At 42.7% G+C, this 57,671-nt stretch carries 62 protein-coding genes and 2 pseudogenes (2 of these 64 running past the window's edge); 8 read left to right on the top strand and 56 right to left on the bottom strand.

The annotated features are described in order from the left end of the window. A protein-coding gene (locus AU377_RS02265; protein WP_067403460.1) for a pyruvate, water dikinase regulatory protein crosses the window boundary here: on the bottom strand, nt 1-55 show its start. 764 nt of this gene lie to the left of the window's left edge; only the first 55 of its 819 coding nucleotides appear in the window; its start codon is at nt 53-55; the stop codon falls past the left edge of the window. A 10-nt stretch (nt 56-65) separates the two neighbouring features. Continuing rightward, nucleotides 66-704: a helix-turn-helix transcriptional regulator gene (locus tag AU377_RS02260; protein WP_172794007.1), complete on the bottom strand. Its 639-nt coding sequence runs from the start codon at nt 702-704 to the stop codon at nt 66-68. Nucleotides 705-1,028: 324 nt separating this feature from the next. Here AU377_RS02260 and AU377_RS02255 point away from each other — a divergent pair, with 324 nt between their 5' ends. After that, entirely contained in the window at nt 1,029-2,405 is a 1,377-nt protein-coding gene (locus AU377_RS02255) for a glycine--tRNA ligase (protein ID WP_067403932.1), read from the top strand. A gap of 108 nt (nt 2,406-2,513) precedes the next feature. On the opposite strand, the gene recO is transcribed toward AU377_RS02255, so the two are convergent. The 22 genes from recO to hemW form a co-directional block, all read right to left on the bottom strand. Further along, complete coding sequence (gene recO / locus AU377_RS02250; protein ID WP_067403455.1) at nt 2,514-3,293, bottom strand: DNA repair protein RecO; 780 nt, start codon at nt 3,291-3,293, stop codon at nt 2,514-2,516. A gap of 18 nt (nt 3,294-3,311) precedes the next feature. After that, a complete protein-coding gene (gene era, locus AU377_RS02245) occupies nt 3,312-4,226 on the bottom strand; it encodes a GTPase Era (RefSeq protein ID WP_067403452.1) in 915 nt (304 codons plus the stop codon). Then, nucleotides 4,210-4,620, bottom strand: a complete 411-nt coding sequence (locus AU377_RS02240; RefSeq protein WP_067403450.1) for a cytidine deaminase — start codon at nt 4,618-4,620, stop codon at nt 4,210-4,212. Before AU377_RS02240 ends, era begins: the two co-directional genes overlap by 17 nt. 11 nt (nt 4,621-4,631) lie before the next feature. Then, complete coding sequence (locus AU377_RS02235; RefSeq protein ID WP_067403447.1) at nt 4,632-4,979, bottom strand: diacylglycerol kinase family protein; 348 nt, start codon at nt 4,977-4,979, stop codon at nt 4,632-4,634. A 6-nt stretch (nt 4,980-4,985) separates the two neighbouring features. Next, nucleotides 4,986-5,456 (bottom strand): rRNA maturation RNase YbeY, encoded by a 471-nt coding sequence (gene ybeY, locus AU377_RS02230; RefSeq protein ID WP_067403443.1) that lies wholly within the window; start codon nt 5,454-5,456, stop codon nt 4,986-4,988. A gap of 19 nt (nt 5,457-5,475) precedes the next feature. Further along, complete coding sequence (locus AU377_RS02225; RefSeq protein WP_067403440.1) at nt 5,476-7,620, bottom strand: HD family phosphohydrolase; 2,145 nt, start codon at nt 7,618-7,620, stop codon at nt 5,476-5,478. 85 nt (nt 7,621-7,705) lie between these two features. Beyond that, the gene (locus AU377_RS02220; RefSeq protein ID WP_067403437.1) at nt 7,706-8,662 is read right to left on the bottom strand and encodes a PhoH family protein; all 957 of its coding nucleotides are present in this window, start codon (nt 8,660-8,662) and stop codon (nt 7,706-7,708) included. After that, nucleotides 8,655-9,770 (bottom strand): sporulation protein YqfD, encoded by a 1,116-nt coding sequence (locus tag AU377_RS02215; protein ID WP_172794006.1) that lies wholly within the window; start codon nt 9,768-9,770, stop codon nt 8,655-8,657. Before AU377_RS02215 ends, AU377_RS02220 begins: the two co-directional genes overlap by 8 nt. Next, on the bottom strand, nt 9,763-10,020 hold the full coding sequence (locus AU377_RS02210; RefSeq protein WP_067403431.1) for a hypothetical protein: 258 nt from the start codon (nt 10,018-10,020) through the stop codon (nt 9,763-9,765). Before AU377_RS02210 ends, AU377_RS02215 begins: the two co-directional genes overlap by 8 nt. Before the next feature lie 51 nt (nt 10,021-10,071). Next, nucleotides 10,072-10,542, bottom strand: coding sequence for a hypothetical protein (locus AU377_RS02205; protein WP_067403429.1), 471 nt, complete (start codon nt 10,540-10,542; stop codon nt 10,072-10,074). A gap of 29 nt (nt 10,543-10,571) precedes the next feature. Continuing rightward, the gene (gene floA / locus AU377_RS02200) at nt 10,572-11,585 is read right to left on the bottom strand and encodes a flotillin-like protein FloA (protein ID WP_067403426.1); all 1,014 of its coding nucleotides are present in this window, start codon (nt 11,583-11,585) and stop codon (nt 10,572-10,574) included. Then, nucleotides 11,585-12,925, bottom strand: coding sequence for a nodulation protein NfeD (locus AU377_RS02195; RefSeq protein WP_067403425.1), 1,341 nt, complete (start codon nt 12,923-12,925; stop codon nt 11,585-11,587). Before AU377_RS02195 ends, floA begins: the two co-directional genes overlap by 1 nt. A gap of 357 nt (nt 12,926-13,282) precedes the next feature. Next, complete coding sequence (gene rpsU / locus AU377_RS02190) at nt 13,283-13,456, bottom strand: 30S ribosomal protein S21 (RefSeq protein ID WP_009496905.1); 174 nt, start codon at nt 13,454-13,456, stop codon at nt 13,283-13,285. A 133-nt stretch (nt 13,457-13,589) separates the two neighbouring features. Further along, nucleotides 13,590-14,261 carry a deoxyribose-phosphate aldolase gene (deoC, locus tag AU377_RS02185; RefSeq protein WP_067403422.1) on the bottom strand — a complete coding sequence of 224 codons (672 nt, stop codon included), beginning with the start codon at nt 14,259-14,261 and terminating at the stop codon, nt 13,590-13,592. A gap of 127 nt (nt 14,262-14,388) precedes the next feature. Then, nucleotides 14,389-15,729 carry a tRNA (N(6)-L-threonylcarbamoyladenosine(37)-C(2))-methylthiotransferase MtaB gene (gene mtaB, locus AU377_RS02180; RefSeq protein WP_067403419.1) on the bottom strand — a complete coding sequence of 447 codons (1,341 nt, stop codon included), beginning with the start codon at nt 15,727-15,729 and terminating at the stop codon, nt 14,389-14,391. Between the two features lie 16 nt (nt 15,730-15,745). Further along, nucleotides 15,746-16,489, bottom strand: a complete 744-nt coding sequence (locus AU377_RS02175; RefSeq protein ID WP_067403416.1) for a 16S rRNA (uracil(1498)-N(3))-methyltransferase — start codon at nt 16,487-16,489, stop codon at nt 15,746-15,748. A 2-nt stretch (nt 16,490-16,491) separates the two neighbouring features. Further along, on the bottom strand, nt 16,492-17,436 hold the full coding sequence (prmA, locus tag AU377_RS02170; protein WP_067403413.1) for a 50S ribosomal protein L11 methyltransferase: 945 nt from the start codon (nt 17,434-17,436) through the stop codon (nt 16,492-16,494). Nucleotides 17,437-17,450: 14 nt separating this feature from the next. Then, on the bottom strand, nt 17,451-18,581 hold the full coding sequence (gene dnaJ, locus AU377_RS02165; protein WP_067403411.1) for a molecular chaperone DnaJ: 1,131 nt from the start codon (nt 18,579-18,581) through the stop codon (nt 17,451-17,453). A 123-nt stretch (nt 18,582-18,704) separates the two neighbouring features. Next, entirely contained in the window at nt 18,705-20,531 is a 1,827-nt protein-coding gene (gene dnaK, locus AU377_RS02160; RefSeq protein WP_067403409.1) for a molecular chaperone DnaK, read from the bottom strand. A gap of 64 nt (nt 20,532-20,595) precedes the next feature. After that, on the bottom strand, nt 20,596-21,210 hold the full coding sequence (gene grpE, locus AU377_RS02155; RefSeq protein ID WP_082731876.1) for a nucleotide exchange factor GrpE: 615 nt from the start codon (nt 21,208-21,210) through the stop codon (nt 20,596-20,598). Continuing rightward, nucleotides 21,207-22,262 (bottom strand): heat-inducible transcriptional repressor HrcA, encoded by a 1,056-nt coding sequence (hrcA, locus tag AU377_RS02150; RefSeq protein WP_067403406.1) that lies wholly within the window; start codon nt 22,260-22,262, stop codon nt 21,207-21,209. Before hrcA ends, grpE begins: the two co-directional genes overlap by 4 nt. A gap of 254 nt (nt 22,263-22,516) precedes the next feature. After that, on the bottom strand, nt 22,517-23,650 hold the full coding sequence (hemW, locus tag AU377_RS02145; protein WP_067403403.1) for a radical SAM family heme chaperone HemW: 1,134 nt from the start codon (nt 23,648-23,650) through the stop codon (nt 22,517-22,519). Nucleotides 23,651-23,831: 181 nt separating this feature from the next. Here hemW and AU377_RS02140 point away from each other — a divergent pair, with 181 nt between their 5' ends. Beyond that, nucleotides 23,832-25,775, top strand: a complete 1,944-nt coding sequence (locus AU377_RS02140; protein WP_067403399.1) for a translation factor GTPase family protein — start codon at nt 23,832-23,834, stop codon at nt 25,773-25,775. Between the two features lie 40 nt (nt 25,776-25,815). Here the strand turns inward: AU377_RS02140 and AU377_RS02135 are convergent, their stop codons facing one another. The 4 genes from AU377_RS02135 to gpr all read right to left on the bottom strand — a co-directional run bounded on the left by AU377_RS02135 (nt 25,816) and on the right by gpr (nt 30,993). After that, complete coding sequence (locus AU377_RS02135) at nt 25,816-27,000, bottom strand: DHH family phosphoesterase (protein ID WP_067403926.1); 1,185 nt, start codon at nt 26,998-27,000, stop codon at nt 25,816-25,818. A gap of 113 nt (nt 27,001-27,113) precedes the next feature. Continuing rightward, nucleotides 27,114-28,937, bottom strand: coding sequence for a translation elongation factor 4 (gene lepA, locus AU377_RS02130; protein ID WP_067403396.1), 1,824 nt, complete (start codon nt 28,935-28,937; stop codon nt 27,114-27,116). A 142-nt stretch (nt 28,938-29,079) separates the two neighbouring features. Then, the gene (gene spoIIP, locus AU377_RS02125; RefSeq protein ID WP_067403393.1) at nt 29,080-29,907 is read right to left on the bottom strand and encodes a stage II sporulation protein P; all 828 of its coding nucleotides are present in this window, start codon (nt 29,905-29,907) and stop codon (nt 29,080-29,082) included. A 42-nt stretch (nt 29,908-29,949) separates the two neighbouring features. Continuing rightward, on the bottom strand, nt 29,950-30,993 hold the full coding sequence (gene gpr, locus AU377_RS02120; protein ID WP_067403391.1) for a GPR endopeptidase: 1,044 nt from the start codon (nt 30,991-30,993) through the stop codon (nt 29,950-29,952). A gap of 242 nt (nt 30,994-31,235) precedes the next feature. On the opposite strand from gpr, the gene rpsT reads away from it, so the two are divergent. After that, nucleotides 31,236-31,487, top strand: a complete 252-nt coding sequence (gene rpsT, locus AU377_RS02115) for a 30S ribosomal protein S20 (protein WP_067403388.1) — start codon at nt 31,236-31,238, stop codon at nt 31,485-31,487. A 197-nt stretch (nt 31,488-31,684) separates the two neighbouring features. Here the strand turns inward: rpsT and holA are convergent, their stop codons facing one another. Further along, the gene (holA, locus tag AU377_RS02110; RefSeq protein WP_067403385.1) at nt 31,685-32,701 is read right to left on the bottom strand and encodes a DNA polymerase III subunit delta; all 1,017 of its coding nucleotides are present in this window, start codon (nt 32,699-32,701) and stop codon (nt 31,685-31,687) included. Nucleotides 32,702-32,942: 241 nt separating this feature from the next. On the opposite strand from holA, the gene AU377_RS15185 reads away from it, so the two are divergent. Then, complete coding sequence (locus tag AU377_RS15185; protein ID WP_082731875.1) at nt 32,943-33,077, top strand: YqzM family protein; 135 nt, start codon at nt 32,943-32,945, stop codon at nt 33,075-33,077. A 58-nt stretch (nt 33,078-33,135) separates the two neighbouring features. On the opposite strand, the gene AU377_RS02105 is transcribed toward AU377_RS15185, so the two are convergent. The 11 genes from AU377_RS02105 to AU377_RS02055 all read right to left on the bottom strand — a co-directional run bounded on the left by AU377_RS02105 (nt 33,136) and on the right by AU377_RS02055 (nt 41,718). Then, complete coding sequence (locus AU377_RS02105; protein WP_082731874.1) at nt 33,136-35,223, bottom strand: DNA internalization-related competence protein ComEC/Rec2; 2,088 nt, start codon at nt 35,221-35,223, stop codon at nt 33,136-33,138. A gap of 197 nt (nt 35,224-35,420) precedes the next feature. Beyond that, the gene (locus AU377_RS02100; RefSeq protein WP_067403383.1) at nt 35,421-35,984 is read right to left on the bottom strand and encodes a ComE operon protein 2; all 564 of its coding nucleotides are present in this window, start codon (nt 35,982-35,984) and stop codon (nt 35,421-35,423) included. Between the two features lie 25 nt (nt 35,985-36,009). Further along, nucleotides 36,010-36,678, bottom strand: coding sequence for a helix-hairpin-helix domain-containing protein (locus AU377_RS02095; RefSeq protein WP_253724353.1), 669 nt, complete (start codon nt 36,676-36,678; stop codon nt 36,010-36,012). 46 nt (nt 36,679-36,724) lie between these two features. Continuing rightward, nucleotides 36,725-37,465, bottom strand: coding sequence for a class I SAM-dependent methyltransferase (locus AU377_RS02090; protein ID WP_067403380.1), 741 nt, complete (start codon nt 37,463-37,465; stop codon nt 36,725-36,727). Next, nucleotides 37,462-37,806, bottom strand: a complete 345-nt coding sequence (gene rsfS, locus AU377_RS02085) for a ribosome silencing factor (protein ID WP_067403377.1) — start codon at nt 37,804-37,806, stop codon at nt 37,462-37,464. The genes AU377_RS02090 and rsfS overlap by 4 nt, the downstream gene beginning before the upstream one ends. A 7-nt stretch (nt 37,807-37,813) precedes the next feature. Further along, a complete protein-coding gene (gene yqeK, locus AU377_RS02080) occupies nt 37,814-38,380 on the bottom strand; it encodes a bis(5'-nucleosyl)-tetraphosphatase (symmetrical) YqeK (protein WP_067403374.1) in 567 nt (188 codons plus the stop codon). Continuing rightward, nucleotides 38,349-38,939, bottom strand: a complete 591-nt coding sequence (locus tag AU377_RS02075; RefSeq protein ID WP_067403372.1) for a nicotinate-nucleotide adenylyltransferase — start codon at nt 38,937-38,939, stop codon at nt 38,349-38,351. Before AU377_RS02075 ends, yqeK begins: the two co-directional genes overlap by 32 nt. An 11-nt stretch (nt 38,940-38,950) precedes the next feature. Then, nucleotides 38,951-39,241, bottom strand: coding sequence for a ribosome assembly RNA-binding protein YhbY (gene yhbY, locus AU377_RS02070; RefSeq protein ID WP_067403369.1), 291 nt, complete (start codon nt 39,239-39,241; stop codon nt 38,951-38,953). Next, the gene (aroE, locus tag AU377_RS02065; protein WP_067403366.1) at nt 39,228-40,070 is read right to left on the bottom strand and encodes a shikimate dehydrogenase; all 843 of its coding nucleotides are present in this window, start codon (nt 40,068-40,070) and stop codon (nt 39,228-39,230) included. Before aroE ends, yhbY begins: the two co-directional genes overlap by 14 nt. Before the next feature lie 29 nt (nt 40,071-40,099). Beyond that, on the bottom strand, nt 40,100-41,200 hold the full coding sequence (gene yqeH, locus AU377_RS02060; RefSeq protein WP_067403363.1) for a ribosome biogenesis GTPase YqeH: 1,101 nt from the start codon (nt 41,198-41,200) through the stop codon (nt 40,100-40,102). A 2-nt stretch (nt 41,201-41,202) separates the two neighbouring features. Continuing rightward, the gene (locus AU377_RS02055; protein WP_067403361.1) at nt 41,203-41,718 is read right to left on the bottom strand and encodes a YqeG family HAD IIIA-type phosphatase; all 516 of its coding nucleotides are present in this window, start codon (nt 41,716-41,718) and stop codon (nt 41,203-41,205) included. 302 nt (nt 41,719-42,020) lie between these two features. On the opposite strand from AU377_RS02055, the pseudogene AU377_RS02050 reads away from it, so the two are divergent. Beyond that, nucleotides 42,021-42,359: pseudogene (locus AU377_RS02050) on the top strand (sigma factor); the annotation flags it as partial. 277 nt (nt 42,360-42,636) lie between these two features. Beyond that, entirely contained in the window at nt 42,637-44,157 is a 1,521-nt protein-coding gene (locus AU377_RS02045) for a recombinase family protein (RefSeq protein ID WP_067403358.1), read from the top strand. A gap of 887 nt (nt 44,158-45,044) precedes the next feature. Here the strand turns inward: AU377_RS02045 and AU377_RS02040 are convergent. The 6 genes from AU377_RS02040 to AU377_RS02015 all read right to left on the bottom strand — a co-directional run bounded on the left by AU377_RS02040 (nt 45,045) and on the right by AU377_RS02015 (nt 47,696). Continuing rightward, nucleotides 45,045-45,680 carry an HNH endonuclease gene (locus AU377_RS02040; RefSeq protein WP_067403355.1) on the bottom strand — a complete coding sequence of 212 codons (636 nt, stop codon included), beginning with the start codon at nt 45,678-45,680 and terminating at the stop codon, nt 45,045-45,047. A 29-nt stretch (nt 45,681-45,709) separates the two neighbouring features. Continuing rightward, nucleotides 45,710-46,033, bottom strand: a complete 324-nt coding sequence (locus tag AU377_RS02035) for a hypothetical protein (protein WP_067403352.1) — start codon at nt 46,031-46,033, stop codon at nt 45,710-45,712. An 80-nt stretch (nt 46,034-46,113) separates the two neighbouring features. Continuing rightward, nucleotides 46,114-46,401 carry a hypothetical protein gene (locus AU377_RS02030; RefSeq protein ID WP_067403349.1) on the bottom strand — a complete coding sequence of 96 codons (288 nt, stop codon included), beginning with the start codon at nt 46,399-46,401 and terminating at the stop codon, nt 46,114-46,116. A gap of 2 nt (nt 46,402-46,403) precedes the next feature. Further along, nucleotides 46,404-47,009 carry a hypothetical protein gene (locus AU377_RS02025; RefSeq protein WP_067403347.1) on the bottom strand — a complete coding sequence of 202 codons (606 nt, stop codon included), beginning with the start codon at nt 47,007-47,009 and terminating at the stop codon, nt 46,404-46,406. 17 nt (nt 47,010-47,026) lie between these two features. Then, nucleotides 47,027-47,470, bottom strand: coding sequence for a hypothetical protein (locus tag AU377_RS02020; protein WP_067403344.1), 444 nt, complete (start codon nt 47,468-47,470; stop codon nt 47,027-47,029). A 1-nt stretch (nt 47,471) separates the two neighbouring features. Further along, on the bottom strand, nt 47,472-47,696 hold the full coding sequence (locus AU377_RS02015) for a helix-turn-helix transcriptional regulator (RefSeq protein WP_067403341.1): 225 nt from the start codon (nt 47,694-47,696) through the stop codon (nt 47,472-47,474). A gap of 813 nt (nt 47,697-48,509) precedes the next feature. Between AU377_RS02015 and AU377_RS02010 the strand changes: the two genes are divergently transcribed. Beyond that, entirely contained in the window at nt 48,510-49,088 is a 579-nt protein-coding gene (locus AU377_RS02010; RefSeq protein WP_067403338.1) for a hypothetical protein, read from the top strand. Between the two features lie 74 nt (nt 49,089-49,162). Beyond that, a pseudogene (locus AU377_RS02005) lies at nt 49,163-49,528 on the top strand (sigma-70 family RNA polymerase sigma factor); the annotation flags it as partial. A gap of 314 nt (nt 49,529-49,842) precedes the next feature. Here the strand turns inward: AU377_RS02005 and mtnN are convergent. The 10 genes from mtnN to alaS all read right to left on the bottom strand — a co-directional run. Continuing rightward, nucleotides 49,843-50,535 carry a 5'-methylthioadenosine/S-adenosylhomocysteine nucleosidase gene (gene mtnN, locus AU377_RS02000; protein WP_067403335.1) on the bottom strand — a complete coding sequence of 231 codons (693 nt, stop codon included), beginning with the start codon at nt 50,533-50,535 and terminating at the stop codon, nt 49,843-49,845. Nucleotides 50,536-50,575: 40 nt separating this feature from the next. Next, entirely contained in the window at nt 50,576-51,274 is a 699-nt protein-coding gene (locus AU377_RS01995; RefSeq protein ID WP_067403333.1) for a YrrS family protein, read from the bottom strand. Between the two features lie 130 nt (nt 51,275-51,404). Further along, nucleotides 51,405-51,881 carry a transcription elongation factor GreA gene (gene greA, locus AU377_RS01990; protein ID WP_067403329.1) on the bottom strand — a complete coding sequence of 159 codons (477 nt, stop codon included), beginning with the start codon at nt 51,879-51,881 and terminating at the stop codon, nt 51,405-51,407. 103 nt (nt 51,882-51,984) lie between these two features. After that, nucleotides 51,985-52,623 carry a uridine kinase gene (gene udk / locus AU377_RS01985; RefSeq protein ID WP_067403325.1) on the bottom strand — a complete coding sequence of 213 codons (639 nt, stop codon included), beginning with the start codon at nt 52,621-52,623 and terminating at the stop codon, nt 51,985-51,987. A 62-nt stretch (nt 52,624-52,685) separates the two neighbouring features. Then, a complete protein-coding gene (locus AU377_RS01980; protein ID WP_368664416.1) occupies nt 52,686-53,324 on the bottom strand; it encodes an O-methyltransferase in 639 nt (212 codons plus the stop codon). 32 nt (nt 53,325-53,356) lie between these two features. After that, on the bottom strand, nt 53,357-54,475 hold the full coding sequence (mltG, locus tag AU377_RS01975) for an endolytic transglycosylase MltG (protein ID WP_172794005.1): 1,119 nt from the start codon (nt 54,473-54,475) through the stop codon (nt 53,357-53,359). A 74-nt stretch (nt 54,476-54,549) separates the two neighbouring features. After that, nucleotides 54,550-54,840 (bottom strand): DUF1292 domain-containing protein, encoded by a 291-nt coding sequence (locus tag AU377_RS01970; protein WP_067403314.1) that lies wholly within the window; start codon nt 54,838-54,840, stop codon nt 54,550-54,552. A 10-nt stretch (nt 54,841-54,850) separates the two neighbouring features. Next, complete coding sequence (ruvX, locus tag AU377_RS01965) at nt 54,851-55,270, bottom strand: Holliday junction resolvase RuvX (RefSeq protein WP_067403312.1); 420 nt, start codon at nt 55,268-55,270, stop codon at nt 54,851-54,853. Next, on the bottom strand, nt 55,267-55,539 hold the full coding sequence (locus tag AU377_RS01960) for an IreB family regulatory phosphoprotein (protein ID WP_067403309.1): 273 nt from the start codon (nt 55,537-55,539) through the stop codon (nt 55,267-55,269). The genes ruvX and AU377_RS01960 overlap by 4 nt, the downstream gene beginning before the upstream one ends. A gap of 331 nt (nt 55,540-55,870) precedes the next feature. After that, on the bottom strand, nt 55,871-57,671 hold the 3' portion of the coding sequence (gene alaS / locus AU377_RS01955; protein ID WP_067403306.1) for an alanine--tRNA ligase. It continues 830 nt past the right edge of the window; 1,801 of the gene's 2,631 nt are visible here — the last part of the coding sequence; its start codon lies beyond the right edge, outside the window; its stop codon occupies nt 55,871-55,873.

Below are 57,671 nucleotides of genomic sequence, written 5' to 3'. Positions count from 1 at the left end.
GATCAGCCGTTTCACCGACAGAGTCCGAAACGATAAATAATGTCAACTTCTTCATAATATCCCCCTTATAGTTCGTGGTCATCCGCTAATGATAGAAACGCTGCGGTAATATTTGTCTTTGTTATTCTTCCCACAACTTCAAGGCCTTCTCCCCGATCCTCTACAACGGGCAGGGCGTCGATTTGTTTTTCAATCATTTTCTTAGCTGCGAAAAGGAGCGTGTCTTGCTTTTCACAATAAGTAATATTGGGCATTCTCGTCATAATGACATGTACTGGTATTTTTTCAAGTTCGGTATTTCCAAGACTTGTTCGCAGTAAATCTTTACGAGACAGGACGCCGGTTAATAGGGAGGATCTGTTGACGACAAACAAAGTTCCAACGTCTTCAAGGAACATATGTGTAATGGCATCATAGACCGAACTGTCTTCCGATACAACGACAGGTATAGATTGAAAGTCCCGAACTTTCATGCCTACCATACTATCAGCAACAGACTGCGTAGGTTTTTTCCCAGAAAAAAAGTACCCAACGCGCGGTCTTGCATCCAAGTAGCCAGCCATCGTTAAAATTGCCAGGTCTGGACGGATCGTAGCACGTGCGAGTTTTAGCCGCTCTGCAATTTGTTCGCCCGTAATGGGACCGTCGATTTTAACAATCTCCAAAATTTCTGTCTGGCGCTTATTGAGTTCCATATGTATCACCGCCCTAAACGTTCAATTGTTTTGTACCCGACCATTATATACGAAATGGACATCTATTGCTAAGATTTCAGAACCATGCTACACTATTTTTGTAATTGAATAGGCGAGGATAGGTTTATAAGTAGTGTCAAACAAAGCGAACGGGGATCGTGAAAGCCCGTAACGACACGAAACGGCGGCCTGGAGCCAAGATTTTTTGAAAGAGGGTCAATCGATGGTTGATTGGCCAATTAGGGTGGAACCGCGGGTATTATGCACTCGTCCCTGGACATGATGTCCAGGGATGGGTGCTTATTTTAATTTGGAGGGATTTATATGTCAAAAATGTCAATGGAACAAGTTGTTAATTTATCAAAACAAAGAGGTTTTGTATTTCCGGGATCCGAAATTTATGGTGGTCTAGCAAATACATGGGATTACGGTCCGCTCGGCATCGAGTTAAAAAACAATCTTAAAAAAGCTTGGTGGCAAAAATTCATCCAAGAATCACCGTATAACGTAGGACTCGATGCGGCAATCTTGATGAACTCAAAAGTGTGGGAAGCATCCGGTCACGTTGGAAATTTCAACGACCCGATGATTGACTGTAAAGAATGTAAAACACGCCACCGCGCTGACAAGCTCATTGAAGATGCGCTAGATGCGAAAGGAATGGAAGTTGTCGTTGATGGAATGCCGTTTGAAAAAATGGCTGAACTGATCGAAGAACACAAAATCGTTTGTCCAACTTGCGGAAAAATGAATTATACTGAAATCCGTCAATTCAACCTAATGTTCAAAACATCTCAAGGTGTGACCGACTCATCTGCAAACGAAATTTTCATGCGTCCCGAAACAGCACAAGGTATTTTCGTTAACTTTAAAAACGTGCAACGTTCCATGCGTAAAAAATTACCATTCGGTATTGCACAAATCGGTAAAAGTTTCCGTAACGAAATTACACCAGGAAACTTCACGTTCCGTACGCGCGAATTCGAACAAATGGAACTGGAGTTTTTCTGTAAGCCAGGCGAGGACAATGAGTGGTATGAATTCTGGCGCGATTACTCCAAACAGTTCTTATTGAACCTTGGTATGACGGAAGAAAATATGCGTCTGCGTGATCATAACGAAGACGAACTTTCCCACTACTCAAAAGGGACCGTAGATATTGAATACAAATTCCCATTCGGCTGGGGCGAACTATGGGGCATTGCGAACCGTACAGACTTTGACTTGAAACGTCATATGGAACATTCGGGTGAAGATTTCAATTACCAAGATCCGGTGACGAATGAAAAATTCGTTCCATATTGTATCGAACCGTCACTTGGCGCAGATCGCGTTACACTTGCATTCCTTTGCGATGCAATTGAAGAAGAAGAGCTTGAGGACGGCGATAAGCGTACAGTGCTTCGTTTCCACCCAGCCCTTGCGCCGGTGAAAGCAGCGGTTCTTCCGCTATCGAAAAAACTTTCTGAAGGTGCTGATGAAGTATATGCGGAACTTCGCAAACATTTCATGGTACAATACGATGACTCTCAATCAATCGGCAGACGTTACCGCCGTCAAGACGAAATCGGAACGCCATTCTGTATTACGTACGATTTTGACTCCGTCGAGGACAAGCAAGTAACAGTACGCCATCGCGACACAATGGAGCAAGTGCGCATGCCGATCGCAGATGTCAAAGCTTATATTGAAAAACATTTGGAATTTTAATAAGATGATTTCGCATAAAAACTGGGGCTTTTAAGGCCTCAGTTTTTTTGATTTTATCGGATATTAATCATTGGAAATCCCGCCCAACACAAAAGAAAGAAGACAGCTCTATTCGCTGTCTTCTTTCGGTTTTCTCGGTAATAATTCTGGCGTCGTCTCTAGTTGGTCTAAAAATGATCTTGATTTCAATCGCAGACCGACTTGTTCATCATAAATGGTACGCACGAGTTTTTTCATAAATTGCTTCGTTGGTTTTTTTAACGTCAATTTACCAACCCGATTGATCGGCACCGTATAAAACGTTCGAATCAGTTTTAGTTGAGTTGGAGAGATACGAATCAAATAAGGATCGACATGAAAACACCTATGGCAAAGAAAGCCGATTTCTTGAAAGGAAAAGGCAAACTCTCCTTCCGTCGCCCCGCATGATGCACATTGATGCAGCACAGGGTGAATGCCCGCGACCGGCAACATCTTCCATTCCACAAACAATGCGATCGCTTCCGGATCGTATTCTTCATTGATCGCATGCAGTGCCTCTAGCAGCAATTGATAGACGCCCGGGTAACGTTCGTTATTCTCTGTACATCTATCAATCAATTCAATAATATAACTCGCATAAGCGGTCGCCTCAAGATCTTCTCGGATATGTCGCATCGATTGAAGCTGCTCTCCTTGCTCTAACGTTCCCATCCCCTTCCCGGTACGCAGCAAGAAGGCTCCATAAGTAAAAGGCTGGGTAATCGAAGCGAGGCGGCTGGCCGGCTTCTTCGCCCCGCGTGCCATCGCCGTTAGCTTCCCCGCTTCTTCTGTAAAAATGGTTACAATTTTATTGGATTCGCCGTACGGCATGCTTCTCAGAATGATCCCTTCCCATTTATGCAGCAAAGCGATCACCCCATCGGTTCAATATTCGTCTTCCCTAAATCCGAATTCCTTTAATTGGCCAGGCTTATTGCGCCAATCTTTTTGCACTTTTACCCATAGTTCTAAAAACACTTTAGAGCCGAGTAGCATTTCAATATCATGCCTTGCTTTCGTACCAATTTGCTTAAGCAACGCACCCTTTTTACCGATGACAATGCCTTTTTGTGAATCCCGATCGACGACAATCGTTGCCATCACATTGACCATCTCCCGTGATTCTTCCCGTTCAATTTTCTCGATTACAACCGCCACGGAATGCGGGATTTCTTCGCGAGTTAAATGCAAGACCTTTTCTCGGATTAACTCAGAAATGATAAATCGCTCCGGGTGATCGGTTACTTGGTCATCCGGATAATATTTCGGACCTTCCGGCATATAGGTCGTCAATGTCTCCATCAGCCGCTCGATATTATTGCCATTCAACGCAGAAATCGGTACAATTTCAGCAAAATCATACTCAGACGTATAAGACGTAATAATCGTCAGCAAATCATCCGGATGTACAAGGTCAATTTTATTAATAACTAAAAATACCGGTGTCTTTGTATTTTCTAGCAATTCAATGATGAAACGGTCACCGCGGCCGATTGGTTCGTCTGCATTGACCATAAACATGATGGCATCGACTTCTTTCAGCGTATTGCGCGCTGTTTTCACCATAAAATCACCGAGCTTATGCTTCGGTTTATGAATCCCTGGCGTGTCTATAAAAATCAACTGTGACGCTTCCGTCGTTACAACACCTTGCACTTTGTTGCGTGTCGTTTGCGGCTTATCACTCATAATGGCTATTTTCTGTCCGACCACATGATTTAAGAAAGTAGATTTCCCGACGTTCGGCCGTCCAATGATAGAAATAAAGCCCGATTTAAACACATTATTGTTGTTTGCCATACGCCAAGTCCTCCTTTGAAAATGCACCAGGCAACAGTGCTGCAACGGTTGTTTCCTGCAAGTCCCCTTTTAGATTCGTTAAATAAACGGGCATATCCCCATCACAAAACTCTGCGATGACTTGTCTGCATGCACCACATGGCGATATCGGGCCTGCTGTATCACCGGTGACCGCAAGTGCTTTAAATTTGTGTACCCCTTCAGATACAGCTTTAAAAAATGCTGTCCGCTCTGCACAATTCGCCATACTGTACGCCGAATTTTCAATATTGCAGCCGCCGTAAATGGTGCCATCTTCAGCTAACAGCGCAGCACCTACCTTAAAAGTAGAATAAGGCACATACGCCTTTTCTCTCGCTTTCTTTGCTTCTTCTACTAATTTTTCAATTTCCATCCATAAACACCTCAAAACCATTTTGGTATAAAAATAAAACATCCAATGACAGCACTCGCAATAGCAAAGACGAGAACAGCACCAGCCGCTAAATCTTTTGCTTGTCCTGCAAGCGGGTGCTGCTCTTGAATGACTAAATCGACAACGCGCTCTATGGCAGTGTTCACCAATTCCAATGCAATCACTCCGCCGATGAGCATAATAACAACAAGCCATTCTACCGTTGATAATCCTGTCAATAGCCCTGCGACCACAACAATGACCGCAAAAAAAAGGTGGAATTTCACATTCCTTTCAGCATGACTGCCATGAAGAAGCCCATTCCATGCGTAAAAGAAAGCTTTGAAAAAATTCCGCATAGGACGTCACCTTTCCAGTCCAAACGAACTTAAAATGTCCTGCTGTCTGCCAAACATTTCTTTCTCCTCTTCTTCTGTTAAATGATCATATCCGAGCAAATGGAGGAAGCCATGCAATGCAAGAAAGCCCATTTCTCTTTCCATGCTATGGCCATATTCCTCCGCCTGACGTTTTGCTGTGTCAATGGAAATAATAATGTCGCCAAGAACAGTTGGCATTCCTTCTTCCGAAACGATCGCAACTTCTCCTTCTGACAGCTCTTCCAATGCAAATGAAATCACATCTGTCGGCTGATTTTTGCCTCGATATTGTGCATTCACTTCTTGAATTTCCGCATCGGACATAAATGTAATAGATACTTCCGACTGACGTTGGATGCCTTCTTTTTTAGCTGCATGGTTTAATACATTTGTGATTAATGACTTGATCTCTTCGCCCACTGTTTCCCTTTCATCATCAAAATACAATTCGAGCATTTTTTTCAGCTCCTCTCATTTATTCGGGATATTCGATTCGACTATGAAACGTGCCATTTAACGTTTCACAAAAAATCTTTTCCACTTTTTTCAATTCTTTAATCGATAAGTCACATTCATCAAATTGACCATCATTCATTTTATCATGAATAATGGCTTGAACGAGCTTTGCAATTTTTTGCGGCGTAGGTTCTTTCATCGATCTGGCGGCTGCCTCTACACTATCCGCAATCGAGATGATGGCAATTTCTTTCGTTTGCGGTTTTGGTCCTTTATATCGAAAATCTTGATCATTTATATCTTTCCCTGATTCCCTTGCTTTTACATAAAAAAACTTTAACAAACTCGTTCCGTGATGCTGTCTTGCAATATCAACGATTTCACCTGGCATTTTGTACTTTTCAAGCAACCCAGCCCCATCCTCTGCGTGTGCAATGATAATATCGCGGCTTTTTTCGGGCGGTAATGAATCATGGGGATTGTTACCTCCATGCTGATTTTCGATAAAGAAAGCCGGTCGAACTGTTTTACCAACATCATGATAATAACTTCCGACCCTCGCCAGTAAACCATTTGCGCCAATCGCTTCACACGCAGCATCGGCTAAATTAGCAACCATTACACTATGGTGATACGTGCCCGGCGTTTCAGTTAGAATTTTTTTCAATAAAGGATGATTGGGATTTGATAATTCAATGAGACGCATATCTGATAACAGGCGGAAAGCCGTCTCAAAAAATGGCATGAGCCCAATCGTCAGCGCCCCAGACAAAATCCCTGATGCAATCGCAGCAACTAAGTAAAAAACCAGCTCAGAAATCTCATAGGATGACTGTGTCATTAGTAAATAAAATGCAATAAATAAACAGTTAGAAACGGCTACACCTAGACTTGTCCGTAAAATACTTGAACGTCTTCCGCTATTGCCAAGCAAGTATAAGCTGACCAATCCACTAAATAGAAGATACAAAGCAATTTCCATTTGAACGAGTGCCGCAAAACCTTCCTGGAGCATAATACCTGCTGTAGCCGCCGAAAGAATCGTGACCATAATCGCAAGCCGCTCATTCGTTAACAATTTTATGAGCATAGGCGCAAGTGCTGTCGGAAATAAAAATGCCAATAGCACATCAAAGTCTTTTTCAATTAAAGCTATTATTTTCATGAGTACAACGAGTAGAAAAAAAACGGTTAGCACGATGAGCAATGATTTTTTCTTGATGTTCTCATCGGCTCGCCACGTTGTAAAATGTAAATAAAAAATCGATCCGATGAATAAGACGAACAAAATAAGGCCGGCAATCGGCAATACGGATGATTGATGTGTCAATAACCCTGCTACTTCTAGTTGACGATATACTTCCTTGTCAATGACCTGACCTTCCCGCACAATGACTTGTCCTTGTAAAATACGCGTCGGTTCAATCGCTTCTTTTGCTTGTTCGATTCGTTTTTCAGTCAGTTCGACATGGATAAACTCCGTTTCCACGATGAGTGATCGTCCAATCGTAATCATCGTTTGTAAAAGAGAGGATGGAATGGCCGATGATAACCGAAGTTTTTGTTCGACTTCATAACGTACCGTCGACAAATCTACTGCCCGAACAGGCTTAGATAATTCTTCTGCAATTATGTCCACAAGCGCCTTTTGTATTTTTTGCAGTTCCGTTATATCAAGGGCCAATAAGCTTCCGATCGCTTCGTCGCTCAACTTTAAGTCCGGCTCTTCTTGCTCGAGCCTTGTCAGCTTGTTTCGTAATTCGGCAAGCTGTTCCTTATGTATTTTGTTCATTTGCTCATCTGAACTTGTCTGATCTTTTTCTTTTGTCGATTTTACTTCTATCTCTTTCACTTCAATGAGAAAATCAAACAATGAAGTCGCGATGGCTTGTCTATTTTTTGCGATATCTTCCGAAAACTGATAGACCGGCTCCACTTCATGCGCTGCGCGCTGCTTTTCTTGCTCACTTTTCTCTGTGTCTTCAACTGTTTTTAAAGATCGAATCGTTTTAGGCGAAATTTGAAATTCCGATAGTTCAAACGTCTCTTTTTTCACGCTCCCTAACATGAAAGTAAAGAGTAGAATTGTAGAAAGTCCAACTAAAAATACTAGTAAATAAGTAAACTTCAATTCATTCAGTGTTTGTTTGATTGTCTTGAACATAGAAGATTCTCTCCCCAGTCTCTCTTAAACATACCCCTATTTATTTTTTATCTTTCTCTCGAATTGACGAAGGAAGAAGCAGTCGTTATGACTGCTCCTTTTCATACGCATCAATAATTTTTGCTACGAGCGGGTGACGGACAACATCCCCCTGCTCTAAATATTGAAAGCCAACGTCTGTTACTTTGTGTAATACTTTCTCGGCAACCATTAAACCCGATACGGTCCCTTTAGGCAAGTCTATTTGAGTTTTATCGCCTGTAATGACCATTTTAGAACCGAAGCCTAGACGTGTTAAAAACATCTTCATCTGCGCTTGGGTCGTATTTTGAGCTTCGTCCAAAATAACGAAAGCATCATCCAGCGTTCGCCCCCTCATATAAGCAAGCGGTGCAATTTCGATAACGCCCCGTTCAATGAGTCTTTCCGTTTGCTCCGTTCCAAGTACATCATGAAGCGCATCATAAAGTGGTCTCAAATAAGGATCGACTTTTTCTTTTAAATCCCCTGGAAGAAAACCGAGGCTTTCCCCTGCCTCAACCGCCGGCCGTGTTAAAATGATTCTTTTCGCCGATCCAGTTTTCATCGCCTGGATGGCTAGTACGACAGCCAAATAAGTTTTCCCTGTCCCCGCAGGCCCAATGCAAAAGACTAAATCTCTTGCCCGAATCAGTTGGATATATTCCCGTTGACCAATTGTTTTTGCTCGAATCGCTTTTCCCTTCATATTCCGTGCGATCTCTTCATCATACAATTCAGCAAAGTATTCAATCGTCCCGTTTTTCGCCATTTCGACGGCCGTGGAGACATCCCTCGAATTAACATTAATTCCTTTACGAATCACTTTTAACAATTGTTCTACTAACGTTTTGGCGAGACGAACTGCCTCAGCATCACCGTTTAGGGAGAATGTGTCTCCTCTTGTCAGTATTGAAACATTTAAATTTTCTTCCACTAACTTCATATTTTGATCGGAAATTCCAAGTAACATGACCGCTTCGTTTGGGTCTTCAATATGCAAGAGCATCGTTTGTTCATCCATTATCTTCGTCTCCTTGGGAAATCGGTCTTTTGACTGCAATATTGTCATTCATTAGAAATAATATAGTCCCACTAACTTTATCACTTCCGAATGTCACGTGTAAAATTTTTTCATCTTTTATGATCGATTTTGACGAAGGTTCCGATAAAAGTTTATTTTTCAATAGTGGAATGATGACTGTTTTCTCCATCCCTTTTTTCAATTCCAGCGAACCGCCCACCTCCTTAATGTATCGCTCTTTTTTTACAAGCGGCCAAAAGCCATCTGTTTCACCTTCGGCATTTTCCGTACCGGCTTCCTTTTTCCAAGGCAATTGAAAGGAATAATGAATAATTTCCTCTCCTTGCTGTCGATAATCAATCAGCTTCGGTATAGAGAATGAATATTCCACCCAATAATCAGCAAAGACCGCCCCATCTGCCCCGACAATCGTCGTTTTATCCCCCTGCTTTAAGACGCCTGTCGCCAGTACATCTCCTTTTTTAACTGTTTGATGAACGTAACCGACTCTTTCACCACTTTTTAATTCAAAACGTGTAATGACTCCGCCCGTTCTCGCCACAAGATCAGAAGGTGGCCCTTTCTTTGCTATATTCTGATTGGCAGGGGGCGATAGCATCGGAATGACCGTCAGCGATGTGCCGACCCTACGAAACCTTACCCATGACAAAGTAGGATCTTCAAGCATAAGCATTTGACGAATTTCACCTTCATCCGGAAGTGTTGAAAGGAGTTTTAAAGGAACGATTGAAGATGATTGAAGCTTTGTTTCGATCCTTTCCGCAACTTCAGGACGATCTGTATCCACTTCCACTTTCCAAAGAAAAAATGAGCCTACTAAAGGAAGCAGACAAGCGATTAAAAATCTAGGAGAGGCAAAAAACCAATTTGGGCCTAAACCTTTGTCCAACAGTGAGATTGCTACTTTTAACCGATAGCGGCGCCGAAATTTCCTAACATTGCGGAGCCCGCTTCGATCCGTTCGAAAACTCGCCTTGCCATCATCGACTGCTAAAGATAAAATCTTCGTTTTGTTTGAAACGAGCGTTGTTAAAAAAGCGGAGAGATCGCCTTTCCCCCATACTTTGACTTCGTACCTTTTATTCACCATAGAAGCTTCCTTGTTGTTCATCCAATTTTAGTGAGATGGCTGTAATTTCTCTAAAAGAGAAAACAGCCACTTCCTCTGACAGCGTATCGACGGTTAAATCCTCCCCCGACGCTTCGATGATGTAGTCTCCACTCTTGATGATGGCAAAGTCGGGGCCAAGCTTCAATAGTTTGTACGAACCTGTTAAATGCAATGATGTGTAGTCGTCAATCGATAAGGTATGCCCTATTTTGAATAATTTTTTCATAAATATAAAACCCCCTATTCTCATCTTATGAGCGAGATAGGGGGTCGATGATTACCGTTTTGATTTTGGAGGGCTTAATATTTCAGAAAAAATAATTCCTTTTAATAAGTCATCTTCCGTTTTCGGTAATAAATGATTTTCAGTTGTAAATGCAGTTGGTTGTTCAATTTGTCCACCATGCGCGGAAAGGCGTCCGCGATGACTTTCTCGCTGACTTTTTTCACGCTGATTTTTCCGTTCGCCTATTTGTTCCGCTTTCACCGGTTTACGCTGTAATTTCGGCTTTTCAGGTGAAACGATCGGCGGCGTTTGACGACTCGGCGGTTCCTTCTCACGTTTCACTTCTTGCTGCATTTCCCGCATCATTTCTTTTGACATTTCTTTCAACTTTTTAAATGTATCATCGGATGACGCTGTGAACGGTTTAGGTGCTCCTTTTTGAGGAGCTTGCTCCTTCTTCCCTTTCCCTTTAAATAAGGAGGACAACAGAAGCATAATGATCAGAACAATGATTTGCTCCATTTAAGCATCTCCTTTCGGGGAAATGGCATTTACTGTTCTTTTTTTGCATTTGGATCCGCTTTGCCGCCGACTTTACTAATCGAGTCGCGCATGCTCGTATCCGCTTGGATATTTTTGTAATTCATATAGTCCATAATGCCAATGTTTCCTGTACGAAGTGCTTCTGCCATTGCGAGTGGTACTTCTGCTTCTGCACCAACAACTTTCGCACGCATTTCTTCTACTTTCGCCTTCATCTCTTGCTCGTTTGCAACAGCCATTGCCCGGCGTTCTTCAGCTTTCGCTTGCGCAATGTTTTTATCAGCTTGCGCTTGTTCCGTTTGAAGCTCTGCACCGATATTTTTACCGATGTCAACATCCGCAATATCGATCGATAAAATTTCGAATGCTGTTCCAGAGTCAAGACCTTTTGACAGAACCGTCTGCGAAATCATATCTGGATTTTCCAGCACTTTTGCGTGGTTTTCGGAAGCACCAATTGTGGAGATAATCCCTTCACCAACCCGGGCAATAACTGTTTCTTCTCCAGCTCCCCCGACAAGACGGTCAATATTGGCACGTACCGTAATACGGGCCTTCGCTTTTACTTCAATTCCATTCAGTGCAACACCCGCGATAAACGGTGTTTCGATCACTTTCGGGTTAACAGACATTTGAACAGCCTCTAATACGTCACGTCCAGCGAGGTCAATCGCAGCCGCACGTTCAAAAGCCAATTCGATATTCGCACGATGTGCAGCGATCAATGCATTGACAACGCGGTCAACATTACCGCCCGCCAAGTAGTGACTTTCTAATTGGTTAATGGCAACATTCAATCCCGCTTTATGTGCTTTAATAAGCGGATTGACAATTCTGCTCGGAATTACTCGACGTAAACGCATTCCAATTAATGTGAAAATACTGACGCGAACACCCGCAGCCATGGCTGAAATCCAAAGCGTGACTGGAACGAGTGTAAAAAATATGGACAATACAAGAATGGCAACAAACACAATTGCCACCAGTCCAATTAAACTACCTGTGCCTAATATTGCTGGCATTATTCATTCTCCCCTTTCGATTCGTGTTCTCTAACAACAATGCGAGAACCTTCAATCTTCACAATGATAACATCTTTTCCTTTATCAATATAGCTTCCTTCAGAAACAACATCGATTCGTTCCCCATCTAGCACAACTGCTCCAGATGGACGAAGCGCAGTCGCAGTTTTTGCGGTACGGCCTAATAACTCATTCCGATTCACATTCGAGACGTAGCCACTTTCCGTATCTGTCGCATCCATCAACACCATTTTATTGAGCAAATGAAGCTTTTTCCCGAAGAATTTCATAATTATCACCATCCCTATAATAGCAATGGTCACCGCGATGAGGACAGATATCGCCATATTCAACGGATTACCGCCTGCCATAATAATACTGCCTATGATTGCAAATGCACCAAGCGTACCTGCAATGCCAAACGGAAGGAAAATTTCCGCTATCACAAGACCTACCCCAAGTAAAAACAGAAGTAACGTCTCGTACCCCGCAAGACCTGCAACGAGATGACCATAAAAGAACAAAACCAACGAAACAATCCCCATCGTCCCTGGTACGCCAAAACCTGGTGAATACAGCTCCAGGACAAGGCCAAGCCCCGCAATGGACAATAAAATGGGCACAACGACAGGGTTTGTAATAAACCTTGCGATCTGCTCTGTCACCGTTTCGCTCGTTGAAATGACTTCTGCATTTTCATAGCCAGTTACCTTCAATAATTCTTCAAAAGAAGAAACCGTGCCTTCACTATATTTGACTTCTTCGGATTCCGCTTCGGCCGCAGTTAATGTCAAAAGCTTTCCTTTTTCGGCACGATATTGCGGCAAATCGTATTTCGGATCTGCCATCGCAAGCGCATACAATGGATCTCGCTTTGAATATTCCGCTGCACTTTGCATGGAAGCAAGCCATGCACTGTCGGCCTTGTCATCTGCAGCATTTCCAGATGATTCGATGACTTGAGCAGCCCCTATTTTGCCAAGTGGAGACATGTAAATTTCATCGGCATGTAAAGCGATATAGGCACCGGCTGATAAGGCATCGTTATGAATATAAGCAATGATCGGCAGTTTTGTGCGATCGAATAGATCTCCAATTTTCCAGGCCGCGTCTACAAAGCCGCCCGGTGTATTGATCTCAAGAATAATAGCGTCTGCACCTGCTTCTTCAGCTTCAGTAAAAGAACGCTGTAAGAAGGCGTATAATCCTTTCTCGACTTCATTGCTAATGGGCACTTTGTATACTTTTTTAGTTTGGGCATCTGAATGCATCAAAGGAATCGCAAGGAATGAAAGGAAGAAAACAAACAGGAGAATTGTTCTGATCATTTTTCGCATCATACTTTTCACCTCTTTCTACTATTTCAATTATATCCTTTTATACGGACTAAAAGCATGAAAGTTTCATGTTTTCAATAGAACAAGTAAAAATAGCGATTAATTGAACCAAAGATTCCCCCACAAGACGCTTCGGCGCTCGCGGATACCTCCCGCAAGAAGCCGGGCAGAAGACCACTGCCAGTCTTCTTGCTCCGGCTGCCGCTTGGAAGGCGCCTAGCGCTGGTCAGCCTAACTAGTTGCCCATGTACTTAGGCGAATTAATAAAATAGATAAGATAACAAAATAAAACCGGAAAACCCATGACGGATTTTCCGGTTTACGCTTTAAAATTCAATAGATCCCACTATGAAAGAAAGATTAGAATTTACGCTTTCTTGCAGCCTCAGACTTCTTTTTGCGTTTTACGCTAGGCTTTTCATAAAACTCACGCTTTCTTACCTCTTGTATTGTACCGCTTTTCGATACAGTACGTTTGAAGCGGCGAAGAGCATCTTCAAGCGATTCGTTTTTACGAACGACAGTTTTCGTCATATCTCTTGTCCCTCCCTCCGAGCACACTTCGAAACATGGACATTTCCATGTACTCAAAAATTATACCGTATGTTTTTCAATTGGTCAATAAAAAAACCGAATTTTTTTAGGTTAATATTGGAATAACCGAGGATTAGTAATCTGAATCCGATTCAAGTCCTTGCATAATTTGCACACCGGAACTCGCACCTATTCTAGTTGCCCCTGCGTCAATCATCATTGTCATATCCTCAAAGCTTCGAACACCGCCGGATGCTTTCACACCCATTTTAGGGCCGACAACCGTTCTCATCAACTTAACATCTTCTACTGTTGCACCGCCGGTAGAAAAACCTGTTGAAGTTTTGACGAAATCCGCACCAGCTAAAACAGAAATTTCGCATGCTTTTCTTTTTTCTTCTTGTGTTAAAAGTGCTGTTTCAATAATGACTTTTACAATCGCTTTCCCTTTTGCGGCAAGTACGACGCTTTCAATATCTTTTTGAACAAGAACATCGTCACCACTCCGCAGCGCACCAATATTGATGACCATATCGATTTCTTCCGCACCATTTTGAATCGCATTTTTCGTTTCAAAGGCTTTCACTTCTGGAGTCGATGCACCGAGCGGGAATCCGATCACTGTGCACACTTTTACTGAAGTTCCTTGCAAGGCTTTTGCGGCTGTTTCTACCCAAGCAGGATTTACACAAACAGATGCAAAGGAAAACTCTTTTGCCTCCGCACAAATCTTTAAAATCTCTTCTTTCGTTGCATCCGCTTTCAATAATGTATGATCAATATAGCTTGCATAATTCACGCTCATTTGAAACCCTCCAAGTCATTTGGTTAGTAGTTAGCAAATGAAAAAGCTGGGCCCGTCTTCATACTGAAAGCCAGGCACCTTCGTTCCTGATGGTGCCAGGCAATGCAGACGGCCCCAACTTATTCGATTAGTGATGAACTTCCTGCTTTTCCATCACGCGAACAAATTGCCCTTCGTTATAAGGGTAACCAGCTTTCACGATTTTCACTTTAACAATTTTTCCGATCATCGTTTCATCAGCCGGGAAAACAACTTTTAAGTAATTATCTGTGTAACCTTCATAAAGTCCGCTTTCAGGATCAAGCTTGTACTTATCTTCAGGAATCACTTCGAGTACTTCATTTTCAAACTCGGAAGCATATTCCTTCGCAAGTTGATCATTTAGCTCTATTAAACGATGGACACGTTCATTCTTCACTTCTTCGTCAATTTGATCTTCCATTCGAGCGGCAGGTGTGCCTGTCCGTTTTGAATAAGGGAAAACATGTAATTCCGAGAAGCGGTGATCACGAATGAAATGATAAGTTTCCATAAACTCTTCTTCTGTTTCACCAGGGAATCCGACGATTACGTCCGAAGTAATCGCAAGATGCGGCAATGCTTCGCGAAGACGGTCTAAACGCTCCGCAAAAAATTCCATCGTATATTTTCTGCGCATCCGTTTTAATACCGTATTCGAACCGGATTGGATCGGAATATGCAAATGACGAACGATGATTTTTGAATCGCGTAAAACTTCGATGACTTCATCTGTCAATTGACTTGCTTCAATAGAACTGATCCGCAAACGTTTTAGCCCTTTCACTTGCGTTTCAAGATCCCGAAGCAAGCGTGCAAGATTGTAGTCTTTTAAATCTTCTCCGTATCCGCCGGTATGAATCCCTGTTAAAACGATCTCCAAATAGCCGGCATCTACAAGCTGTTGTGCTTGTCGAATGACCTCTTCTGGATCACGGGAACGCATGAGACCCCTCGCCCACGGAATAATACAAAATGTACAGAAGTTGTTGCATCCTTCTTGGATTTTTAGCGAAGCACGCGTTCGATCGGTAAATGCTGGTACGTCCATTTCTTCATAAACGCGGTTTTTCATAATATTGCGGACAGCGTTGATCGGCGCTCGCTCAGTTCGATATTCATCGATCAATCCAAGGAGTTTATGGCGGTCTTGCGTACCGACTACAATATCGACACCCGGAATTGCCATAATTTCTGCGGGCGATGTTTGTGCATAACAGCCTGTTACACAAATCACTGCGTCAGGATTTTTACGGATTGCGCGTCGAATGACCTGGCGGCTTTTTTTATCTCCTGTATTTGTAACTGTACATGTATTTATCACATAGACATCTGCATTTTTCTCAAATTCTTCTCGATCATAGCCAGCTTCTTTAAAAAGCTGCCAAATCGCTTCTGTTTCATAATGATTGACTTTGCAGCCTAATGTTTGAAAAGCAACCTTTGACATGGGCTGCTCACCTCTTTCATTCAAATTCATAAGACAAAGCGGACAAAACATATAATGGAGCCGTTTCGGCTCGTAAAATGCGAGGCCCTAGAGCGATCGGTTGAAAGTCCGCTTCTATAAGCGCCGCGGCCTCTTGACGGGATAAACCACCTTCGGGTCCAAATAAGACACATACCGATTGTTTATGATACACGTTTTTTAGCTGTTCTGCAATCCTATGCGGCTTTCCACTTTTTGCGTCTTCTTCATCTGCAAAAAGGCGTACATCAAAGCTTTTCGATCTTTCAAGCAATTGTTTAAAAGAACACGGTGTTTCGATTATTGGAATGACCGTGCGATGACATTGCTCCGCCGCCTCTTTCGCAATTTTGCGAAGCCTCTCCACTTTTTTACTGCCTTTTTTTTCATCCCATTTGACAATGGAACGTTCTGCTTCAAAGGGCAGCAAACTTGTCATACCAAGTTCTGTTCCTTTTTGAACAATCCAATCGAGTTTATCACCTTTTGGAAGACCGCAAGCAATGGTTACTCCAATCGGCAATTCATTAGAAGGAAGCTCGTGGTCATCTTGACGCTTGACGACAACACCATCAGGAAGCATTTCAACGATCGATGCGTGAAATGCTTCTCCCCCGGATACTGTAATCACCGTATCGCCTTCTGACATACGCATGACTTTTACAATATGCTTACCATCTTCCCCAACAATGTTCGCGAGCCCTTCTTCGTCAAATGCAGTCTGTAGAAAGTAACGTTGCACCGTTACACACCCCTTTTTCGGGCAACGAGCGCAACCCAATCTTCCATCAGAACGGATTCAATAATATCAAACCCTTTTGCAATCAGGTCTTCTTTTACAAGCTCGCGCTTTTGAACGATAATGCCCGAGACGATAAATAATCCTTCATCACGCAAAACTGTAAAAGCGTCCTCAGAAAAGGACATAATGACATCGGCAAGAATATTGGCGACGATGAGATCAGCACCAGGTTTTACAGAATCTAACAAATTGCCGTGTGTGACCTTGATTCTGTCAGACACATGGTTGAGGCTGATATTTTCTTTTGCCGCAACAACTGCTACATCATCTAAATCGAGCGCATGGACATGATCTGCACCAAGCAATGCGGCGCCAATTGCAAGAACACCTGAACCAGTTCCCACGTCTATGATCGTTTGACCTGACTCAACATACTTTTCAAGTGCCTGCAAACACATGACAGTCGTTGGATGTGTTCCTGTTCCAAACGCCATGCCCGGATCTAGTTCAATAATAAGCTCATCCGATTCAACAGGCTCATATTGTTCCCATGTCGGTACAATCGTAAAACGTTCCGAAATTTTAACGGGATGATAAAATTGCTTCCAAGCCGTTGCCCAGTCTTCTTCATCTATTTCACTTGTATGAATGGTATTGTGACCCACATCCAACCCGAATTCGGTTAACCGTTCAATGGATAGGCTAATGTCTTTCATCGTTTCGATTAAGAAATTATTAACGGGTAAATAGGCTTTAATAATCACACCGTCTACCGGGAAATCTTCTTTTTGCAGCGCATAGATTTCCCCGAAACGATCCTCGTGAATACGTGTTGGCTCCATAGAATCTTCAATGATGACACCACTTGCTCCGGCCTCATGCAAAATATTTGCAACTGCTTCTGTCGCTTCATGCGTCGTATGAATGGAAATTTCGGACCACTTCACAACTGTTCATCCTTTCAATCGCCTTTAATTGTACGTTTAATCTTATCGAATAGTGAGCTTGAATACTCATCTGGCGTATTTCCGTTGATGGATGCAAATTCACGCAAGAGTTCTTTTTGTTTTTCTGTCATCTTTTTAGGTGTAATGACTTTGACAATGACATGCTGGTCGCCTATGCCATGGCCGTGAACATTTTGTACGCCTTTTCCACGCAGACGGAAATTCGTGCCAGTTTGTGTGCCCGCAGGAATTTTCAACTTCACATTGCCATGTACAGTGGGCACTTCAATTTCATCCCCTAGCGCTACTTGTGGGAATGTCAATTGTAACTCTAAGAAAATATCGTCTTCTTCCCGAATAAATTTCTCGTGTGGACGAACGCGGAAAACGATATAAAGATCTCCCGCCGGCCCGCCGTTATGTCCAGCTTCACCTTGGCCCGCCACGCGAAGACGCTGCCCATCATCGATGCCTGCCGGAATCGTAACATTGATCTTTTTATTTTTCGTTACACGGCCATTCCCATAACATGTCGGACATTTTTCCGGAATGATTTTCCCTGTTCCTTGACAGTGCGAGCATACCCGTCGATTCACCATCTGACCAAGCGGTGTGTTTTGCGTAACACTAATATGTCCCGTTCCGCTACAATGTGTACATGTTTTAGGTGAAGTGCCTTTCTTCGCTCCAGATCCATCACATGTTTCACATGTTTCTTCTTTTGGAATTTCAATTTCCTTTTCCATTCCGAAAACAGCATCCATAAAATCTAGCGGCATCGTATATTGCAAGTCATCGCCTTTTCTTGGTGCGTTCGGGTCACGCCTGCGGGTGTTGCCGCCGCCGAAAAACGTGCTGAAAATATCTTCAAATCCGAAACTTTCCGCGCCGCCGCCAAAGCCTCCAAAACCGCCAAAGCCTTGGTTCGGATCGGCATGACCGAATTGGTCGTATTGCGCTTTTTTCTGGTCGTCACTTAATACTTCATATGCTTCAGTCACTTCTTTAAATTTTTCTTCCGCCCCAGCTTCTTTATTCAAATCTGGGTGGTATTTTTTTGAAAGGGACCGGTACGCTTTTCGAATTTCCTCTTTCGTTGCTGATTTCGTTAATCCGAGCACCTCATAGTAATCTCGTTTACTCATTTATTTCCACTCTCCCGCCAAACTTTGCTGTTGCTTATTGTACCATTATGCAAGTGCAAAAGAAAAAGTCAAAGCCGGAATATCGGACTTTGACTTTTTCCGTCAATTATTACTTATGAAACATTATTTTTTATCATCGCTGACTTCTTCGAAATCCGCGTCCACAACGTCATCTTGTGATGGTTGTGCACCTTCAGCACCTTCTGCTCCCCCAGCAGCTTGCGCTTGCTCGTAAAGCTTCATAGTCAGTGCTTGAACAACTTCTTCTAATTTCTCTTTTTTCGTGCGAATGTCTTCTAAGTTATTCGCTTCGATCGCTGCTTTCAGCTCTTCTTTTGCATCTTCAACAGCTTTCACTTCGTCTCCGGAAATTTTCCCTTCAACGTCTTTCAATGTTTTTTCAGCCATGAATACGAGTTGGTCTGCTTCGTTCCTAAGATCAGCTTCTTCTTTACGCTTCTTATCTTCTTCTGCATGCGCTTCTGCATCTTTTACCATGCTTTCAATTTCTTCATCGGATAGACCTGAGCTTGACTGAATTGTGATATTTTGTTCTTTTTGTGTGCCAAGGTCTTTCGCTTTAACAGTTACAATACCATCTTTATCAATATCGAATGTCACTTCGATTTGTGGTACGCCGCGTGGTGCTGGTGGAATATCCGTCAACTGGAAGCGGCCTAATGTTTTATTATCCGCAGCCATTGGACGCTCTCCTTGAAGCACGTGAATGTCAACAGCAGGCTGATTATCTGCAGCCGTCGAGAACACTTGTGATTTGCTCGTTGGAATAGTTGTATTTCGCTCGATCAATTTCGTAAAGACTGCACCCATTGTTTCGATCCCAAGTGAAAGTGGTGTAACGTCTAATAGAACAACGTCTTTTACATCTCCGCTTAAAATGGAACCTTGAACTGCTGCACCCATTGCAACAACTTCGTCAGGGTTTACACCTTTAAACGGCTCCTTGCCTGTTTCTTTTTTAATCGCTTCTTGTACCGCTGGAATACGCGTAGAACCACCTACTAAAATAACGCGGTCGATCTCTGATGGTGAAAGTTTCGCGTCTTTCATCGCCTGGCGTGTAGGCACCATGGAACGCTCCACAAGATGCGCTGTTAGCTCGTCAAACTTCGCACGTGTTAAAGAAACTTCTAAGTGAAGTGGACCTGCTTCTCCAGCCGTGATGAATGGCAATGAAATTTGTGTAGATGTTACACCAGAAAGGTCTTTCTTCGCTTTTTCTGCTGCGTCTTTCAAACGTTGCATGGCCATTTTATCTTGTGATAAATCAATGGCATTTTCTTTACGGAACTCCTGTACAAGGTAGTCGATGATGACATCGTCAAAATCGTCTCCGCCTAATTTATTATCCCCAGCTGTTGCATGTACTTGGAATACGCCGTCGCCTAACTCAAGAATCGACACGTCAAACGTACCGCCGCCTAAGTCATAAACGAGGATTGTTTGGTCTTCCTCTGTTTTGTCTAAACCATATGCAAGTGCAGCTGCAGTTGGCTCGTTAATGATTCGCTCAACTTCTAGACCTGCGATTGTACCTGCATCTTTTGTTGCTTGACGCTGGGCATCGTTAAAATAAGCCGGCACTGTGATAACTGCCTTTGTTACTTTTTCACCAAGGTACTCTTCTGCATAGCCTTTCATATATTGAAGAATCATTGCAGAAACTTCTTGCGGTGTATATTCTGTATCTTCAACTTTCACTTTAAAATCTGTACCCATGTGGCGTTTAACAGACATAATTGTATTCGGATTTGTAATCGATTGACGTTTCGCAACTTCCCCTACTTGGCGCTCGCCATTTTTAAACGCAACGACAGATGGCGTCGTGCGGTTCCCTTCCGGATTTGGAATTACTTTTGGCTCCCCACCTTCGTAAACTGCTACAACAGAGTTCGTTGTTCCTAAGTCAATACCAATAATTTTACTCATTATCAAATTCCTCCTAAAGTTGGTGCTACTTGATCATCAATTTCGCTTAAACGTAATTGTAGATTTATTCGTTCACTTTAACCATAGATGGTCGAAGGACACGATCTTTTAATATATACCCTTTTTGCAATTCTTCAAGTACGATGCCTGAAGGCTTATCTTCTTCATTTCCAGTCATCACTGCTTGATGGAAATTCGGATCGAACTCTTGCTCCATTGCTTCGATTTCCGTAAGACCTTCTTCTTTTAATGCATCGAGCAGATTACGATATATCATATCCATCCCCGTCATAATTGATTGTGCTTCTTCCGTTTGCGTCTCTACTGCTAGCGCACGGGAAAAATTGTCAAGAACAGGAATGAGATTTGTTAGCAATGATTGTGCACGATATTTTTGGAGCGCTTCTTTATCAAGATTTGCCCTTCTTTTAAAGTTTTCAAAATCAGCAAGCAAACGATAGCGGCGATCTTCTTCTTCTTTTAACTTCTCAGTTAGCTCCGTTAATGGATCCTCAACTGGGCTTTGCTCTGCTTCAACCGCTTCAGCCAATTCAGTTTCGGTTGCTAGATTTGTATTGTCCGCTACCGCATCATCGGCGTTGGGTTCTTCTGCCAAATCCGGCGATTCAACCGGATTCGTTTCTTCCCATTTTTCTTTGTCTTCTTTCACTTCTGTCACTGTTTTTTCCTCCCTAGCGGATTGCCGCCGATCGTCATTTTTGCAAGTTCTCTTGATAAGTCCGTGCTCATCATATCAAGCAACGTAATGACCCTTCCGTAATCCATACGTTTCGGGCCGACGATGGCGATCGATCCTGTCGTATCTTCACCGGCAGAATAGGTCGCTGTGATGACGCTAAAATCTTCCATCGCGATATGCTTATTTTCGGATCCAATTCGTACATGGATGCCCATTGCACCCTCTTGGAAAAACGACATGGCTGGCATCCCGTTTTCCAGTAAATCAAACATTGTCTTCATCTTTTGAATGTCATTAAATTCAGGTTGTTTAATCATGTTCATTTTTCCGCCAAAGTACAGTCGGTCTTCGGGCTCGATAGAAATGGCCTTCTTCAATGAAGCGAAAATTTCTCCAGCATGTTGAATATGCTGTTCTAAAATCGTTTTCGCCTCTTGTACGAGCATTTTCTGAAGATTGACTAGCGGCGTTCCAACAAGACGTTCATTGAGTATATTAACCATTTTCTCAATGTCAGACGCCGTAAAACCTTCCGGTACTGTGAAAAGTCTATTTTCAACACGACCGTTGTCGGTAACAATGATCGCAACCGCATTCCGTTCATCTAAAGGAACAATCGAAAATCGTCTGACTGCATGTACTGACGTATCCGGACCTAGTAAAATTGACGTATAATTCGTCAAGTCGGATAAAATCGTTGCCGACTTCCGAATAAGCTCTTCCGTCTCCATGACTTTATCTTTAAAGACCGAACGCAAGTGTTCGCTATCTTCTACGTTCAATTTTTCCGGAATGAGCAAATGATCCACGTAAAATCGATACCCTTTTTCAGATGGTACTCTGCCGGATGACGTATGTGTTTTTTCTAGGTAGCCCATTTCTTCAAGGTCAGCCATTTCATTCCGAATGGTTGCTGGACTAAATGGCGCTTCCGGCTTCTTCGATAACTGCCTTGAACCAACAGGCTGGGCGGATTGGATGAAATCGTTAACCGTCAGTTGCAAAATGAGCAATTGTCTTTTTGTCAACATAATCATCACTCCTGTTAGCACTCTTCAATGGAGAGTGCTAATACTAATCATAATTTAACAAAGACCCTAATCAGTGTCAACGAATACACTCGACTTTCCACAATATTTGTTGAAATGACTCGAGTAAGAATCATTATCCCACTAAAAAGCTGCGGCGCTTGCGGATGCCTCCCGCAAGCAGTTAGGAAGAAGCACACTCCCCATCTACTTGCTTCGGCTACCGCTTGGGAGGCGCCTGCGCTGTATTTTGCTCATCATAGGAGAAACTGCTGAAAAACTTCATTCCCGCGGAAGATGCCGAGTCGCGTTAATTTAACAGCATCATCTGTCCGTTCAATCAATTTGCTTTCAATTAGCCGATTTAATGTCTCACCGTAAATCATGTCAAATGGCTTCTCAAATTTACGCTCGAAGGATGAAATCGAAACGCCGTTCACTTTCCGCAAGCCTAAAAATAACTCTTCTTCCATCGCTTCCTTTTCTGTGACAGCATGCGATTGAAAAACGGGTCTTTCGCCTGCCTCTGTTTTTTCTATATATTTCGCGAGCGGACCAATATTCGAATAACGAATACCATTTACATACCCATGGGCTCCTGCTCCAACACCCGCATATTCAGCATTTTGCCAATAGATTAAGTTATGAATGGATTCATAGCCTGGCACGGCAAAATTACTAATTTCATATTGTGCTCTTCCATTTTGCATCATATGTGAAATAAGCATGTCAAACATTTCTGCTTCAATATCTTCGCCGGGCAGGGGCAGTTTTCCTTTATTCATCAAATTATAGAAAACGGTTTTCGGCTCTACAATGAGCGAATACCCCGAATAATGAGGAAGCTCAAGTGCAGTTGCTTTTTCTAGCGTATCGCGCCATTGATGAATGGTTTGATCCGGCAGGCTATAAATGAGGTCAAGGCTAATATTTTCAAAGCCGATTTGACGCGCTTCTGTGACAACCCGAATAGCATCATGAGGACTATGTGTTCTGCCCAGCCTTTTCAAAAGTTCTTCGTCAAATGTTTGCACACCGATACTAAGGCGATCAATGCCGCCATTTTTTAAAACATTCAATTTACCCATTGTTAATTCATCGGGATTGGCTTCTGTTGAAAATTCCCGCAAGTTTTTAACGTCTACAAAATTATGAATGATGGCCAATAAGCGATCGAGCTGTTGTTCAGACAATGCGGTCGGTGTACCGCCGCCTAAAAAGACAGTTTCTAGTTCTTTAAATGAAAAGCCTTCCTGTTGCATTATCGTTAGTTCTTCTCCGATTGACTCGATATATGCATCAACGGGCTGATTTTTGAAAAATACTTTATTAAAATCACAGTAGTGACAAATTTGGTGACAAAACGGAATATGAATGTACATGCCTCGCATATTGGGGTTACTTCCTTCCAAATAGAAAATCTTACTACGCAAAATGGGGGCGAACTTTTCCCCATCATCCATCCTATGATACAGCATTTCGGATAGACGTACTAGAAAAACGTATCTGTAACATTCGCGAACGATTTGCTATACTGAATGGTATTAAAATGAAAGACAGGGGCAAGCGTATATGTTTAAAACAATTGGAATACTTGCACATGTCGATGCAGGAAAAACAACATTTTCGGAACAACTGCTCTATCATACAAAAAGCATTCGCAAGCGAGGTCGCGTCGATCATCAAGACGCCTTTCTCGATAGCCATTCGATCGAAAAAGAAAGAGGAATTACTGTTTTTGCAGATCAAGCCCATTTTACATATAATAACTCGACATACTATCTAATTGATACACCGGGTCACGTCGATTTTTCATCCGAAATGGAAAGAGCTATTCAAGTGATGGATTACGCCATCCTATTAATCAGTGCGGTTGATGGCGTTCAAGGGCATACAGAAACAGTTTGGCATTTATTGCGGAAGCATCGCGTACCTACTTTTATTTTCATTAATAAAGTAGATCGCGAAGGAACGGACATAAAAGGCGTGTTGCAAGATGTCCGAACAGCGCTTTCAGAAGATATTTGTGATATCACATCAAGCTTTGACGAAGGGATTATGGATGAACCACTCGTCGAATGGCTTGCAGAACGTGATGAAACATTACTAGATACGTATATGGAATCTGGTTATGACAAGGAATTATGGCTGCAAACATTCAAAAAAATGCTCAAGGAACAACAAGTTTTTGCAGTTGCTTGCGGTTCTGCATTGAAAGATGAGGGCGTATGGCCATTTTTCGAAAAGCTAGATTTCCTTACCAACACAACTTATAACAGCAGTGATCCATTTTCCGCTAAGGTATATAAAATCCGCCATGACGACAATGGAAATCGAATCGCCTTCCTCAAAGCACTTAGTGGCAAATTGCGTGTTCGCGAAGAAGTCACATACGGAGATGTGGCAGAAAAAATTACACAAATCCGACGATACAACGGTCAAAAATTCCAGCCCGTAGACCAAGTAGAAGCTGGTGAACTGTTTGCAGTCATCGGACTCTCGGCAGCTAAAATTGGAGATAGTATAGGTGTGTTAAACGAAAAATCCACCTTTGAGCTTATTCCTACTTTGACTGCAAAAGTAGTATTTGATCCATCTATTCACGTGAAAGAAGTCCTGCAATGTTTTAAGCAATTAGATGCGGAAGACCCTTCCTTGCAAATTGTTTGGAATGAACAGGCCAAAGAAATCCATGTACATATAATGGGGCTCATCCAACTTGAAGTACTAGAAAAAATTGTGCGTAAGCGTTTTTCTTTTGACGTCACTTTTGGCAAGCCAAAGATCCTGTATAAAGAAACGATTGGCGCAGCGGTTAACGGCTACGGTCATTTTGAACCGCTTCGTCATTACGCGGAAGTCCATTTGAAAATTGAGCCAACCCAACGAAACAGCGGCATTTCGTTCGAATCTATTTGTCATGCAAACGACTTGTCGATCGGTCATCAAAACGTAATACATACACATGTATTCGAACGCGATCACCATGGTTTATTAACAGGCTCTGCTCTTACAGATGTAAAAATTACATTATTGACGGGTCGTGCTCATAACGAGCATACAGCCGGTGGAGATTTCAGAGAAGCAACGTTTCGCGCATTGCGGCAAGGTTTGGAGAAGGCCGAAAGTATACTGCTAGAACCTTATTACAATTTTAAAATCAAAGCGGATTTAGATCAGATTGGTCGTGTTTTAGCGGATATCCAACAAGCTCATGGCAGTTTTGAACCGCCAGAAACAATTGGCGATCAAATCGTTGTTCAAGGAAGCGCCCCTGTAGCAACTTTCATGAACTATGGTGTTACGTTTGCTTCTTACACGCAAGGGAAAGGTGTGTTAAGCCTTCAATTTGGAGGCTACGATCACTGTCACAACGCGGATGAGGTAATTGAAGCAATTGGGTATGATAAAGACGCGGACCCGGAATATACATCCTCCTCGATTTTTTGCGCGAAAGGAAAAGGTTATTCTGTGCCATGGCATGAAGCGGAGACAAAAATGCATTGTTTGAAATAACATTCGGCAGGTACGATGTCGCACCTGCCGATTTTTCTGTCTAGTCCTCTTTCTTCTTCACCTTTCCCATCAAAAATTGCACAAACGCTTCGTCCCGTACAAGCCATGCCTCATAGTTCCTTTTCAAGAAACTTTCTCCCTCTTCAAAGGTTTTAAACCGCTCCTCTAACATAGTGTCGTTTTGTTCAATCGCCCATTCGTCCTCGTCAATCGGATACAAAAGAAAAACATCGTTCATTCGACTTTTATATAATGTGCCAAACGGAGATCGTTTCACATTGTAGTGATTTCGTTGGGCATCTTCCCGCAATGGCTCTAACTGGAATGTATTCGCAACAAATAGTTGATAAGCCTCTGGTGTTAAAGAGCAGCCGGCCGCTTTTGCATGCCCGCCCCCGCCATATGTTCCTGCGACTTGTGAGACATCAACATGATCGTGAATCGTTCGAAACCCCATCCTTCTTCCACCTATATTTAAAATAGCAATATAGTCAAGGTGAGGATATTCCCTGCCAAGCTCATTGCCCAACTCCGAATGATAAGACTCGGCGTAGACAACACCCGCAAAATATTCTTCCGCCTGAAGTTGTACCAGTTCCCGCCTTTTCCTGCGTATATAGCGTTCAATCTTATCTTCTTCCATATCAAGTAACTTCTTTTCGAATTCGTCAAAATGAAAATGATCACTCGATTGTAGACGTGAGACCATTTTCTCTTCAAATTCACCGATAGAAAGCAAGAAAAAAAGCGCATTGAGACGTTGAGCTCGATCATTGCCGTTTCTCTCCCATTCCCAAGTGTCGTACTGTCTAACAAGCTCTACAAATTCCGCAGTCGCCTCTGTCGGCTCAAGCAATTGATGAGTAGTGAGGTATTCGTAGAATAACGAAGTGGCTGATGCTAGTTTCCCTTCTTCCTCTTCCACCGTCACTTGGGCCCAATTGTACTTGTTTAAATGCAACGCTGTTTTATGATGATCTAGTAACTGCACTTTTCCGCCATCTTCGCAAAACTGCTCTAGCCTACTTTCATTCTCCTCATTAACAGATAAGTCTGTGATGAATAAAAAAATATCCTTATCATCATTTTCTAAAAACCACTCCACTTCACGATTAAGACCTAAAACAGAGTTGTAACGCACTTTTACCTCTTTACCGAAAGCAAGTTTCGCCAAAATACCGCATCCTACACCGTCCAAATCATTATGAGACAATAATTTATACATCATTTTCACCTCTACGAAAAGTGTACCCAAATTTGTGAACATTAGCGTTGCAGTTCGAATAAAAAAAGCGACCCATCCTTTTACAAGAATGAGTCGCCTTCCAGTAATTATTTTTACTCCTCGTCCATCTTCAGTACAGCCATAAACGCTTCTTGCGGTACTTCAACGGATCCAACTTGTTTCATCCGCTTTTTACCTTCTTTTTGCTTCTCTAGAAGCTTACGTTTACGAGATATGTCTCCCCCGTAACATTTGGCCAGTACGTTTTTCCCGATCGATTTGATCGTAGAACGGGCGACAATTTTTTGTCCGATGGCTGCTTGTACAGGTACTTCGAACATTTGTCTTGGAATGAGTTTTCTCAGTTTTTCTACGATTGCTTTTCCGCGCTCGTATGCGAAATCACGGTGAACGATGAAGCTTAATGCATCGACTTGTTCGTGATTTAAGAGAATGTCCATTTTGACAAGCTTCGAATGTTTGTAGCCGATGAGCTCATAATCAAACGACGCATAGCCTTTCGTGCTGGATTTTAATTGATCGAAAAAGTCGTAAACGATTTCCGCTAGAGGCAGCTCGTAAATGATGTTGACACGCGATGCGTCCAAATAATCCATTGTTAGGAAATCGCCGCGTTTTTTCTGACAAAGCTCCATCACTGCGCCGACAAAATCATTCGGGACCATAATCGAAGCTTTGACATATGGCTCTTCTACATAGTCAATCTTTTGAGGATCCGGCATCATAGATGGGTTGTCCACTTTCAGCTCGGTGCCATCCGTCATCACGACATTGTAAATAACGCTCGGTGCCGTCGTAATTAAGTCAATCTTGAATTCACGCTCGATACGCTCTTGAATAATCTCCATATGCAAGAGTCCAAGGAAACCGCAGCGATAACCAAAGCCTAGCGCCTGGGAAGTCTCAGCTTCATATTCGAGTGCTGAATCGTTGAGTTCAAGTTTTTCAAGTGCTTCGCGAAGATCATTATATTTAGACGTATCAATTGGGTATAGTCCACAGAATACCATTGGATTCATGCGGCGGTAACCAGGCAGTGGCTCATCCGAAGGGTTGTCGACAAGGGTAATTGTATCCCCTACTTGTGTATCGCCAACGTTTTTAATGGAAGCTGACAAGAAACCAACGTCTCCCACGTTCAACTCATCTCTCGGCGAAGCGCCCGGTGTAAAGACACCTGTTTCAATGACTTCAAACTCTTTACCCGTTGCCATCATGCGGATTTTATCGCCCGGTTTGACAGAACCGTCAATAATACGAATGTAGACGATAACTCCTTTATATGGGTCATAATGCGAATCGAAGATGAGTGCTTTAAGTGGTGCTGATGGATCACCTGTTGGCGCCGGTACTTTTTCAACGATTTGCTCCAAAATGTCTTCAATCCCAATGCCCGCTTTTGCAGAAGCGAGCACTGCGTCGGATGCATCGAGACCAATGACATCTTCTACTTCTTGCTTGACGCGATCTGGGTCTGCTGCTGGTAAGTCAATTTTATTAATAACAGGCAGAATTTCTAAATCGTTGTCCAAAGCTAAGTACACGTTTGCGAGCGTCTGGGCTTCAATTCCTTGTGCAGCGTCGACAACAAGGATGGCCCCTTCACATGCTGCAAGGCTTCGTGACACTTCATATGTAAAGTCTACGTGCCCCGGCGTATCAATTAAATGGAAAGTATATTCTTGTCCGTCTTTTGCCGTATAAACTAATTGCACAGCCGTTAATTTGATCGTAATGCCGCGCTCTCTTTCAAGGTCCATTGAGTCCAGCGTTTGGGAACTCATTTCTCTCGATGTTAATGTTTGTGTTTTTTCCAAAATACGATCGGCCAACGTCGATTTCCCGTGGTCTATATGAGCGATAATGGAAAAGTTTCGAATGTTTTTTTGACGTGCCAATCTCTGTTCATGATTCATTAGTTAGTTCACTCCTATTTTCACTATTTGAATTATAGCAGTGAACCCGCCTCACGTAAACTGCGGTGCTACAAAATAAGAGCCCTTCCCCTATAATTCTACAGTTTTTCAGGAAAAGGCTCTTATAATATGAATAATTCTATTAAAATGTAGACGTTCCAGGAGTAGATAATGCATTTGTTACGGCTTTCGCGATAACGGCTACTGTCCGGTTTAATTCTTCTTCTGTGTTACCGATGCCGCCAAGTTCTATCAAGACCACAGATGGATGCAGTTCTTGGTTGTATTTTCCATCCCCGTCATGTCTACTTTTTGTAATGATATTGCGTGTGATGCCAGGAACGAGTCTTTCCATTTCGTCTTTTATTTGTTGCGCTTTTGCTTTATTTTTCGCGAAGTTTGGATTCTCAGTCCCGACTACAAAGGCAACTTTTGCGTATTTTTCACCTTCGTATGTTGCCGTCGTAATTTGTGGACCTGCGGAATCCCGATGCATATCTATAATAAGGTCATAATTCACCTTTTGTAATTGCTGTTCAACATGGGGACGTATTGCCTTATAAGCACGATAATGAGGAATTCTCTTCTTTGCCATTTCCTCAGCATTGTTCACAGGCAAAATATCAGTTTCAACACCATTTATACTTAACTGGGCTTGCAGTTTCTCACCAAACTTTGTAATATTCTCCGTTTGATGGGAAACGACTATTTTTCCTTGTTTCGCTTCTGTAACCGGCTTAAATGCTTCGTGCGTATGTGTAAAGTAAAGGAGCGCTCGTTTCCCATTGAGTCCAAGTTCTTCATTCCGTTTTTCCTCTGTAATATTTGCAGCATATACCATAGAAGATGAGGACTCTTTTACCTTTTTCGACGATGTTTCCGGTTGTTCGCCAGGTAGGAGTTGGATGAAAACTGGGAATAAGAATAGGAAAAGGATCAGTGCGCTCCATATTTTCAAAGGCTTTGTCATGTAGCATCCCTCCGTCTTCAACTATATGCGGAGGGTATTGCGTCAATGACTAGATTTCATCTCGCTGATCCATTCCGTTAACGAATTGGATAACGTATCAGCATATATCGCAACCCATGCATCAATTTCTTTCGGAGAAATGAACGTTTTGAGATCTTGACCCGCGAGCGCTTCTTCAAATAACTGAATGCGATCTTCATGCGACCAAGACGTCCAATCTCCAAAAATCGGCTGTAATGTCGAACGATCGGCATTTTCATTTTCGGTATGCAGCCATGGTGTAACGGCAAGTCTTGAAGACGGACTGTCTTTTTCCGCAATTTTTGAAGCAATATAACCAAACATCTTATCAATCGCATCTGCGGCAAGAACCGGTCCGTCAACGACTGTCGGGATCCCAACAGCAATCACTGGCATGCCGAGTGTCTCTTTGGATACTTCTTTTCGATTATTGCCAACGCCCGATCCCGGGTGAATACCCGTATCGGTCAACTGAATCGTTTTGCAAAGTCTTGAACTGCTTCTTGCTGCCAGTGCATCGACTACGATAAGCACATCCGGTTGGATTTCATTCGCCACGGCTTTTACAAAGTCAGCTGTCTCCAAGCCCGTTTGAACCGTAACCCCGGGTGCATAGACATACACTTCGCTGCCATCTTCTGAATAATAGTCTGGAACGATATCACGTAATCGATCCATCGTTAAAGGGCCTACCGCGTCCGGTGTCACTTCCCGATTACCTAGTCCGATAAATAAAATCTTACTGTTTTTAGCCGTTAGCACTTCTTGCAGCATTTCTTGCAATTTGTCGATAAACACGCGCGACAAATCTTGGATCCCTTCTTGATCATAAGGTGTTAATGTCGGCACTGTTAACGTAATGTACGTTCCTTCTTTCTTGCCGATTTTTTTCTCACCTTCTGCATCTACTTGAACCGACGTGACAATGACACGTCCTAATCTAGATTCTCCAAATTTAACGCCTTCTTCTTCCTTTAATCTATTTTTTTCTTTTTCCGTTCGATGTCGAACCATTTCCTCGCTTTCATCGAGCAAATCTGTTCGATAAAAATCATACTTTGCCATCTCATCACCTCATCTACAAGTTTGGACGTTAAAAGCAAGAAATATTCTTTTCGTCACAACAGAAATTAACGGTGATCTATCGTCCGAAACATCTACAAGTTCTAATTGCATTGGCCAAAATTTCTCCCTTTATTTCTTGCATTTCGTCTTTCAATTTGCTAAACTAATGCTTGTTATAAAATTAAAAGTGAATCCATCATTGTGGAAACACTCTTTCCTACCAGAATTTGGAGGTGAATGAAATGCCAAACATTAAAGGTGCGATTAAACGCGTTAAACAAAGCGCTGCTGCAAACGAATTGAACTCTTCAACAAAAGCTGCTATGCGTACTGCAATCCGTAAAGCGGAAGTTGCAATCGAAAATAAAGACGAAAATGCATCTGCTCTTTTAAAAGATGCGATTAAAAAAATGGACACTGCTGCACGTAAAGGTCTTATCCATAAAAATACTGCATCACGTCAAAAAGCACGTCTTACTAAAAAAGCAATGTAAAGTGAAACTTCCATCAATGGGGGCCTTATCCCCATTGGTGGTTAGTTGAACCAATCGGACCTTTACGGGCAGTTGATCCCCACCCTTCTTCTTATACTGATTAAGAATATTAATGTGGGGATCTTACTGCCCGTTAAGGTGGGATAATCTAAAAAAAGGTCGTCTCGTTGTTGACATTCAACAACAGACGACCTTTTTTATTTTCGAAGCGGCTCCATAAAAAATAATTCTAACAACCGCTCTCGTTTTCCGCTCGTAGACTTCAGCTTATAATCAATTTTTGCCAATCTATCCAATATGAATAATAGCCGCTCTTCGTTCGGTAACGCGCGATTTTCCATCATGAGCTTCACCCGGTAAGGATGGACATTGAGCGTTTTCGCGATTTGCGGCTGCTGATAGCCTTTCTTTCGTAACACCCGCACTTGGAACATGAGCCGAATTTGGCTTGCGATTAATGATGTCAGCATAATCGGTTCTTCTCCATTTCGCAGCAAATCATGGTAAATCGATACCGTGTCCGGCACTCTTCCATTGACATAGGCATCCGTCAGACGAAAGACATCTGCTTCAGGCGTTCTGGGCACAAGCATTTCAATGATTGACTCTGTTATATCACCTGCACCGTTCAAAAAAGTTGCCATTTTACTGATCTCTGTCGAAAGCATTAGCAGATCATCCCCTGCCATGCGCGTAAGAAAGTCGGCAGCTTCTGCGGTTATACGTACTCCATTTGAACTTGCTTCCTGCTGAATCCAAGAAGTTAAGTCTTTCCCTTGCAACCGTACGCCTTCAATAATTGTTGCAACCTTTTTAAAGGCCTTCGTGATTCGTTTTCTCGCATCCAATTTTTCATATGGCGCAAGAAAAACAACAACAGCTGTAGGGGATGGATTTGCCAACCACGTTTCCAGTAATGTGAGATTATGCGAAACTTTTTCTTTCCCTTTCTCCTGCGCGCGTAAAAAGGAGGCGTTTCCCGCAATAATGAGCTTCTTTTCCTGTAAGAAAGGCAGTGTATCTGCTTCTTCAATGACCAGTTCGACGGGTGTCTCTTCAAGATCATACCGAATGACCGATGCATCGTCAAAATCTGGTAATGCTTTTTTTAAACGCTTAATCGTTTCATTAAAAATATGCTGTTCTGACCCTGTTACCAAATAAACCGGATCGATTTGTCCAGCAGCAATTTTTTTCCATGTCGCAGCAGTCATTGTAATCACCTCTTCTGCATTTCCCTACCTATTATAACGCACATCGCCAAAACGGTTTGAACAATTTGTGTCAGTTCCAGACAGGTTCGGACAAAAATCCGTTTCTTATGGATTTTTTGTGAATTATCATCTATACTTGAAATGATATTAGTAGATTGATTAAGAAAATTTGAAATTATAGAGGGAGGTGAACACCGCTAGCCAAATTGCCATGTTATAGGCTTTGGCAACGGTGTGAGCAATGAACGAATTTGAACATGATGTACAGTCAAAACGAAACGACCTGATTGACTCAGGCATTGGATTCATTGTTTCTTTTGTAGCCTTTTCCGCAATTTTTGTAGTTGCAACCATCATTGACATTGTTGGTCGATGACAACTCATGAAAAACGGACATGCATTTTTCTATAGAAAGATGCAGTCCGTTTTTTTCGTTAAGGCGCCATGACGGAAAGTGTAACGATATTGTCCTTCACTTTTACGGTGATCGAGCCTGATTCCGCAGTAGACATTGTTCTTAACCGATGTCGCTCGAATGTTTCTACAACATCTGGATGCGGATGACCGTATCGATTATTCCTGCCCGCCGAAAAAATGGTTAACGCAGGTTTTAGCGCTTTGATGAAAGGCTCAGAACTAGATGTTCGACTCCCATGATGCCCTGCTTTTAAAATGACGGGTCCACTATTCGAAAAATCATATTTCTGAAGAATCCGCTGTTCACCCTCCGCTTCCAAATCCCCAGCAAACAAAAATAAATACCCATTGGCTACCATTAGTAACACGAGCGAACTATTATTTCCCTGATATTCTCCCTCTTTGGGTGATAAATAAGAAAATGAGATCGATTTTTCTTGCCATGAATCCCCTTCACTTACACGATGCACCGAAATTCTTTGTACCTGTGCAAGCGCCATGACCTCTTCCATTGTTTTTTCCGCTTCGCTTCCTGGCGATACATGAAGCGCTTTCACCTTTACCGCCGCCAACACTTCATCTGCCCCCTCCATATGATCACTGTCCGCGTGACTAATGATTAGTTTGTCGATCACAGAAATCCCGCGTCCTTTTAAGTAAGGAACGACAACTTGTTTGCCAACTTCAAACGGTTTGTCGGGCGTTTTCCAGCTCGGCTCACCGAAAGAAACCGTTCCGCCTGTATCAAGGACATAAACACTTTTCCTCCGTGGCAACTCGATTACGATGCTATCTCCTTGTCCAACGTCCAAAAATGTGACGTAAAGCGATCGATCCAACAACGGCATCAATTGCAAAATAAGTGCAGGAACGAGGATTAGCGGCAATGATCGATACAACTTGACACGTTTTTCAATTAATACATAAAAGTACAATACACTAATGGAAGCGATGAACGTCCATATTCCAGGGGGTCTGCCAGGCGTCCAAACTTGATAAGGCAATGCAGCAAGCAAGTCAGTCAATGTTCCAATAATCGTGCGAAAAGGCGTATATAGAAAAAACAGCCACTCCGCAGCTCTCGGTACGACGAATGATAGGATGAGCAACAAAATATTGATCGGCAAAATAACGATCGAATAAAGCGGGACATAAAAAAGGTTCACGACAAACGATGACAAGGACAGTTCATAAAAATGATGCAATAGCACAGGGTAAAGCGTTAGTTGACTAATGGCCGTTACAAGAAATGAGACACCAAGCGAAGTTTTCGCTATTGCAAGTATGCGGGAAGAAAAAACAAGTGCAAAAGCAGCTAAATAAGAGAGTTGAAATCCAGGCTGGAAGACGACATAAGGCTCGTACACGATTAAAAGTACAGCACTGAATGCAAGCGCGTCGTCTAACCGCAATGCATATTGTCTAAAGTTCATGAGAAGGATAAGCATCGATACAGAAACGGCACGCCATACAGAAGGTGCCCCGCCAACGAGTACAGCATAAAATGGCAGCAGAATAATTAACAGCCAATCAACCGTTTCTTTTCGAATCCTCAAACGAAGCAATAGTTGTCGAACAAAAAAAGTAAGTAACCCAACATGCAAGCCGGAAATGGCAAATAAGTGTGTAATACCGAGCGTCCGATAACTTTCCGCCAGTTTCTCATCCATGCCGCTTCTGTCACCGATTAGTAACGCTTCCGCTTCCGTTTGTAAAGACGGAGGAAATGTCTGCTGAATTTGCTGTTTTACTCGCCAACGATGTGTCGTAATGCGGCTTTTTATGCTCTTGTTCGCTTGGATATGCACGAGCGAATCGGCTTCAAAAATAGCAGACGCACCGTACATTTTCATATATTTTGCCATGTCAAAAGCATAGGGGTGGGAAGGTATTTCTGGTTTTTGATAAGTTCCGCTCATTGTAAAAGTATAAGCAGAAACGATCATTTGTTGAAATTGATTTTTTTCCTTTTCATTTTGAAAAGTATAGATCGCGTAAATCGTTTCACCTGTCGAGGTGGCGGCCAGCCCTTTCATTTTGCTGCCATCAAGTTTCACATTATCGTTCCAGGTAAAGGTAAGTGTGTCTGCCCCTTCTTCTAGCATAAGGGGGATCGTTGCCGAAAAGGTTACATACGAGAAAAATGCAGCAAGTATTGCGAGGATAGGTGTGAGGAGATCCTTTCTTTGAAGAAAGATTGGCACAAGCAAAAGATTGCCAATAAGTAAATAGACCGAGCCGTATGCAGCAAATGCCGATACGGCAATCGGTATTGCGATGTATATGAATCGAATTCGCGTAATTATTTCACGAATAATTGATCCGCCCTTTCTTGGAAAGGAGCCAGTTCTTCATCTTTAGCGCCAAGCTTCTGCATCGTGGACAACATCTCCTCGAACAAAGAATACTTTTCCTCACTGGAAAAATCGATTTTCCCTTCGTTAAATGGAATTTGTTGAACGGAAACACCAGCTTGTGCAAATAACTTCATTGCGTAGACGTCATTTTTATAATCAGTTGCGTACAGAACGCGGCGAATACCTGCTTGAATGATCGCTTTCGAACATTGCAAGCAAGGAAAATGCGTAACGTACAATGTCGATCCTGCTACAGGAATTCCATATTTCGAACATTGTAAAAGGGCATTCATTTCCGCATGAATCGTTCGAACACAATGATTGTCGACGACGTAGCAGCCATGATCAATACAGTGATCCCCGCCCGAGATTGACCCGTTATAACCACCAGCAATGATGCGATGATCTCGGACGATGGTGGCACCTACTGCGAGTCTAGTGCAAGTACTGCGAACCGCCAAAAGATGGCATTGCGCCATGAAAAACTGATCCCATGTAATTCGCTCCATATGTATGCCTCCAACTAAATACTATTTACTTCACTTGAATATATTGTTCCAGCCTTTCGAACGTTTTTGCGCCGATTCCGGACACTTCCATAAGCGCCTGAGTCGTTTGAAATGCACCATGATCCGTTCGATGCTGAATAATGGCTGCAGCCTTTGAAGGTCCAATGCCCGGCAACGTCATGAGCTGTCGTTCATCAGCCGTATTAATGTTCACTTGATCATCGTTTTGCTGTTGTTGTCCGTTTCCTATAGCTGGCAGTTCAAAATTAGTTGCCTCTTCCCCTTCGACAGGGACATAAATGACAAATTCATCCACCAATTTCATCGCGTGATTAATCATGCGCGAATCAGCGTTCGGCAAATAACCGCCAGCCGCGTTAATGGCGTCGATGAGCCGATCTCCCTCCATCATGGAATAGACACCGGGATGATGTACCGCGCCTTTGACATCTACGACAATCGAAACCGGCAATGTCTCTTTTTGCTCTTCAGTATCTACAGCTTTCGTTTCTTCTATCAATTCCGGGAAAGGGGGCTGTCCGCCAATAACGACTGCTTCGTTTGTGGCTTGTTCTCGGGGAAAGAACAAAAAAGCGGAAACAACAGCGATTGCTGCGATAGGAGTGATGATTTTACGCCATCTGGATGCAAACGAGAAAAACAGTGTGTTCACCCTTTCTTCGGTGGCATCCACATGGAGTCTCTTTCACTATAGCTGAAAGATTTATAAATGAAAAGCATTATTTTCCTACTTGAAAAAATATTCTTTCACTTTCTTCGTCAGGCGCCTCATCTTCCCAATCCGCGAAAATTCGTTCGATTGAAAATCCAGCTTGTTGAAGCATTTCTACATATTCATAGACTGGAAAAGTACGTTGTTCATGTATTTCATCAAACCGGCCATACGAGCCATCCGCATTTCGAACAAAAAAAGCAAGTTCCGAGTAAACGGAATGCGGGTTTTCTCCCTCAGCCGTTTGCCAAATATACGCAATAGGACCGCTATCATAAACAAATGGGCCTTCCATAAAAACTTCATCTGTTTTATAAATGGAATGGACATCGAATAGTAACTTTCCGCCTGCTTTCAAAGCAGAATGAATGCGCTCAAACGTTTGAATGACATCTTCTTTTCGCTGTAAATAATTTAAAGAATCAATCGCAATAACAGCTGCATCAAATTCGAAAAGCCCATCGAGCTGTTGCATCGGCTGCTGTTTAAATTGTACAGTTAACGATTGTTCCAACGCTCGTTCCTTCGCCACCTTCAGCATATTTGCAGAAAGATCGATGCCCGTCACATCTGCCCCTTTTTTAGCAAGCTTTATTGACAATTGACCTGTTCCGCATCCAACATCTAAAATGCGTTTTTTCTCAATACCAGATAGAGTGATATCGATCAAATCGACGTAAACATCATACGGAATATCGGTCATTAGCTCATCATAGACAGCCGCGAAGTTTGTATAGGCTTCACTCATTTTTCATCGGCCATATTCAGCATCGGTGCATCTCCCCAGAGCTTCTCAAGATTATAGTAACCCCGCTCATCTTTGTGGAAAACATGCACAACGACATCTCCAAGATCGACAAGCACCCAACGTGCTAAATCATAACCTTCCATTCGTTTGACGTGATAACCTGCTTCAGCGGCTTGATCTGCAACTTCTTTGGCAATCGCTTGCACTTGACGCTCAGAATTTGCATGGCAAATCATAAAATGATCGGCTATGAGTGAAACACCTTCCATATTTAAAACGACAATATCTTCACCTTTTTTATCATCAACTGCGTTGTAAGCTAATTCTAGTAATGTTGGCATATGTTATTCACTGTTCCTTTCTTATGACATGTTCATTGTAGCAATGGATGGAGGATGGGAAGATTTGTACCTGTTTGGATAATAGATACTGTATGGAATGACAGATCGCTGCCCTCATTCCCGCATCTACTGATTTCCCAGCCTCTTTTCGTAAATCATCAAGACCCGGAAATTGACGTCCCGGTTCAATAAGATCCGCAACATAGATTAATTTTTCAAGCGGCGACATATGGGCCCGTCCAGTCGTATGGAATCGAATCGCTTGTAATATGTCCGCGTCCCGAACACCAAACTTATCCCTCGCAATGATCGCTCCAACGGGCGCATGCCATAGTTCAGGATGAAATGAGCGGTAAAACGCGGCTTCAGGATCCTTCTCTAGGTACGATGCCAACTCCTGCTTACTCATACATTTGGCAACATCATGCAAGAGGGCAGCAAGCTCGGCTTTTTCTACCGAAATGTCATGCCGTAATGCAAACGCCTTTGCCGTTTCGACAACTCGAAGAACATGCAAATAGCGGTCATTCGTTAAGCGTTTTTCAATTTCCTGCTTTATGCGATCGACTTCCATACAGCCCCTCCTTACGAATATACGATTCCACTGTTCCTGGTATAAGTAATTGAACGGTTTCACCATTCGCAATTCGGCGGCGAATGAACGTAGAAGATAGATCGATTTCGGGAATATCGACAATCGTAATCGGAAACTCCGTTTTACCGATCGCACCCGGACGACCTACCCCGACAAATGTAACAAGTTCTATTAGCTCGTCAATGCGATGCCAATCCTTTAACATATCAATCATATCAGCCCCGATGATAAAGTGAAAATCTACATCAGGTTCAAGCTCTGTCAACCGTTTCATCGTGTCGTATGTGTAGGACACACCGCCCCGCTCAATTTCAAGTGCACATTTCGTCAGACCATCAATGTCGCGAACTGCAAGTCCTACCATATCCAATCGCTGCGCTTCCGTTGCATCGCTCGCTGCTTTTTTATGCGGCGGGGTGGCAGTCGGCATTAATCGGACTTCTGCCAAATTTAGCGCATGCCGCACCTCATTTGCAATGATCAAATGACCGATATGCGGCGGGTTGAATGTGCCGCCTAAAATACCAATCTTTCTCATCGCATTTCTCCTCACGGTAATTCGATTCGTTTTTTCTCTTTAGACTCTTTATACAAAACAATAATATTGCCGATCACTTGGACGACTTCTAATCCTTCTCGCTCATCAAGTTTTGCAGCAATCTCATTTTTATCTTCATCACAATTTTGAAGAATATTTACTTTAATCAGTTCTTTTGCTTCGAGTGCTTCTTCAATTTGACGAATAACCGAATCGATTAAGCCATTTTTTCCAATTTGGAATAAAGGCTGTAAATGATGTGCCTCACTGCGTAAAAATTTGCGTTGTTTAGTTGTTAACATGCTGTTCCTCCAAAATTTCTGTTAATTTCTCTGTCATTTTTTCTGTGTTTGGGGTCGTATTTGTCCACGTTTCAAAAGAAAGTGCACCTTGATGGACAAACATGCCGACGCCGTTTAAAACTTGCGCTCCCCTTTGACGGGCTTCTTTTAAAAATTCTGTTTCAAGCGGATTGTAAATAATATCTGAGACAATCGTTCCAGCCGCTAGGTTTTTTAGTTGAATCGGCATCCCTTGCTGCGCAAAATTCATCCCAACAGACGTTGTTTGAACGATTAACCCAAACTCCGCCAAACGGTTTTCTGCATCTTTAATCGAAAGTGCTGTCGAACCTGAGATATCCGCCGCCAGCTTTTCGGCTTTTTCCATCGTTCGATTCGTAAAGACAAGCGGACCGTACCCTTCTGCATGGAGTGCATAGGCAATTCCTCTTGCTGCCCCTCCTGCCCCTACGATCAATGTTTTCGTTCCTTTTCCTGTATCCCCAAATACTTCTTCTAACGAACGAACAAAACCTAAACTATCTGTATTGGAGCCAGTTAACGTGCCGTCTTCCAACCTATGAACAGTGTTGACTGCCCCCATAACTGTAGCGGATTCGTCTATTTGGTCAAGATAGGACATAATCGTTTGTTTATGAGGCGCCGTAATATTCCACCCACTGCAGCCAAGCGTTCGAAAACTTTCTACTGCATCCTTTAATTTTTCAGGTTTGACAAGTACCGGAATATAAGCCGCATCTATTTGGGTCTCTTCAAACCAAGTCGTATGCAATAACGGAGACATCGACTGTTCGATCGGATCACCTATGACCGCATACCATTTTTTCATCAACAATTCCCCCTTTGAAAACTTCCCCTTTAGATCAATGATGGCCGTAAAACAATATCCACTCCGCGCGGCGCGTGTACAGCGACGACCACATTTGGATGTTGTATCGTGATCCAGCCAAGCCCTGAAATGACAATATCCGTTTTTGCTTTTCGTATGGAAAATTCATGACGTACAAAAGGCGGAAGTTTTTCAAGCGACTGCGGCGATGGCGGAGCTAACATTTCACCAATATGCTTCTCATACAGCGCATCCGCGTTTTCTAATTTCGTCCGATGGATCGGCAATGCATTTGATACATGAATCGAAAAGGAAGACCGATCACCGCTTAAAAAATCAAATCTTGCCAATCCGCCAATGAAAAGCGTTTGTTCAGCATTCAATTGAAATACTTTTGGTTTTAATTCTTTTTTCGGCGTGATTGCCTTTAAATCTTGCGGTTCTAAATGATGTGCGATTTGATGATCATTAATAATGCCTGGTGTATCGAAAATCGCCTGTCCATCATCCAATGGAATCTCCACTAAATCAAGTGTCGTTCCTGGAAAATGAGAGGTTGTAATGACTTCTCCGATGCCCGTTGCACTTTTAATAATCCGATTAATAAATGTGGACTTTCCAACATTTGTACAGCCCACTACAAAGACATCTTTTCCTCGGCGAATTTGATCAATTGCTTGCAGCGCTTCATCCATTCCCTCGCCTTTATGGGCAGAGACGAGCAGGACATCGACCGGCTTTAATCCGAGTTTGGCCGCTTCCGTTTTCATCCAATGGATTAATCGATTGCGGTTCACTGCTTTTGGCAAAACATCGACTTTATTGCCGATCAATAAGATCTCTTTATTACCAACGAAGCGTTGAAGACCGTTAATCCAGCTGCCGTTAAAATCAAATATATCTACGATTTTAACAACGATCCCCTCTTTTTCTCCGATTCCATTGAGAATGGCTAAAAAGTCATCGCCAGATAATGAAACAGGCTGCAGTTCATTGTAATTCCGCAGTCTAAAACATCTTTGGCAAATGACATCTTCCTTTTCGAGAGAAGCTGGCGGTGCATATCCTTCGGCTTTCGGATTCTCCGTTTGGATCGCAATTCCACAGCCGATGCATGTTAGTTCTTCCATATTTATTCCTCCCACTTGATCAACCCTTCACGCTTTAGCTTGGCCATAATTCGTCTTTCAATCATTCTGTTGAAGCGCGTGAAAAAACCATCTGATTTTGCGACGGGTACAACAAGAATGGTATGAAGGCCATGGCGATTGCCGCCGAACACATCTGTGAGAAGCTGATCGCCAATCATGACCATTTCTTCTTTTTTCATCTCTGTATCTGCGATCGCTTTTTTAAACGCCTTTTGCAACGGCTTTCTAGCGTCATGAATAAATGGAATTCCTAGCGGATCACAAAAAGCTTTGACACGCTGTTCATTGTTATTTGAAACGACTGTAATATGAATACCTGCTTGTTTCATTGACTCAAACCAGTCAATGAGCTTCGGCGTTGCCAACGGACGATCCCACTCCACTAGCGTGTTATCAAGATCGGTGATAATTCCCTTAATTCCCATTGCTTTTAGCTTTTCCGGTTTTATTTGAAAAATATCTTTCACATATTCATCCGGTAAAAATTTTTTGTACACGCAATCACTCCGATGTAAGACTAATTCTGAAACGATTATAACACAACCGCTTATCGTACATACCATATTTAGACAAGCATCAAATGAATCCAGAAAAATTGTTTTTATTCAAACAGTTAGGATTTGAATGCAATGAATTTCCCCCAATCAATACGAAACTGTCCCCATCTAAGCATCGCCATTCTACCTTGTGAAAAAAGTCAGATGTAGACAGCCCTTCTTCGCTTGTCCGACGAAAAAAACGGTGATACAGCAAGAGCTGACCGCATATGCTGTCATACAACGACACAGGAGGTGGACTTATGAGCGGGTTAGTAATGGCTTTTGTTCAAATGTGGCTTGAGATTCCTGCAATGATCGGTTATATCCGGGGGCAGGCATTTCAACGTCCCCTGTCTCGAGAAGAAGAAGCGGACTGTTTGAGACGCCTAGCAGAAGGTGACGAGGATGCAAAAGACGAACTCATTGAGCGCAATATGCGGCTTGTCGCACATATCGTAAAAAAATTCCATCCAAAGCACGAGCTTTTAGACGATTATATTTCAATTGGAACGATCGGTTTAATGAAAGCGGTCAATAGTTTTACACCCGACCGCAAAACAAAGTTGGCGACTTACGCTGCACGCTGTATTGAAAACGAGAATGTAAAGTCAAATGGGTAGCGTTATAAAATACCACGCAACAATCAATCTACTTCAAACTTCATAACAAACGTCACAATAACCGATTCATGACCCACAAGTGAAATTGAGCAACACGAAAAAATTACGGGGGTGACGTTCTCCATGAGCAAGAAAGGTTATATCTCCGCAAGCAAATTATTTCCCATCATAATCGAAGACGACGCAACCGACCAATCAATAGTTGACGTTTACACCGCAATAAAAGATTCAATACGAAAGGGGAAGCGACTGAACAATGATAGCACTATACGCACGTGTCAGTACAGAAGAACAAGCGAAAAGCGGTTACTCTCTTAAAGATCAAATTCGCCAATGTATGCAAAAGGCGGGAAGCAATGCGGAAACAATGGAATATGTAGATGACGGGTACTCGGGGGAATTCCTTGAACGTCCCGCATTGTCGAAATTGCGGAATGACATTCGGGATGGATTGATTCGCAAGGTGATCGTCTACGACCCCGACCGCCTATCCCGTAAACTAATGAATCAATTGATCGTATCCGAAGAAATCGAAAAACGTGCGGAATTGGTTTTCGTCAATGGCGATTATGCGAAGTCCCCCGAAGGAATGCTTTTCTATCAAATGCGGGGGGCGGTCGCCGAATTCGAAAAAGCGAAGATCAATGAACGAATGACACGGGGTCGCCGTGAAAAAGCGAAGCAAGGAAAAGTCGTGAAGGACGTCAAGGTTTACGGATATCAGTTCAACAAAGAAGCGGGCGAAATGGAAATATGTGAATCCGAATCGAAAGTCGTGGAATTGATCTTCGAATTGTTCACGAATCCAATGGGTCGGGTACGTGGCATAAATGGAATCGCAAATTACTTGACCGATAAAGGAATACCAACGAAAAGACGGGTCGGAAAATGGCATAGGCAAGTCGTTCGTCAAATCCTAATGAATGAAACGTATACAGGAACGTTCTATCACAACAAATGGAACACCGAAGGAATGCTTGCCAATAAATATAAAGAAGATGATGAAGACAAAGTTCGAATGACCTTACGCCCCCGTGAAGAATGGATTGGGGTCGAAGTTCCCGCAATTATCGACACGAAAACGTTCGAATATGCTCAACAACTAATGCAAGAATCCCGTCGCCGTTGGGCAGGTCAACCGAAAAACACGTATCTATTAAGCGGAATGGTTCGTTGTGGCGATTGTGGCAACACCATGACGGGACGCCGTGCGAAGAATTGGGGTCGTTATGTCTTTGAATATACCGATTTCAAAAGTCAAGCGGGGACGAAGTTTCAAGGTTGCGGCAACAAAATCAAATGCGAAGACCTCGACGCCTTCGTTTGGGAACAATTCGTCAATCTAATGTCAACGAAGGGGCAAGCGTTATCCGAAACCGCCGCAAGCGTTGACAACGAAGCTTCCCTTTCATTCGAAGAATCCGAACTTCAACGAATTGACAATGAACTTGAACGAATCAAAACGGGGCGGAAGCGTCTTCTCGACTTCATGACGAATAATGCCGATCTTGTGGACGAAGATGATATTCGCAATCAATTGAAGGAACTGAAAGACAAAGAAGAACATTTGTTGAAAGTACGGGAAGAAACCGCCGCACTTCTCGTTGACATTCAAGACAACGAATTTACCGAAGAAATATTGAATGAAACGATCGAACAATACTTGCGGGAAGATACGTCCGATCTTTCGATTGAACGCAAGCAAGATTTCCTCCGAAAAGTCTTCCGTGAAGTTCGGATATATGCAAGCGGCAAGGTCGAATTTATTCGTATGTAAGATTCGGTTCAAACCAAACGCAGGCGTCACCCATGTGGGCGGCGTCTTTTTCTTTTGTGCCACGTGGCATACTTTTGTTACGATATGTCATTCGATTGCAAACGCATGACCCGACATTTCAAAATTTGGTATGTATATTTTCGATTCACCTTCTGCGGCAGAATAGACCCCCCGTCCCCCCCGTGTACCCCCCTAAAAATATTCCGCCGTGTTGCTTCATGCTTGACGCTTCGTGTGCTTGCTTGACGTCGCTTGAAAACGATTCCGAATGCTTGGGTCGTGGATTGGATAGCAACGATATATGGCGGCTTGTATGGCTTCGTGTGGCGTTATAACATGCGGTGAATATTCATACGGAAGACAACACGTCATATCAATCAGTAATCTAATGTCAAACGCAATGCGGTTCGTGCTTGCTTCGATACAGTTCACGTTGACATTCGCATTACATTTATTCGGCGTATAATTAGATTTATACGACGGAAGACATTTCGTCCGCCTTGATCTACCAACGTTTGTAATACCTTTTCGTCGTGATTGCGGTCATGTTATAAAGTGATTCGTCGCAATTGATATTCGATTATATTATTCAACGATTTGAAAGTGAACGACGTTCAACGATTCAACCCGACTTCCGCTTTGTCCAATTAGATCGACATGTAAAACGGCTCTATCCCTTGCGGCTCTAGGCGTTGCGTCGTTTCCTTGTTGCGGAAGTTTCGGACATATCGGAACACAAACGGCACGTCTTGCGGGGAATTTATGATTCGTATTTACAAACGAAGTGCCCAACGCTTCAACAATTCGTTTCTAATTCGATCTATTGCGTTTCTTCAACGCTTAAATATGTAATAGGGGAAACGTCATTCCAACGTCCCCAAGTTCGATTATAAGTGACCATTCGACTTTAACCAATTCATTCGTATTTCTTCAAGCCGCTTGATCTCTTTTTTCACGGCATGAACGTATGCTTTTCTTGCTTCCGCTTCGGTTTCGAATGTTCCGACGTTCTTATTTCTGAACTTTACTTCAAACTTGCCGCTTGGTGTTTTGTAATAACCTTTTGCGTGGTTCAATTGGTACTTTAAATAATTCTCTCGGTCGGTGACGACTTCCAAGTTCGACAATCGGTTGTCAAGCGGATTCTCATTTCTGTGATTGACTTGAATCGACATTCCCGTTTCCTTTTCGAAACCTTCATATTTCGCAAGTTCCTCACGCATGAACAATCGGTGCAAATCCGTCGTCTTCTCTTTGATTCGGGTTGTCGCATAAATGCCGCTCATTTTGATTGAGATACTTACTTTTGACGTTTCCAAGACCAATGGCAAGCATTCGGCTGAAATGATTGTTTCATAACCTCTAATCAAAAACAAAGTGACTGTCCCGTCGCCGTTATCCTTGAACGAATTGAACTTACGAAGTCCATGCCAACCGTTCTTTCGATAGAAATATTTCATCAGTTTCCCGTGATTCTCGTTTTGTGCTTCGAATGTTACAACCCCAATATTTCTTACAAACATAATTGATAACCCCCCTTCCCCATTTTTATTTAATCGTCGAATGATTCGCCTAAATAGTTGCGGCGTAGCCAATCGATTCTTTGTTCGAACTCCTGCTTCAATCGCTTTACAACACGAACAGGAAGCAAGGTGATTGTTGCAACGTCGAACACCGTCTTGTTCGGTTCATTTTCAAACATCTGCAATGCGTGATTCCGACGTTCATTCATTAGTTCGTACAAATCCACCCAAACCGCTTTTTTCGATTTTCCAAGACCTTCGGGAAACGATCTCCCCTTGAATCTTTCGAAGTATTTATCACCGACAAAATCGAATTCCGATTCATTCATGACTTGATCTGTAATGTCCCGCATTCCCCGACCCCCCTTTTCGTTGGAATTAAAAAAGGAACGCTCGCAAGCGTCCCCGAATCGTTCCAACATATATCAAAGCCTTATTCGTCGCCGTCCTTGTGGTGATAATCATTCGCCGCCTTTCGATGTGCTTTCGAATTCATTTCTTGTTCGGCGTTAAGATCGGCAAAGCCTAAAGACATTAGTTGCAAGCCGTTCAATGAAGACGGGTCTTGCTCGTATGCCTTACGAAGACTTTCGACCGAATCGCTTGAAGGCGTGTCATTCGGCTTGCTCGTTCCATTTTCTTCATACCATTGGGCGAATTCGTCGATCGCCGATCGTTTTGGCGGTGTATAGTTCAAATTGTCATATTGAATCTTTTTCATAATTAGTTCCCCCCTAATCCGTGCGGGACACTTCCCGAAGCATATGATTGTTTTTGCGTTCTTTCGTCTACACCAAGACAATACGTTGGCGAAGTGAAGCCGCCAGAAATGACCGTTCTTTCATTGATCGCCGCTCCGTAAACGTCGCCTTTTCCGCCAAGTTCTTGCATTAGATCGTTATATTCGAAGTTGATCGACCCGACTTCGTTCTTGATCTTCCCAAGTGCCGCAAGTTCTTCAAGGAATTTCGCACGTGCTTTGTGAACGTGTTCGATTTGATCGACATACTTCTTTTGAATCGCCGCAACCTTCTTTTTACGGGATTCTTTGACAAACGGAATTGATTCGATTGCGACCGTCTTGCGAACCGCTCGAATTCTCGAAATCATTTCTTCCACTTCCGCAAACTCGATCTTCTTTTCGTGCAACAATTGTTTTGCCGCTTGAATATCCTTTTCGTCAACTTCGCCCATTGCGTAAAGTGCAACCGATTGGGAAAGTGCCGCTTCGATTTCGTCAACTTCCGATTGAATTGCGTCCCGCTTGGCTTCAACTTCTTTCAACCTTGCATTGATCTTTTCTAATTTTTCGTTCTTGATTAGCTTCATAATGGTTTCCCCCTTTTTTAGTTCAATATTTGTTCTTCGTCTTTGCCAAGTAGTTCGGCAAGTTCGGCTTGAATCGAAGCAAATTCCGCTTCCAATTCTTCGTTGCTCAAATCCCGTGTAGATCGGCGAAGTTCCGTTTTGACTTCGATTTGATTTGGACGTTTCAAGCCGACAATATCCGTATAAATTTGGATAGCCTTCATGTTTCCTTGCTTCGCCTTTGCGACAAGTACGGCAAGAATGTCGCCTTGTTCATCTTCAAAACGTTCAAGCGTCCGTTCTCGAATATATTCACGGAAAACCTTTTGACGTCGAATGTTCCGCAATTGGCGGTCACTAATCGAATGCTTTTCCGCAATCTCTTTGAATGTCGTCTTCGTCGCCTTCATGCCGATAATGTCTTCGGCAATCTCAATGTCACGTGGCGACAATCCGAACGCTTCTTCCGTTGCGTATCGCATGTTATACACCCCCATGTCGCATTTTCCTTAACGCCTTGATTGCGTCGATCTCTACTTCGGTAACTCCGAACCGATAAATGATTCGTTGCTCTAATCGTTCGGACAATGGCATGACACCCGCTTCAACCTTTGAAATGGATTGTTGCTTGACCCCGACTTCATGTGCGAAGTCCATTTGATTCAAACCAAGACTATGTCGTAATGTCTTTACGTCAAATCCGTCCATAATAACGCCCCCTTTAAAATTAAAGTAAAATACACTTATCAGACCAAAAAGAAAAACCCGTTGGTTAGACGGGCAATCGAATTGGTCGATCAAACTTGGGGAAGCCGTGTTCCCGAATGAGTGACGGGAATTCCGCTTCAAAATGTAATTCGGCTATGTAAGTATTTAACAACCTTTTAGACAAAATAAAAATACGGAAGCCGTGAACAAAATGTCCATGACCGCCGTATGGTTTGGGGTAACCTTTATGTCGAGCCACCATTGGGAAGTGGCAAGAATCTAATTTTATGTATCTTATTATTATCTTTGTTGGAATTTATTCGAAACTGAAATTGAACTTCAATCCGTTATTTGCATTCTTTAGAATGCTTGGTTCGACAATACTTGGATTTTAGTATTGAAGAATCAATGGTCTTGCTTTTGAACTTCGTTCTTGTCTTTTTCTTGTTCTTTTAGTTCTAGTTAAAGAACTTTCTAGTTCAAGTAATAAGTTCTAGTTCATGTGAAATAGGCCTCACTATGGGGTTGTGAAATAGGCTTCACATACCTATTACTTGATCTTTCACAAGCATGTATTCAATTTTGCACTATCCCGATTCACAAAAAGTCGCTTCCCGATAGCGGCGGCAAAGCAACGTCAAGTCCCGAATTGTCGGCAACCTGCGAATGAATTTTCTTCGTTACATATCATAGTTCTACCGAATGGTTATTTAACAACCTAAATCGCAAAATCTTTTTATATGTTTGACGCAATGAAGCCGCCATGATAAAACCAATGTAGCCGATTCATTCGACAAAGGGGGAACAATCATCATGAAAATGTATTGTAGGGATTGCGAACAAGAAGCCGAATTCTATCCGTATTGGAAAACTCGTTGCAAGGAATGTCAACGGGCGAAACAACGTGCATTCAACCGTGCGAACCCCGATTATCTAAAAGCGAAGAACCAACGCCGTCGTGCCCGCTTGTTGGCGTTGCCGAACGATCTTCCGCCGCAAGTATGGACAGACATTCAAGAACGATTTGGCGGACGGTGTGCCCTTACAGATTCGACCGACATTTCGCTTGAACATGTGATTCCGTTAGAAAATATGCACTTGGGGACGACGATTGAAAATGTTATTCCGCTTGATCGGACGTTGAACATGAGAAAGAGTTCGAAGAATTTTATTGATTGGGTTTTTGAACCCGAAATCGAAGCATTGATCGACGAAGACAAATTGAACGATCTTCTTTGCTATTTGGCGGAAGTCAATGGATTGTCGGTTGACGATTATCTTGATTTCATTTATTGGTGTGAACGGAACAAGCGGACGGAAGAAGAAGTCAAGTCGGCGACAAAGACAAGCGTGGAATTGTTCAAAGAATCTCAAATCAAGATGAACGTATAACGGGACGGGGCGAAATGCTTCCGTCTTTATTTATTTTTTCAGACTTGACATGCAACACTATTGACATTAGAATCGAAATTTTAATGTATCTTCGCACGCAAAAGAAAGTACAAAAAGACGTTTCCTTGTTTGACCCAATTGGTATGGATAAGGATGGGCAATCTTTGCAAATTGCAGATCTGCTCCAAATTGACGAAGAATCGCCAATCGAAGCGGTGGAAGGTAAAGAGCGGAAAGAACGGTTATATCGACATCTTGGGAAGCTTGACAACCGGGAGTTGGAAATTATCCAACGACGCTATGGTCTGCTCGATGATCGGCCAATGACCCAAAAAGAAATTGCCGAACAACTGAACATTTCAAGAAGTTATGTCTCCCGTATTGAAAAACGGGCAATCGTAAAACTCTACCAACTATTTAAACATGAATACAGCGAATAATTCGATATTGTTTCACTACGCTTCCAAATAAGGAGGAACTCCCGATACCGACCAAAAAAGGCGCTTCCATGCGGGTGGATCCCCGGCATCGGAAACGCCTCTCAATCAAATGCATTAAACATTCGTCCTCCAATTATGGATATGGAGACTTCCGCTGAATCAAGTTAATCAGCTCTAACCTCACTCATAATTAAAACCGTAATAATTCCCGTTAAAACGAAAGATCCCATCATTAAAAATAACAATTCCCCCACTCCCTTCTCACACTGATATGTAAAAGGAACTCTTCCTACCAGTATCGTACCATGAAATGCTTAAAGTTTCGAGATGGTCCGAAGAACAATTTCAGTAGAATGGCGTGCCGCCACCGGGAGAAACTCCTCAAAGCTAATATTCGATTCTTTTCCCGCAATATCTGACAACGCCCGAATGACGACAAATGGTGTACCGAATTGGTGACATACTTGCGCAACCGCAGCTGCCTCCATTTCAGCAGCAATCATCGTTGGAAACTGTTCTTGCACGCGGCGAACATGCTCAGCATCGCTCATAAACGTATCGCTAGAAGCAATCAGTCCAATTGCATGTGGATGTTCTCCTACTTCATCGATTGCCTGTCCAGCAGTTTCTACTAGCTTCGAATCTGCTTCAAACGCAGCCGGCAAGCCAGGGACTTGGCCATATGCATAGCCAAATGCAGTCACATCTACGTCATGATGTCGGACTTCGCTTGACACAACGACTGTCCCAACAGTGAGTGATGGTTCAAATCCACCTGCCGAACCTGTATTTAACACAACAGCCGGTTTAAAATGCTCTAATAATATTGTTGTTGCAACAGCGGCATTGACTTTCCCGATACCACTTTTCACAAGCACGACAGTATGTCCGAATGCACTGCCTTCATAGAACTCACAACCGCCAATAGAGGTCGTTTTTGACGTGTTAATTTTTTCACGAAGCAGCTCAACTTCTTCTTCCATTGCGCCGATTACACCAATGATCATCTTATTTCCTCCGTTACGCGGGCGTCTGGCACCCAAAAATTTAATAATTAAAATCCAATGTTGTTAAGACATCCATTTGAACTGGTTTCCAACCTTGTCCATCTACCCATTCAAGATATACCCGATATTTTTCAGCTTGATCACGTGTTGAGACGATTCCAATCGACTTCTGAGGAGATCCACCATTTTTAATTTTCCAGAAAATCATTTCTTCTTCTGAATATCCCGTCGCATAAGCAATGGCTTGCTTTTTTTCATGCCAATCTATTGAACTTCCATCATATAACGAAACATGTTCACCAGTTTGGGAAGTTCCAACCGGTTCCCATGATTTATTCGTAATCGATTCGGATACAAATTCATCATCGGATGCAAAATGTTCAACTATTTCACCTGATTCCTCTTCTTCCCCATCAAGCGTAGGGCTTTGCGTTTCCTCTGTATCATTTTGCGCATCTTCTTGCTTAGCGGAATTAGATGCTTGCTCCGGATCGTCTTTTACGGTTGACTGTTCGTCCGTTGTTTTTTCATTCGTATTTTTCTCATCTGCTTTGTTAACAATTTCAGTCTGACCTTCTTTTACAGTATCTCGATCACTTGCTTGATCGTCTCCAAAAATAATAGTCGAGGCCACAACGATGATGAGCAATGCAACAATACCGATGGCTATGTTTAACAGACGATTATTCCGGCTTTTTTTTCGACTAACTCTTGAAAAATTAGGTTCTTTTTCTTTCATCCGTTATCACTCCATTTCACTTCATCGGATTTTCCGATATGTATTAGACGTGAAGATCGGAAAGTAGTTTCACCTTTTTAACGATCAAAGGAAAAACCGCCCTCTTTTTGAAGGCGGTGTACGTTTCGCATCATTTAATTTCTAAGATGATGACTGACATTTCTCCACCCGGCGTCATGATTTTTACTTCATCGCCTTTTGCTTTTCCAATAAGGCCTTTTGCAATTGGTGAATCATTTGAAATGAGGCCTTCGATTGGATTTGCTTCTGCAGAGCCGACAATTGTGTATGTCTCTTCATCGCCATCTGGCAACTCTTTAAATGTAACCGTTTTCCCAAGCTGTACTTCATCTGTATTCAGCTCATCTTCTGTAATAATAACCGCATTGCGGATCATTGATTCTAGCGTAGAAATTTTCCCTTCTACAAATGCTTGGTCTTCTTTCGCTGAATCATATTCCGAGTTTTCCGATAGGTCCCCGTAGCTTCGTGCAATCTTAATACGCTCAACGACTTCTTTACGCTTGACCGTCTTTAAAAACTCTAATTCTTCTTCAAGTTTTTTCTTGCCTGACGCTGTCATTGGATATTTTTTATCAGTAATCATTACACAACACTCCTCATATTCCTGTTCATAAAAATACTATGCCGCTTTTCTTATTCGTATGCGACATAGTGCTGATCTGATTAGATTTTATGTCATCATCATATTATAGTTTTGTTCCAGATTCAAGAATTGTTTTGATTTTCGTAACCATTAGGTCAATGGCAACCTCATTTTGTCCACCTTCTGGAATAATAATATCTGCATAGCGCTTCGTCGGTTCGATAAATTGATTGTGCATTGGACGAACAACTGTTAAATATTGTTCAATAACGGATTCAATCGTTCGACCACGTTCTTGAATATCACGCAACATTCGACGAATAATGCGCAAATCAGCGTCTGTGTCTACAAATAATTTAATGTCCATTAAATTACGCAGTCTTTCATCCTCCAGGACTAAAATTCCTTCCAAAATCAGCACATCTTGCGGTTCGATTAAAATTGTCTCGTCAGATCGTGTATGAAGCGAATAATCATATACGGGCTTTTCAATCGGTTTTCGATTTAACAACGCTCCAATATGATCGATCAACAAATCCGTATCAAATGCTAATGGATGATCATAGTTCGTTGCCAGGCGCTCTTCAAACGCCAAATGCGACTGGTCCTTATAATAATAATCCTGTTCTATGACGACGACAGAATGTTCCTTAAATACATCATAGATCGCATGGGTAACACTTGTCTTACCTGATCCAGAACCTCCCGCAATACCAATAACAAGTGGCTTTTTTGGTTCCATCTTACTACTCCCCTAACTTTATGAAAGCGCTCCAATCTATGGAACGCCTTCACTATTGTATCTTATTTTTTCACAGCTATCAAAATTCCGTCGCCGATTGGTAGTATCGACACCTCATAATCCGGATGCACCATCATCCATTTCGTAAACTCTTTAAGGTTTCGGATCATCGTGCGATTTCGCCTCGGAATGTCTTCGTCGGCTTGTAAAACTGCGCCATGCATAAACAAGTTATCACAGTAAATAACGCCGCCTGGTGCAACGACTTCGGCATATTTTTCAAAAAAACGTTTGTATTGGCCTTTTGCCGCATCAATAAATAAGGCATCATATGTTTTTTGAAAAATCGCTTCGTCTTCCAGCAGAAGCGCATCCCCGTAAATAATTTGAATCCGATCAGACACGTTGCTTTCCTTGATATAGTGAACGGCCCGATTATAACGTTCTTCATCTCGTTCTACTGTTACAATTTGCAATGTTGGACATGCCTTCGCCATACGAATCGCCGAATAGCCAATGGCACTGCCAATTTCAAGTAAGAATTTCGGCCGTTGAATGCGCAGCAAACCGATAAACGTCTCTATCCCGCTCGCATCCATAATGGGCACATGATGTTCTTTTGCAAATTGTTCCATCTCGTCAATCAAAGGATCTGTTTTAATCCTTAAGCTTGCGATATATTGTTCAATTGTATTCATCATTTTTCAATGCCTCTTTTCAAGCATGCACTTCGTTAATCAATATGTTCCGCGCGATTTTTCAAATGCTCCTCATAAGTCTTAGCGAAGTAATTCTTTCCTTCTTTGTCCGCTAAGAAATAAAAATATTCCGTTTGAGCTGGATCAATGACTGCGTCAATCGAAGATTTTCCAGCACCGGCAATCGGCCCTGGCGGCAAACCTTTATACTTATACGTATTGTAAGGATTGTCCACTTCCAAGTCTTTGTAGAGCACACGATCTTTATGCTTGCCAAGCGCATAAAGAACCGTTGGATCGGTTTGTAATGGCATACCGGCCTTTAATCGATTATCAAAAACGCTTGCGATGACTTCACGATCCGCCTTCGCAGTCGCTTCACGCTCAAGTAGAGAGGCAAATGTTAATAACCAGTGAACAGACTTCTCTTCGCTTTCCAAGTACTCTAAATAAGGTGTCACGTTTGAAGCAGTCGCTTGCAGCATCGAGTCAACAATGAATTCAACTGTTGGATGCTCCTCAAAAAATGGATAAGTTGCAGGGTATAAATATCCTTCCAGCGGATAGCGAATATTTTCAGCCTTAATTTCTTCCGTCAAAATTCGTGGATATTGGGCCATTAAACTATCAATGGTTTCAGGACTATTAACATAATCGAGAAACTGCTCTGATGTAACAGTTGTTCTTTGTTCGACAATTTTCGCGATTTCTGGCAATGTTAGTCCTTCTGGCACCGTCATCGTAAAGAGAGGTTCTCTATATACTTTTCCGGTTTTCAAGCTTTTGATTAACTCGTCAGGTGTCATCGCTTTCGTTAAGCCATAATTCCCCGCTTGAAATGCCGACTCATTATTAAACTTTGCATAGTATTTAAATACGCGTGCATCTTTAATAAGTCCTTTTTCTTCAAGAATAGCTGAAATTGTATCAAGTCCCGATCCAATTGGTATCTCTACTTCGACGACTTGTTCGGAGTTTGGATCTAGGGGTTGTAGTGCACTTTTTATGTATTTATATAAAGTACTTCCGCCAATCACGCCTATTAGCAACACGATAAGCGTTATGATGAAAACAATTTTGCGCACCGTCTTCAATTCCTTTTTTTCATTTTGCATGCGCTCTAGCATAATTTCCTTCTTCAAGCCTTTCTCCACCCGAATTCACCTCTTTATAAAACAAAAAAATGACGGAACGGTCCGCACCGTCCCGTCCGCGCAAATTTATTTGTTTACTCTTCCTCGTCTTCTGCTAAAAATGTATTTAACATTTCCTCGATCATTTCCCACTCAGCATCATCTTCGATCGGCATAAGTTCGCCATCTTCTTCGTCTTCTGATGGAATGAATGAGGAAGCATGGATTTCAATTTCCTCATCATCTGCTACATCTTCTTGTCCTAAAATATGGTACAGTACATATGATTTCCCAAATTCTTCAGAGTCAAATGTGAAAATGACTTCACATACATGTTCATTACCTTGTTCGTCGACAATTGTCATTGTTTCTTGTCCGTGTTCCATACTGATCACCTCATCTGTTTTTTGAGTCAAGATATCCTTGCAGGATCATGACCGCCGCCATCTTATCGATGACATTTTTCCGCTTCTTTCTACTTACATCCGCATCAATGAGCAGACGTTCAGCTGCCATTGTCGTTAAGCGTTCATCCCATAATACAACAGGCAGGCCAAATGTTTCTTTTAAAAGAGCGGCATATTGTTCTGACGCTTCGCCTCTAGGTCCAATCGTATTGTTCATATTTTTCGGGTAGCCCACAACAAATTCACTCACATCGTACTCTGCTATTAGCTCACGGATTCGATTTATGCCGAACTGGCCGGCGTCTTCGTCGATTTTCACTGTTTCTATGCCTTGAGCTGTCCACCCAAGCGCATCGCTAATCGCAACGCCAACCGTTTTGGTTCCGACATCCAATCCCATTATTCTCAATCCGGATTCCCTCCGTTTTCACGGATATAGAATTTCACGAGTTCCTCAAGAATCTCGTCGCGTTCTAATTTCCGAATCATATTACGGGCATCTTCATGCCGAGGTATATATGCTGGATCCCCTGATAGAAGATACCCAACAATTTGGTTAATCGGATTATACCCCTTGTCGTCTAGTGCTTTATGCACATGGAGCATGACTTCCTTCACTTCCTGCTCCATTGATTCTTCAGGGAAGTTAAACTTCATCGTTTTGTCGTATGAACCCATGATCGACACCCCGCTTTCAGAAATCCGATATACTAATTGAACAGAAATCAATTACGCCTCGGCGTAATTGCATCCAGATTTTGAATTGTGCCCGCAGGATGCGGGTATGCAGTCGTTGGGGCCGGCACGATGCCGGTCATGCGGTCGTGGCGACAGGACGTCGCGCTCCTAGACTGCCTTCCTTTAACTCCCTTCAAAATCTGTGACATCCGCCGGAGGCTTAACTTGACTTGGCAGTGAAGTTCTGTAGCTGACGCTTCGCTTTCAGTACAAAAACATTTGCCAAGTCAAGTTAAATCCGTTTATTAGTATACCCGAAATGCTTTTACAGTTAAACAGATTTGACATAATCATACACGGAATGCAGCGCTTCATCAAGTTTGGACGCATTTTTCGCGCCGGCCATTGCCATATCCGGACGACCGCCGCCTTTTCCATCACATTGTGTCGCAACATGATTGACAATCTTCCCTGCATGGAACTTCGCTTTCAACTCATCTGTGACCCCTGCAACGAGCATAACTTTTCCATCACTAACGGCACCTAGAACGATGACGGCATTCGACATTTTTTGCTTCATTTCATCCATCATTTGTCGTAAACCGTTGTTGTCTTTTGCCTCCACACGAGCCGAGACAATCGTGACATCTTCAATTTTTTGTGCATTTTTCAAAATGTCATCTAATTGACTATTCCCCAATTTCGCAGAAAGAGAATCATTTTCTCGTTGCAATGCCTTTAAATCAGATAACACTGCTTCCACTTTTGTGACAACGTCTTTTGGATTTGCTTTTAGAAGGCCCGCTGCAGTTGTTAAAACAGCTTCCTCTTCTTTAAATGACCGATAAGCAAGCTTCCCAGTAACCGCCTCGATGCGGCGTGTCCCCGCGCCGATTCCACCTTCTGATACAATTTTAAACAATCCAATGACCGATGTGGAAGGTACGTGGCACCCTCCGCAAAGTTCCAGCGAATAATCACCGACGGAAACAACGCGGACAACGTCACCATACTTTTCGCCGAAGAGTGCCATCGCCCCCATTTGTTTCGCTTCTTCAATTGGTTTAAGCGCAATGCCGACTGTTAGATCCTGCCAAATCTTATCATTGACGATTTGTTCGATTTGCTGGAGCTCTTCGTGTGTCACTTGACCGAAATGGGAGAAGTCGAATCGAAGTCGATCCGGCCCTACATAAGAACCTGCCTGATTGACATGCTCACCGAGTACTTCTTTCAATGCTTTATGCAGTAAATGTGTTGCCGTGTGATTGCGAATGATCAATTTTCTTGCATCGGCCTCTACTGTTGCTGTGACTGCTGCATCTTTTTGAATTTCTCCCGAACGGACAACCGCCGTGTGCAAATGTTGGCCATTTGGTGCTTTTTGAACGTCTTTTACATCTGCAATGAATGCCTCATTTTGAATTGACCCTTTATCCGCAATTTGTCCGCCGCTTTCCGCATAAAACGGTGTGCGATCTAAAATGAATTGAATTTCATCGCCTTCGGATGCCACGTCAACAAGTTGTCCATCTTTCAATAGAACGACGAGTTTCCCCTCATCCTTTAAGTGGTCATAACCGGTAAATTGACTGACATCATGAATTTCACCTAGCACGCCGGATTGAACGGACATTGAATCGACATCTTGTCTTGCAGCTCGTGCACGTTCGCGTTGATTGTTCATTTCTGCATCGAACCCAGCACGATCAACTGTTACCTCTGCTTCCTCGGCAAATTCTTCCGTCAGTTCAAATGGAAAACCGTATGTGTCATAGAGACGAAATGCATCTTCGCCTTTCACCATATTTGTGCCATCTGCTTTTGCTTTTTCAATGACAGTTGTTAAAATCGACAGACCTTCGTTTAGCGTTTCGTGGAAACGAATTTCTTCATTTTTAATCACTTTCATGATGAAATCTTGCTTGTCCCCGACTTCCGGATAGAAATCATGCATAATTTCCCCTACGACTGGAACAAGTTCAAACATAAATGGTTTGTCAATGCCCAGCTGTTTCGCAAAACGCACCGCACGGCGAAGCAATCGGCGCAATACATAGCCGCGCCCTTCATTGGACGGAAGCGCCCCATCGCCAATCGCGAAAGCAACCGTACGAATGTGGTCGGCAATT

Origin of the sequence: Sporosarcina sp. HYO08 (assembly GCF_001563475.1) — a bacterium.
GTDB lineage: Bacteria > Bacillota > Bacilli > Bacillales_A > Planococcaceae > Sporosarcina.
The sequence above is the reverse complement of the archived record's forward strand: the minus strand, read 5'-3'. Positions and strand labels throughout refer to the sequence as shown.

Bases quoted from the DNA above. Each gene is read 5' to 3' on its own strand.
- yhbY (WP_067403369.1), bottom strand. From the start codon at position 39,241: ATGTTAACAACTAAACAACGCAAATTTTTACGCAGTGAGGCACATCAT.
- AU377_RS02240 (WP_067403450.1), bottom strand. From the start codon at position 4,620: ATGGAAATTGAAAAATTAGTAGAAGAAGCAAAGAAAGCGAGAGAAAAG.
- AU377_RS02010 (WP_067403338.1), top strand. From the start codon at position 48,510: ATGAAAATGTATTGTAGGGATTGCGAACAAGAAGCCGAATTCTATCCG.
- AU377_RS02015 (WP_067403341.1), bottom strand. From the start codon at position 47,696: ATGGACGGATTTGACGTAAAGACATTACGACATAGTCTTGGTTTGAAT.
- holA (WP_067403385.1), bottom strand. From the start codon at position 32,701: ATGACTGCTGCGACATGGAAAAAAATTGCTGCTGGACAAATCGATCCG.
- dnaK (WP_067403409.1), bottom strand. From the start codon at position 20,531: ATGAGTAAAATTATTGGTATTGACTTAGGAACAACGAACTCTGTTGTA.
- AU377_RS02075 (WP_067403372.1), bottom strand. From the start codon at position 38,939: ATGAGAAAGATTGGTATTTTAGGCGGCACATTCAACCCGCCGCATATC.
- yqeK (WP_067403374.1), bottom strand. From the start codon at position 38,380: ATGGAAGTCGATCGCATAAAGCAGGAAATTGAAAAACGCTTAACGAAT.
- rpsT (WP_067403388.1), top strand. From the start codon at position 31,236: ATGCCAAACATTAAAGGTGCGATTAAACGCGTTAAACAAAGCGCTGCT.
- AU377_RS02210 (WP_067403431.1), bottom strand. From the start codon at position 10,020: ATGAAAAAATTATTCAAAATAGGGCATACCTTATCGATTGACGACTAC.
- AU377_RS02040 (WP_067403355.1), bottom strand. From the start codon at position 45,680: ATGTTTGTAAGAAATATTGGGGTTGTAACATTCGAAGCACAAAACGAG.
- aroE (WP_067403366.1), bottom strand. From the start codon at position 40,070: ATGAAAAAATGGTATGCGGTCATAGGTGATCCGATCGAACAGTCGATG.
- AU377_RS02035 (WP_067403352.1), bottom strand. From the start codon at position 46,033: ATGCGGGACATTACAGATCAAGTCATGAATGAATCGGAATTCGATTTT.
- mtaB (WP_067403419.1), bottom strand. From the start codon at position 15,729: ATGTCAAAGGTTGCTTTTCAAACATTAGGCTGCAAAGTCAATCATTAT.
- AU377_RS02255 (WP_067403932.1), top strand. From the start codon at position 1,029: ATGTCAATGGAACAAGTTGTTAATTTATCAAAACAAAGAGGTTTTGTA.
- AU377_RS15185 (WP_082731875.1), top strand. From the start codon at position 32,943: ATGAACGAATTTGAACATGATGTACAGTCAAAACGAAACGACCTGATT.
- greA (WP_067403329.1), bottom strand. From the start codon at position 51,881: ATGATTACTGATAAAAAATATCCAATGACAGCGTCAGGCAAGAAAAAA.
- spoIIP (WP_067403393.1), bottom strand. From the start codon at position 29,907: ATGACAAAGCCTTTGAAAATATGGAGCGCACTGATCCTTTTCCTATTC.
- rpsU (WP_009496905.1), bottom strand. From the start codon at position 13,456: ATGACGAAAACTGTCGTTCGTAAAAACGAATCGCTTGAAGATGCTCTT.
- mtnN (WP_067403335.1), bottom strand. From the start codon at position 50,535: ATGATCATTGGTGTAATCGGCGCAATGGAAGAAGAAGTTGAGCTGCTT.
- deoC (WP_067403422.1), bottom strand. From the start codon at position 14,261: ATGAGCGTGAATTATGCAAGCTATATTGATCATACATTATTGAAAGCG.
- hemW (WP_067403403.1), bottom strand. From the start codon at position 23,650: ATGCGAGGCATGTACATTCATATTCCGTTTTGTCACCAAATTTGTCAC.
- AU377_RS02140 (WP_067403399.1), top strand. From the start codon at position 23,832: ATGTTTAAAACAATTGGAATACTTGCACATGTCGATGCAGGAAAAACA.
- AU377_RS02025 (WP_067403347.1), bottom strand. From the start codon at position 47,009: ATGAAGCTAATCAAGAACGAAAAATTAGAAAAGATCAATGCAAGGTTG.
- yqeH (WP_067403363.1), bottom strand. From the start codon at position 41,200: ATGGAAGAACTAACATGCATCGGCTGTGGAATTGCGATCCAAACGGAG.
- AU377_RS02100 (WP_067403383.1), bottom strand. From the start codon at position 35,984: ATGGAGCGAATTACATGGGATCAGTTTTTCATGGCGCAATGCCATCTT.
- AU377_RS01960 (WP_067403309.1), bottom strand. From the start codon at position 55,539: ATGGGTTCATACGACAAAACGATGAAGTTTAACTTCCCTGAAGAATCA.
- rsfS (WP_067403377.1), bottom strand. From the start codon at position 37,806: ATGCCAACATTACTAGAATTAGCTTACAACGCAGTTGATGATAAAAAA.
- AU377_RS02225 (WP_067403440.1), bottom strand. From the start codon at position 7,620: ATGTTCAAGACAATCAAACAAACACTGAATGAATTGAAGTTTACTTAT.
- AU377_RS02220 (WP_067403437.1), bottom strand. From the start codon at position 8,662: ATGGATGAACAAACGATGCTCTTGCATATTGAAGACCCAAACGAAGCG.
- AU377_RS01980 (WP_368664416.1), bottom strand. From the start codon at position 53,324: ATGATGAATACAATTGAACAATATATCGCAAGCTTAAGGATTAAAACA.
- AU377_RS02235 (WP_067403447.1), bottom strand. From the start codon at position 4,979: ATGCGGAATTTTTTCAAAGCTTTCTTTTACGCATGGAATGGGCTTCTT.
- ybeY (WP_067403443.1), bottom strand. From the start codon at position 5,456: ATGCTCGAATTGTATTTTGATGATGAAAGGGAAACAGTGGGCGAAGAG.
- AU377_RS01995 (WP_067403333.1), bottom strand. From the start codon at position 51,274: ATGAAAGAAAAAGAACCTAATTTTTCAAGAGTTAGTCGAAAAAAAAGC.
- AU377_RS02020 (WP_067403344.1), bottom strand. From the start codon at position 47,470: ATGCGATACGCAACGGAAGAAGCGTTCGGATTGTCGCCACGTGACATT.
- AU377_RS02135 (WP_067403926.1), bottom strand. From the start codon at position 27,000: ATGTATAAATTATTGTCTCATAATGATTTGGACGGTGTAGGATGCGGT.
- AU377_RS02195 (WP_067403425.1), bottom strand. From the start codon at position 12,925: ATGATGCGAAAAATGATCAGAACAATTCTCCTGTTTGTTTTCTTCCTT.
- AU377_RS02045 (WP_067403358.1), top strand. From the start codon at position 42,637: ATGATAGCACTATACGCACGTGTCAGTACAGAAGAACAAGCGAAAAGC.
- AU377_RS02205 (WP_067403429.1), bottom strand. From the start codon at position 10,542: ATGGAGCAAATCATTGTTCTGATCATTATGCTTCTGTTGTCCTCCTTA.
- AU377_RS02105 (WP_082731874.1), bottom strand. From the start codon at position 35,223: ATGCTAGAAGAAGGGGCAGACACACTTACCTTTACCTGGAACGATAAT.
- AU377_RS02030 (WP_067403349.1), bottom strand. From the start codon at position 46,401: ATGAAAAAGATTCAATATGACAATTTGAACTATACACCGCCAAAACGA.
- era (WP_067403452.1), bottom strand. From the start codon at position 4,226: ATGGCAAACAACAATAATGTGTTTAAATCGGGCTTTATTTCTATCATT.
- udk (WP_067403325.1), bottom strand. From the start codon at position 52,623: ATGGAACCAAAAAAGCCACTTGTTATTGGTATTGCGGGAGGTTCTGGA.
- floA (WP_067403426.1), bottom strand. From the start codon at position 11,585: ATGCCAGCAATATTAGGCACAGGTAGTTTAATTGGACTGGTGGCAATT.
- hrcA (WP_067403406.1), bottom strand. From the start codon at position 22,262: ATGTTGACAAAAAGACAATTGCTCATTTTGCAACTGACGGTTAACGAT.
- AU377_RS02090 (WP_067403380.1), bottom strand. From the start codon at position 37,465: ATGAGTGAAGCCTATACAAACTTCGCGGCTGTCTATGATGAGCTAATG.
- AU377_RS01970 (WP_067403314.1), bottom strand. From the start codon at position 54,840: ATGGAACACGGACAAGAAACAATGACAATTGTCGACGAACAAGGTAAT.
- dnaJ (WP_067403411.1), bottom strand. From the start codon at position 18,581: ATGAGTAAACGAGATTACTATGAGGTGCTCGGATTAACGAAATCAGCA.
- gpr (WP_067403391.1), bottom strand. From the start codon at position 30,993: ATGGCAAAGTATGATTTTTATCGAACAGATTTGCTCGATGAAAGCGAG.
- lepA (WP_067403396.1), bottom strand. From the start codon at position 28,937: ATGAATCATGAACAGAGATTGGCACGTCAAAAAAACATTCGAAACTTT.